Below are 57,671 nucleotides of genomic sequence, written 5' to 3'. Positions count from 1 at the left end.
GTGCGCGCTCACCTCCTCAGGCACGCCCTTGCCGCCCCGCAGGCCGGAGAGGATCAGGTGGTAGGTGTCGTCCCGGTACACGTCGGCACACGCGGGGCACCGAGACGCCCGGCGGTTGCCGCACGCCGTCAGCAGATAGCCGGTCGGTTCGTCAGCCGTCCGGTAGACGTCCAGGACCCCCAACCCGGCATCGAAGGTCACCCGATGCCCTTGAAGCCGGATCGGCTCGGCACAGCCGCCCGTAGCGCGGACCATCTCCTGCCACCGGGCGAAGTCAGGCATGGACGCGCGTTGCGCAGCAGCGAAGATCTCAGGAGAGAAGGAGGGGACCTCGTTCACGCGGCGTCCCTCCCGCTCTCGGCCGGAGGTACGGAGGCGGTGCCGGGGGCGTCACTGACGTACTCGACACCGTGAATGGTGGCGAACCGCCGCCACTTCTCAGGCGACCAATGAGGCGACTCGTCCAACTTGCGCTTGCACCACTCCTCAGCAAGCGCGGCATACGGTCCCATTTCTTCGGGTACCAGCGGTGACTCCTTTCGCCGTAGGGAGCCACCGAGGCGAAAGAAGGGGAAAGCACCATCGCCAGCCATGCCGAAGTCAAAGGCATCGTGCGGCGATAGTGCTTTCAGCGAGAGAAATATGGAGTGTTTGAATGATGTGCGCGACGTTCTTATAGGCGGTCGGCGTGCCGGATGTCCGGCCTACCGCTGGGCCGGGCACATCCAGCGGAACGGCGACCTGTTAGTTTTCGTCAGTATTCCCGGTAGTTTATTCGCGCCTGTACGTGTCGAGAGTCGAGTTCTCGCTGTTCCTGTCATTCGTGGTCGGTGGCGACTGACTTACCTACAACTACCATGTGCCAGCGATTCGGGACAGTTCGCGGTTCCTAGGACAGTGGCGTCCCTAGTCGTCTCTTTGCGTCCGGACACGTCCGTAGACGTCCGGTGGTGTACGGCACTGTTGGGGCCAAGGTAAAGGGGCCATCACCTCCGGGTAAGGGTGATGGCCCCCGATGACCGTAGGACGTCTCAAGACGTCTCGGCCTCACTCGCGCCAGATGGGCTCAAGCAGGTCGGGGTTGAACGGCTTGTTCCCCCGGCCGCTCGGATGCACGATCACCGCGTGCAGTGCCTCGCGGATGTGAGTCCGCTTCTGGGACAGCGGCATGCCGCCTTCGTCCTCAGGCAGGTACCAGCGCCGCTGGATCTCGGCTACGTCGATCCTGGCGCGGCTCTGGCGACGTTCCGCGGAGGCCCGGAACCTCGCCTCCTCGGCACGCAATCGGTTCACGTTCTTCTCCAGCCTCGGCAGCATGCGGAAGTAGTGGTCGTTCGACACCTTCCCCTCCTCCCAATGCCGGGTCATTTCCTCCAGCCGTTCTTGCGCCTTTGCGAACTCCTGCTCGTTGGGCCATTCTCCGTTCTCCTGCGCTTCGGCGAACTGCGCCTCCTCCATCTTCCGAATCACCAGTTCCGAGATGAAGAAGTCCACCAGGTCTCCCCGCCGGCCGACGCCCGAGCAGCCGCCCGCGCTCGGAGACTCGCAGACGTACCCCCATGGCTTTTTCCCGGCATAGGTCTTGACGCGGAGCAGCTTGTTGCAGATGCCGCCGCCCTCTTTGGGACGCCCGCACCGCAGAACCCCGGTCAGCAGGTAACGGTGATCCCGGAAATCCTGCGGCAAGATACCGACGACGGTTCCGTTATTGTCGAGCTGCTTACCCTTACGCGTATCGATCAGTGCCCGGACGGCCATCCATTCGTCAGTGGTCAGGATCGGTTCCCACGCACCGACGACGGGATCACCGTTGCCGTCGCGGACCAGCTCTCCGTGTAGCTCACGCCATCCGCAGTTGCGCGCGTTGAGGAACATCCTCTTGATGGTCTTGGTGATCCACTGGTTGCCGCGCGGCGTGAGCACGCCGTTGCGCTGCCACTCGTTCGCGATGGAGCCGAGGGACCGGCCGGCGATGAACTGTTGCGCCGCCGTACGGATCAGCTCCGCTTCGACTGGATCAAGTGTGATCCGGTCGTGCTGCCAGCCGAACGGCCTATGACCGCCCACCGGGATACCTTGCTCCGCGCGCCTACGGTGGCCCTGCCGGGTACGCCGGGCGATCTTGCGTACTTCCTTCTTGGAGAAGACGACGCCGATGAGCCCCATGGTCTCCGCGTCCTCGTTGTAGAGGTCGATGTCCTGTTTGGCGTCAGCGAAGACGAAGCCCTCGTTGTGCGTGAACGCATCAAGGAAGCGCTCGTAGTCGCCCGGGCGTCGTGCCAAGCGGTCGTCAGCGACGACAACCACCCCGCGGATCGCCGTCCCGTCCGGCAGCTTGCCTGCCACGAGCGCCGTCAGCATGTTCTCGAAGTCGTCCCGCACGACGTCGAGACGCGCGGCCGACTTGTCGTTGTCGGTGAACTCGTGGACGACCGTCCAGCCGTGCCGGGCAGCCGTCTCACGGTTGACCTTGTGTTGATCCTTGACGCCGTGCCCATCCCGCTTGGTGTCAGCCGAGATCCGCGCGTACGACACCACCGGCACCGAGGTCGATCGCTCCGCCATGGTTTGCCTCCCTGAATACCCTTGAGACTACCTTCAGGAACCAGACCATCCCCGACGAGTACCGCGGCCGGCTGGCCGGCATCGAACTGCTGTCCTACTCCACCGGCCCCATGCTCGGCGACGCCCGGGCCGGGTTCCTGGCCCAGGCGGGCGGCGCCCGCTTCTCCCTGGGCATCGGCGGCCTGCTGTGCATGGGCGCGGTCGCCGCCATGGCGGCCGTACTGCCCAAGTTCCGCGCCTACGACGCCCGCACCGACGAACACGCCCTGGCCGAACGAGCCCGCCGCGAGGCGGCCGTGACCACCTGACCGCGCGACATCGAAGCTAGCGGCCCTCAAGCCAGAACTGAACTTTGAACAGAACAGTGCCTCCGTGGAGCCCGCAGGAGCTTGCAGCGAAGTGATCCACCGTCCGCGGCCAACCCGCGGGGGTCCGCGGACGGTGGGTTCTGCTCACCTCGGTTTGGGAACGCCTCCGCACAGGTAGGTGGACCCCTCCAGCAGCTGCGGCGTTATCGTGATCCCGGTGAGGCGCTCGGCCAGGAGGAACGACGGCCCTTCGTGGGGGGTCGGCGGAGCCGATCCGCTCCATGGTCTCTGCGAGTTCGTCCGGATCTCCCTATGTTCTGGGATCGACCTTGCGCACTCTGTGGCGCGCCATAACCCCAAGGACGTCGATGCCCAGCCTGATTGAACGCCGCCTAGACACAGTCACGGTCTGGTATTTCAGCTTCATGGTCGTGGACCTCGATGGAGCCAACGGGCAGCCTCAGGGAGCTGAGGATCTTTGGGATCTCGCGAACCGAGCGAGCATGACCGATTGTTCCTCGCCACTGCGAACGCCGCCATCATCACCAGCCAGGCCGATTCCTGGCACAAGGTCCAGACCGTACGGAGGCACCTGCCCTTCCCCTCACGATGCGGGTAGCCGGCTCGATCCAGCGCGATCAACCAGTCGACCGCCTCACGGTCCAGACCGTGCTCGTCGGCGAACTCCGCGGTCCGCACCTGGAAGGCTTCGTCCAGATTCACAAGGGTGCGGTCCAACGCAAGCCGTTGCACGCGGCGTACCCGGCTTCCAAGGAGTGTCCTCAGGCGGGCGGGCCCACTACAGCAAGTGAACGAGCGACTGAGTGATCGCTTCGTGGCGCGATCTCGCGCGGCCATCGCAGCAGGCGGCCACTCAGGGAACCGGCGGAGGTCGGCAAGGCGGCCGTTCTCCTTGTCCGGACCGACCTGAACCGATGGTGTCCATCGGGTTTGCCGCGTCTGATCTCCCCCGGTCGACGGCCCCCGCCCATCGAGTTCCGACTCACTCCCGAGATGCCGTCGACGTCGCCCGCCCCGGTATAGACCGGCTGTGGCAACAGCCACCCTTGTTGCGAATCCGATACATGGCGGTATGGACCAAAACTTTAACTTCTGTTTACCCTGACAGCCTGAGACCCCTACATAAGGGATCTATCCGCCACCCAAGGCCGCCAACCGGTATAGACCAGTCACCCCCCAATAGCAAGGCCCTAATCGAGATGAGCAAGAAGATCACCGGGACGGTCGGTCTCCTGGCCGCGTGAACTCCCCCACCACCACATCAGGAAGCTGCACGGACGCTGCAGCGTCGAGCGGGTTCGCCGGACATGTCCAACCAATGCCCGAACGCGGCCCGTGCTGGAGGTATGCGGTACCCCGATCTAAGGAGTGACGTGAAGATCTCGTTCCTATCGGCGAAGCGCGAGCAGAGAAGGGACCGTGGCGCAAGTCGACGGCCTCGGGCCCGCGCGGTCTCTGCTTTGACAATCGGTGCGCTCCTCGCCACATCCCTCACCGGTGTCATGGCGAACGCCGCACAGGCCGGCACGGCGTCGACCTCGCCGGCATCACCCCAGATCGTCCCCCTCCCGGTTTCGATAAGCACCACGGCCGAGAGCGTCAATCTCGCCCTCCTGCCGGGTGTGGTCGCCTCCGCCAAGTCTCAACGCATGACCTCGCCCGCCGCGACGTACGCGCCCGCCAACGCCATCGACGTTTTCGTCCACAACGGTTGGACCTCGAACTATGCGTCGGTCGGGAATGGCTATGACCCGACTCAGGACTGGTTCCAGGTCAAGCTGGCCGAGCCCGCCCCGGTCTACGAGGTGTTCAGCCGCTGGACGGCGCCGGCCAAGCCGACGGGGTACGACCTACAGGTCGCCACGGACGCCGACTGTCAGACGTGGTCGACGGTCGCCCATGTAGTGAATCCGAGCGACAAGGATTCGCAGGTGATCGACCGCAAGGACCCGATCTCCTGCGTCCGGATGCAGGCCCTGGCCACGAATTCCACAACCGGATACACGATCAACGAGTTCGAGGTGTGGTCCGGCCCCAAGCCGGCGCCGGTCGTGGGTCAAATCATTCCCGTGCCGGTGCAGCAGACGCCCGGCACCGGTCAGCCGTGGGAGCTCACGGCCAAATCCCGGATCGTGGTCTCCGACAGCGGCCTCGCCGCCACGGCTGAGGTTCTTGCGGGCAACCTGCGGCCCGCTACCGGGTACGAACTCCCCGTGGTGACAGGTTCTGCCACCGCCGCCGACATCGCCCTCACCCTCGCGCCGGTGCCCGGCCTTCCCCAGGGCAACGAGGTCGCGGCGGCCGAAGGCTACTCCCTCACGGTGTCGAGTGCGGGCGTAAACGTCGTGGCCCCGAACGCGCGCGGCCTGTTCAACGGCTTTCAGACCCTTCGGCAGTTGTTGCCGGCGGCGAGCTACTCGCCTTCCATCGGCGTGGGGCCATGGACGGCACAGCCCACAACGGTCGTGGACTACCCACGTTATGAGCATCGAGGTCTCCAACTCGACCCTGCCCGTAACTTCCTGACGGTGGCCGAAGTAAGGTCCATGATCGACCAACTGGCGGCGTTGAAGGGCGACCAACTGCACCTGCACCTCAGCGACGGCCAGTCCTGGCGCCTTGAGATCAAGGGCTACCCGGCACTGGACGGCACCGGGTGCAACGGAGCGGCCTGCCTCGCGGGTTTCTACACGCAAGAGGACTTCAAGGGCTTGGTCAAGTACGCGGCCGATCGGTTCATCGAGATCGTCCCCGAACTGGAGGGCCCGGCCCATGCCACGGCGGCGGTCACAGCCCTGGGCGGCCGCGCGGTCATGGGTTGCCAAGGCCAGACCCAGACCGACAGGTTCTGCACCAATCCGAATGACCCGGCCAGTGCGCGCGCCCTCGCGTTCTGGAGAGACGCGATCGCGCAGCTTGCCGCGATTTCTCCCGCACCCATCATCCACATCGGCGGTGACGAGGCCATCGAGATGCCCCACGAGGACTACAAGTGGTGGATCCGGCAGATGGAGATCATCGTCAACGACAACGGCAAGCGGATGATGGGCTGGAACCCAGCGCTGGAAGGGTACGCACCGGGTTCCACCTCCATCAACCATTACTGGTCCGACTACACCGGCGGTGGGCCCGCTCTCATCAAGCCTGAGTGGTTCAACCAAGGCCGGGACGTCATCGTGACCCCGGAATACAACGCCTATCTCGACTTCGGATATGACGGTTCCCCCGGCAGGACGCCGCGGACGGAACTGCTCCAGTCCTACTCGTGGGACCCGGAATGGGTGTACGAGAAGTACCGATCGGTCTGGGCTCAACCCGCCTACGGCGGGCCGAAGGCGGAGGACATCCTCGGTATCGAGGCGCCCATCTGGGGCGAGCAGATGCGTGGGCTGGCCACGAACGAGTACATGGTCTTCCCGCGGCTGGCCGGAATCCTCGAAAAGGCCTGGTCTCCCAAAGTGCTCACCCAGGACTACGACGCGTATCGGCAGCGGCTCAGCGTGGCCGGACCCCGGTGGGCGTTCGCGAACGTGAACTTCGGCACCATATCCCAGGTCACCTGGGGCACGGCGGCGATGGGGACGGTCGCCCGTTTCGGCGTGGACAAGACCCTGAGCGATGCGCCCCTGGCGCGTATGACCGCTGGCTCGATTCCGCCCGGTGAATTCGCGGCCGTGATCGATTGGGGCGACGGATCCCCGACGGAGCCGGCCAGCATCGCGGGACGCGATTACGTGGCGAGCCAACGGCAGGGTCGAAGCCTGATGTCGGTCAGCGGGAGCCATACCTATCCGGCGGACCAGGTGTACCAAGGAACCGTCACCTACAGTTATCAGGACAAGACCTGGGTCGTGCCGTTCACAGCGACCGGCGTCCCGTCCTGCACGAAGACGATCACCGGGCCCCACTCTGGCCCATTGACCGTCTCCTCGGGTGTCACGTGCCTCGATGACGCGACGATCACCGGACCCGTGACCGTGCGTACAGGTGCCGGGCTTTACGCGTCCGGGTCCGAAGTACGCGGACCGCTGACGGCGTCCGGGGCCGTCGACATTCTGCTGTGCGGCACCACAGTGTCCGGGCCGGCCACCCTGACCGGTGGGGCGCGGGTCTGGCTCGGCAACCACAAGGGGAACTGCGCGCCGGCGACGATCAAGGGCCCGGTGACGGTCACCGGCACGACGGGTCAGGTGACGATCGACGGCTCGACGGTTAGTGGCCCGCTCGTCCTGCAGAACAACACGGCGACGACGATTGTCGCTGGTAACCACATTGGCGGGCCACTGTCGTGCGCGGGGAACTCCCCTGCGCCGAGCAACGCCGGCCAGCCCAATACCGCGTCCGGCCCGAAGTCGGGGCAGTGCGCCGGGCTGTAGTTGGACGAAATGATCAGCCGAGGCGTTAAGCCCGGTAGGTGAACGCTGGTCACGGCGGCCCTCCCGTATTCGTGAGAAGGGGAGGGCCGCCGTGACCGGTCAGGCACGGACAGTCGCAGGCAGCCGTTCAGATACGGGGTAGCCGCAGGCCCGACATGCCGCCGTCGACGGCGAGCGACATCCCGGTAGTCGCACCGGCCGCGGGACCAGAAGGTAGGCGAGACCCCGGCCGTTCGGGGGAGGTCGTCAGACGGCGCAGAGCCGGAGCAGATGGTCGTCCTCGGCCAAGATCGCCTGGTGCGGGTCGCGGAGCGTCCGTCGCTCGCTCCTGTGAACGCTTCCAGCCCCGACGCATGATGGTCCACAGATGATCATCCGTGTGAGGCCGCGTTGCTGTACAACACTGCTGTACGGAGACCGAAAAGGGCCTCCGGGATGATCCCAGAGGCCCTTTCAGCTGCTGCGCGGCCGGGAGGACTCGAACCCCCAACCTTCTGATCCGTAGCCAGTTCGAGACCGTCTATCGACGTCCACTGATGCCTTGAGGCTTTTCATCCTGGGTCTATTCGAGGCAGTTGCTGGTCCTCAGCTGAGGCGCATCTTCGACTCGAGTCGTGCGTCGGCTTCCGATGTCGCCGACCGGCGGCCCGGGATCTTCGAGGACCATGACCTCGTCGGTCCGGAAGACGACGCGCTTCAGGAGATGGCCCGCTCGATGCGCCAGAACGGCACTCGTAGCCGTCGGGCTCGTGCAGCCTCACAGCCGGGATCTCAGCACGGCGACCTCGGGCCACGGGTCGAAGCCGTGCTCGATCAGCCAGCGGACCGCCCCAGGCTTCGCAACACGACGAGCTACCCCAGCTGCACTTTTCTCGCACCCCTTCGTTCCGGGGGGCTGTGGTGGTGCACGTCAGGGTGGGTTTTTGTGACTCGCGTTGTGACCGGAAGTCATTTCTGGGGCGGGTGATTATCACATCGGCCATTGATCCGGTGTTGGTGCGAGCGTATGGTCCTCCCAACATCCGAGTACGCCTCATGTTTTGGGGGTTCTCTACATGCACGCACGTCTCCGGCGGACGATCACCGCGGCCTCCGCGCTGGTGATCCTCGCGCTGGCATCCCCCGTCGTGCCCGCATCGGCCGCCACTTACACCGCCGACGACTACTGCCTCGGCGAGTGCGCGGACGTGTTGCCGCCGGGCCAGAACGGCAACGCGACCCTGGTCGAGATCCTGGCCAACCAGTCGCTGGGCACGATGCCACGGCACAGCAACGACCAGCTGGGCAAGTACGCCGGCCTCATCTCGGGATACACCGGGCTGACCGACGACCAGATCACCACGTTCTTCAACGACAGCTCGTTCGGCGTGCCGGCCGGGCAGGTCGAGAGCACCACGAGCCCCAGGTCGGACGTGACGATCGTCCGCGACAAGGCCACCGGCGTGCCGCACGTCACCGGGACGACCCGGGAAGGCACGATGTTCGGCGCCGGGTACGCGGGCGCGCAGGACCGCCTGTGGCTGATGGACCTGATGCGGCACGTCGGCCGTGGCGAGCTGACGCCGTTCGCCGGCGGCGCGCCCGGCAACCGCGCGCTCGAGCAGAGCGTCTGGCGGAACTCCCCCTACACCGAGGCGGACCTGCAGGCGCAGATCAACCGGCTCAGGGACTCAAGCGCCCGCGGCGCACAGCTCTACACCGACGTGCAGAACTACGTGAGCGGCATCAACGCCTACATCGACTACTGCATGGCCAACCGCAACTGTCCCGGCGAGTACGTCCTCACCGGCCACCTCGACGCGATCACCAACGCGGGCGGGCCGCAGGGCTTCACCATGACCGACCTGATCGCGGTGTCCGGAGTGATCGGCGGGCTGTTCGGCGGAGGCGGCGGCGCGGAGATGCAGTCCGCGCTCGCGCGCGTCGCGGCCCGGGCCAAGTACGGCACGACGACCGGCGACCAGGTCTGGGCGGCCTTCCGGTCGCAGAACGACCCCGAGGCCACGCTGACCCTGCACAACGGCCAGAGCTTCCCCTCGGGGAACGCGCCCGGAGGCGCCACCGGGGTCGTCCTGCCCGACGCGGCGACGACGGCGCCGGTGGACATCACCGAGAACGAGTCGGGATCGGCCACCACCTCCACCTCGTCCGCCAAGGGCGTGCTGGACGGGCTGCTCGTGGACAACTCCAAGCCGAGCATGTCCAACGCCGTGGTGGTGTCGGCCGCCAAGTCGAAGTCCGGGCATCCGGTGGCCGTCTTCGGCCCCCAGACCGGCTACTTCGCCCCGCAGCTGCTCATGCTGGAGGAGCTGTCGGGACCCGGCATCCGGGCACGCGGGGCGGCCTTCGCCGGGCTCAACCTCTACGTGCTGCTCGGACGGGGCACGGACTACGCCTGGAGCGCCACCTCGTCGGGCCAGGACATCACCGACACCTACGCGCTGCAACTGTGCGACCCGGGCGGCGGCACGGTGACCTCGGCGTCGAACTACTACATGTACCACGGCACCTGCACCGCGATGGAGACGCTGAAGAAGACCAACTCGTGGAAGCCCACCGTCGCCGACGGCACCACCGCCGGTTCGTACGACCTGGTGATGAAGCGCACGAAGTACGGCCTGGTGACCTGGCGCGGCACCGTCAACGGGCAGCCCACCGCCTTCACGGCTCTGCGCTCGACCTACCAGCACGAGGCCGACTCGGCGGTCGGGTTCCAGATGTTCAACGACCCGGCCCAGATGGGTGACGCCGCGGCGTTCAGGAACTCCGCCTCCACCATCGGCTTCGCGTTCAACTGGTTCTACGTGAACTCCTCCGACGCGGCGTACTTCATGTCGGGCAACAGCCCGGTCAGGTCGGCGGTCTCCGACCCGAACCTCCCGATGACGGCCGACGCCGCCCACGAATGGGCGGGGTACGACCCGGCCACCAACTCCGCGACCTACACGGCTCCCGCGACCCACCCGCAGACGTCCAACCAGGACTACCTGGTCAGCTGGAACAACAAGCAGGCCAAGGACTACGGCGCCGCGGACAGCAACTTCAGCTTCGGGCCGGTCCACCGGGTCGACCTGCTGGACGCGCCGGTCAAGGCGGCCCTGGCGGGGTCGGGCAAGCTCGACCGGGCCGGCACCGTCAAGATCATGGCAGAGGCCGCGACGACCGACCTGCGCGGCAAGGAGGTGCTGCCGCACCTGCTCCGGGTGATCAACAGCGCGGCCGTGACCGACCCGGCGCTCGCCTCGGCGGTGTCCAAGCTGTCCGCGTGGGCCTCGGGCGGGGCCAGGCGCCTGGAGACCTCGCCGGGCAGCAAGACGTACGCGGACGCCGACGCCATCCGCGCGTTCGACGCGTGGTGGCCGAAGCTCGTCCAGGCGGAGTTCAAGCCCGGGCTGGGCGACGGCCTGTACCAGTCGCTGGTCAACACCCTGCAGATCAACGAATCCCCGTCCGGCCACCAGCAGGGAGACCTCTCCAGCCTGCCCGGCTCGGCGAACGAGGCCCAGGCGCACAAGGGCTCGGCGTTCCAGTACGGCTGGTGGGGTTATGTGAGCAAGGACATCCGCTCGGTGCTGGGCGACCCGGTCGCCGGTCCGCTGGCCCAGAAGTACTGCGGGAACGGGACCGTGGCCGACTGCCGCACGGTGCTGCTGAACAGCCTGTCGGCGGCGCTCGCAGAACCCGCGACGACCACCTACCCGGCGGACGACGTGTGCTCGGCGGGCGACCAGTGGTGCGCGGACGCCATCCAGCACTCACCGCTGGGCGGGGTCAAGCAGTCGCTGATCTCCTGGCAGAACCGGCCGACCTACCAGCAGGCCGTGTCCTTCCCCGCCCACCGGGGCGACCCGATCACCAACCTCGCGACCGGAGGGTCCGCGAGCGCGTCCAGCATGCAGATCCTCCCGCCCTACCCGGCGAGCAGGGCGATCGACGGCGACCCGACGACCCGCTGGGCGAGCGCGTCCAGCGACAACCAGTATCTCCAGGTGGATCTCGGCTCCGCCAAGACCGTGGCCCGGACGGTGCTGCGCTGGGAGGCCGCCTACGGCGCGGCGTACTCGATCCAGACCTCCGCCAACGGCTCGACCTGGACCACGGTCTACTCCACCACCACCGGGAACGGCGGCGTGGACAACGTGACCTTCAGCCCCACGACCGCCCGCTATGTCCGCATGCAGGGCGTGACACGTGGCACCTCGTACGGCTACTCCCTGTACGAGATGGAGGTGTACTCCAAGTAGTGGGGTGAAAGAAGAATGGCGGTGGAGTGATCCACCGCCATTCGGCCACTCCTGACTGGAGTGATCCACCGCCATTGGGCCCGTCCCCACCGGCGCCGGGCAAAGTCGGCGCCGGCGGGGCGTGCTAGGCGCTGCGCAGGTGGGCGCCCGTGCGCTCGGCGGCCAGGGCCACGGCCGCGTCGCGGGCCGCGGTGGTCTCCTCCACGATCAGCGTGCGGTCGGGGGCGCGGAAGCGCAGGCTGTACGCCAAGGACTTCTTGCCCTCGCCCACCTGGGATCCGGTGTAGACGTCGAACAGCCGGATCGACTCCAGCAGCGCGCCCGCCCCCTCGCGCAGGGCCGCCTCGACCTCGGCGACCGGGACCCCGGCCGGGACGACGAGCGCGACATCCTGCGTGGCGACGGGGTACGCCGAGACCGGCTGGGCCTGCGCCGCGCCGGGCAGAGCGGATTCGAGGACGCTGAGCTCCAGCTCCATCGCGCAGGTGCGGGCCGGCAGGCCGTACGCCTCGATGACGCGCGGGTGCAGCTCACCGGCGTGGCCGAGCAGCGTCTCCCCCACGTGCAGCGCCGCGCACCGGCCCGGGTGCCACGGCTCGTGCCGGTCGGCGCTGACGGTGATCTCGACGCCGGCCTCCCGTGCGACCACGCGCGCCGCCTCGACGGCGTCGGCCCAGCTCGCCGGGCGGCCCGCGCCCCACCAGCCGGACCGGTCGTGCTCGCCGGACAGCACGACGGCCAGCCGAAGCGGCTGCCGGGGAATGGCGGCCGCGATGGTGGCCAGCTCGTCGTCGGTGGGCCGGCGGTCGACGCCGAGCACCGGCGCCTTCGCCGGGGCGCCCGGCTCGGGACGGTAGACCAGACCGGACTCGAACAGGGCCAGGTCGCCGAACCCCCGGCCGACGTTGCGCACCAGGGTCTTGAGCAGCCCCGGCAGCAGCGTGGTGCGCATCAGCGGCTCGTCCTCGCTGATCGGGTTGGCCAGGCGTACGGCCCGGCGCCGCGCGTCATCGGCGGGCAGCTGGAGGCCGTCGAGGTCGCGCACCCCTATGAACGGGTAGGCGAGCGTCTCGACGTAGCCGGCGGCGGCCATCGCGCGGCCGACGCGGCGGCGCAGCCGCTGGGCCTCGGTGAGGCCCGCCCCCGCGGGAGCGGCGGGCAGCACCGACGGGAGCCACTCGTACCCTTCGAGCCGGATGACCTCCTCGGCGAGGTCGTTGGGATCGGTCAGGTCGGGACGCCACGAGGGCGGCGTCACCGTGAGCAGCTCGGCCGGATCGGGCCTGCCCGGACTTTCGAGGACATCGGCCGGGACGGCCGAGGGCGCCTCGGCGCCATCGTGCCCGGCGACCGCGCTTTCGGCGACCACCGTGCATCCGACCTGCTCCAGGCGGTGGACGACCGTGTCGCGCCCGTAGGCGATGCCCGCCACCCGGTCGGGGTGGTCGGCCGGAATGGTGATCGTGGCGGGTTCGACGTCGACGAAGGCGTGGGTGACCCCGGCGTCCGCGGTGCCGCCGCCGAACGCGACCAGCAGCTGCACCGCGCGCCAGGAGGCGTACAGGGGCAGCTCGCGGTCGACGCCGCGCTCGAAGCGGCGCGACGCCTCGCTCACCAGGTTGTGACGGCGTGACATGCGGGCCGTGCCGGTGGCCGAGAAGTGGGCCGCCTCGATGACCAGGTCGGTCGAGGCGTCGGAGATCTCGGTCTCCAGCCCGCCCATCGTGCCGGCCATCGAGATCGCGCCCGAGGAGTCGGTGATCAGGATGTCCTCGGGGTCGAGCTTGCGCACGACGTGGTCGAGGGTCTCCAGCGTCTCGCCCGGCTCGGCCCTGCGGACCACGACGGGACCGCTCAGCCTGGACCGGTCGAAGGCGTGCAGCGGCTGGCCCAGCTCGATCATCAGGTAGTTGGTGACGTCGACGGCCAGCGAGACCGGCCGCATGCCCGCGCGCGCCAGGCGGACCTGCATCCACATGGGCGTTTCGGCGGAGGGGTCGAACCCGGAGACCGAGCGCAGCACGAACCGGTCGCACGCCGAGGGGTCGGCGATCGACGCCGGGTGGGCCTCCTCGGTGAAAGTGGGCGGCTCGACGTCGGCCGGGTCGCGCCAGGGCACGCCGAAGGCGGTGGCGGTCTCGCGGGCGATGCCCCGGATCGACAGGGCGTACCCCCGGTCGGGGGTGATCTCCAGCTCGATGACGTCGTCGCGCAGGCCCAGCAGCTCGACCACGTCGGCGCCGAGATGGGTGTCGGCGGGCAGGATCAGGATGCCGCTGTGGTCCTCGCCGATGCCGAGCTCGCGCGCCGAGCAGATCATGCCGTCGGACACGTGGCCGTAGGTCTTGCGGGACCCGACCTCGAACCCGCCGGGCAGCACGGCCCCCGGGAGCGCCACCGCCACGCGGTCGCCGACCGCGAAGTTGGTGGCGCCGCAGATCACCCAGCGGGGCGCGGCCTCGCCGACCTCGACCGAGCAGTAGCGGATGGGCTTCTTGAAGCCGGTGAGCTCCTCGATGGAGAGCACCTCGCCGACGACGACGTTCTTGATGTCGTCGCCGACGGACTCGATGGACTCCAGCTTGAGGCCGGCCGCGGTGAGCTTGTCGGCGACCTCGTGGGCGGTGACGGCGGGCAGGTCGACGTACTCCCGCAGCCAGGAGAGCGGGAACTTCATCAGACCTCCATACCGAAGGGGAGCGTGAAGCGCACGTCTCCCTCGACCATGTCTCGCATGTCCTCGGCGTTGTGGCGGAACATCAAGGTCCGCTCGACGCCCATGCCGAAGGCGAACCCGCTGTAGCGCTCGGGGTCGACGCCGCAGGCCACCAGCACGCGGGGGTTGACCATGCCACAGCCGCCCCACTCGATCCAGCCCTCGGACTTGCAGGTGCGGCAGGGCGGGTTGCCCGGGACGGCCGAAGCGCCCCGGCAGACGAAGCACCGGAGATCCATCTCGGCCGACGGCTCGGTGAACGGGAAGTAGTTGGGCCGGAACCGGGTCTTGATGCCCTCGCCGAACATGACCTCGGCGAACCGGTCGAGTGTGCCCTTCAGATGGGCCATCGTCAGCCCCTCGTCGACCGCCAGTCCCTCGATCTGGTGGAACACCGGGGTGTGGGTGGCGTCGAGCTCGTCGGTGCGGAAGGTCTTGCCGGGCGAGATGACGTACACCGGGAGCTCGCGCGAGAGCAGCGCGCGGATCTGCACCGGGGAGGTCTGCGTGCGCAGGACCAGGCCGGAGTCGACCGACTCCACGAAGAACGTGTCGTGCTCGGAGCGGGCAGGGTGGTCGGGCGCGATGTTGAGGGCGTCGAAGTTGAACCACTCGCCCTCCAGCTCGGGCCCCTCGGCCACCTCGTAGCCCATGGCGACGAACGCGTCGGCGATGCGCTCCTGCAGCGTCGTCAGCGGGTGCCTCGCCCCCCTTGGCGCGCGGTCCCAGGGCAGGGTGACGTCGACGGCCTCCTCGACCAGGACGCGCTCGTCGCGCTCGGCCGTGAGCACGGCCTGCCGGGCAGCGAGGGCCTCGCCGATGGCCTTGCGAGCCCCGCCGATGCGCTTGCCCGCCTCGGAACGGGCCTGGGGCGGCAGCGCGCCGATCTCGCGGTTGGCCAGCGCGATCGGGGACCGGTCGCCGGAGTGCGCCAGCCGCACTTGCTTGAGTTCGTCGAGGTCGGCGGCCGCGTCGATGGCGGCCACGGCTTCCGCCTCCATGCGCGCCACCTCGTCGGCGTGCAACGGCGTCACCTCGACCGGGTCATAGGTGTTCGACAAGAGAGAGCTCCGTATCCAGGGCTTGAGCGGGCACGAGTCTAGTCCGTCCAGAGTGGCGAACCGGCCGGGGGCGAAGGGCTGTGGACAACCTCCCGCGCGCCGTCGCCGGATGTGATCGAAGCCGTTTCGATCACATGCGGGACGCGGGCGGGAAGCCGTCGCGGCTCCCGTGATCGCGTACCGGACGAAGGCGGGAAACCGTGATGACCTCCCGCGGTCGAGCGTCCGTACGCGACGCGGCCGGGCCGGCGGATGCCGGCGTGGTGAGGCCCACCGGCCGTCCCGGGCGACGCGTCAGGCGAAGTCGGGAGTGCCGGCGGGCATGGTAAATCGGAACTCGGCGCCGCCGCCGGGCGCCCGCTGCACGATGATCGTGCCGCCGTGGGCCTCGACGAGACCCTTGACGATGAACAGGCCGAGACCGGTGCCGCCGCGGCGCCGCCCATTGCCGCGCCAGAACTGCCGGAAGACGCGCGAGGCCAGCTCGGGTGCGACACCCTCGCCCTGGTCACGCACGGACACGGCAACTCCCCACTCAACAGGCTCTACCACTATGGTCACGGTACCTCGTCCGTGGCGCACCGCGTTTTCCAGCAAGTTTCCGAGGATCTGGTCGATCTTGTCCTGATCGAGCCACATCTCAGGTAGATCACCGGGCGTTTCCAGCACGAAGCGGTCCTCCGGCTCGCCCGCGGCCACCCGACCCGCGATGATCTTACGCGCCCGGCCGGGAATGTCGACAACCTGGCGGTGGATCTGCAGGCGGCCCGACTCGATGCGCGACACGTCGAGCAGCTCGGTGATGAGCCGGGTGACCCTGTCGGCGTCGGCGTTGACGGTCTCCAGCATCACGCGCTTCTGGTCGTCGGTGAAGCGGCCCCACTTGGCGAGCAGGGTGGCGGTGAACCCCTTTACGCTGGTGAGCGGGGAGCGGAGCTCGTGGGCCACGGTGGAGACCAGGTCGGCCCGGCTGCGCTCCAGCCTGGCGCGCGCCGCCGCGTCGCGCAGGGTGACCACCACGCGGACGACGTCGCCGCCGCGCTCGGGCCTGCGCACGAAGCGGGCGGCCACCAGTAGCTCCTGGCCGCCGGGCAGGTAGAGCGAGCACTCGGGCTGGCGGCTGCGGGTGCGCAGGCCGCCGTAGGCGTCGAGCCACTTCCACCAGTCACGGCCGTCGTTGTCCCGGAAGGGCAGGACGTCGGGGAACAGCTTCCCGACGACCGCGTGCGGGCCCGCTCCCGTGAGGCGGGACGCGGCGCGATTGAGGGCGACCACCCTGCCGCGCTCGTCGGCCACGATGACGCCGTCGGGCAGATCGTCGACCTCGATCGAACATGCGGCATCGGCGCCCCGTCGGTGGGTTTGTCCGCCGCGCACTATCGCCTCCTCGACCCTACAGGGCCGACAATAGCGGGTTTCCCGTACCGGAAGGCAGCCCTACTCTCCGCGTGGGACGGTCCCGCCGGGCAGGAATAGGTCCACGTAGGACAAAGGGGCCCTGTACGGCTGCCAGAGGGCCTACGCGGAGCGCTGGGCCCGCGCCGAGGCATAAAGGCAGACCGCGGCGGCCGTCGCCAGGTTGAGGCTCTCGGCGCGCCCGTAGATGGGCACCCGGACGACCTCGTCGGCCAGCGCGAGGATCTCCTCCGGCAGCCCCCAGGCCTCGTTTCCGAAGATCCACGCCGTAGGCCCGGTCAGGTCGACGTCGTCGAGCGTCCTGGTGCCCGCGCCGTCCGCCGCGAGGACGCGCAGCCCCCGCTCCTTGAGATGGCGTACGGTCTCGGCCACCGGGGCGGAGGTGACGACGGGGAGGTGGAACAGGCTCCCGGCGCTGGCCCTGACGCATTTGCCGTTGTAGGGGTCCACGGAGGCGTCGGTGAACACCACGGCGTCCGCCCCCGCCGCGTCCGCCGTGCGCAGGACCGTGCCCGCGTTGCCTGGGTCGCGCACGTGGGCCAGCACGGCGACAAGGCCGGCGCCCTCGGCGACGCCCTCGGACAGGGGGACGTGCACGAAGCGGCAGACCGCGAGCAGCCCCTGCGGGGTGACGGTCTGGGCGAGCTCCGCCATGACCTCACCGCTCGCGGAGTGCACGGGCACCCCTGCCTGCCGGGCGGCGCCCACGATGTCGGCGTGCCTGATCTCGGCGTCCGCGGTGGTGAACAGCTCGACGGCGACGCCGGGGAGGGCGAGCGCCTCCCTCACGGCCTGCGGGCCCTCGGCGAGGAACGAGCGGTCGCGGTCCCTGAAGGCCCGCTTGGTCAGGCGCTTCGCGGCCTTGACCCGCGGAGATCTGATATTGGTCAGCTCGGACCCGGCCACGTATCCCCCTGGTGAAACCCCTGAACCGCGACGGCGCGCGTGAGACCCGCCACGGTGGAAATGCCGGAAAACAGTGAACGACCCGCTCCGATACAGAACGAGTCGTTCACTGGGTCGTGCGTGGGCTCAGCTCGCGACCGGCGCGTTGACGTCGGACGGCAGGGCCTTCCTCGCGGTCTCGGCCAGAGACGCGAAGGTCTGGGTGTCGTTGACCGCGAGATCGGCGAGGATCTTGCGGTCCACCTCGACACCGGCGGCCTTGAGGCCCTGGATGAACCGGTTGTACGTGATGCCGTTCGCGCGTGCCGCGGCGTTGATGCGCTGGATCCAAAGGCGCCGGAAGGCGCCCTTCTTGTCCTTGCGATCACGGTAGGCGTAGGTCAGTGAGTGGAGCATCTGCTCCTTGGCCTTGCGGTACAACCGCGACCGCTGACCCCGGTAACCACTCGCCCGCTCGAGGACGACGCGGCGCTTCTTCTTGGCGTTGAGCGCCCGCTTTACGCGTGCCATTGTTCTATCTCCCCGGGGGTTCGGTTACTTGCCGAGCAGCTTCTTGATCTTCTTGGTGTCGGCATCGGACATGACGACCTCAGGCGCGAGACGGCGCGTCCGCGTGGACGCCTTGTGCTCGTTGTAGTGGGCACGGTTCGCACGACGGCGAATGATCTTGCCGCTCCCGCTGAGGCGGAACCGCTTCTTCGCACCGCTGTGCGTCTTCATCTTCGGCATGTCAGCCGTCTCTCCCTCATTCGTCCGTGCCGATATCCCGGGTCAAGGTACCCCAGTCAGGAGCGTGCCCGACCGCACTCCCTGACCCGGTCTCGGTGTCTTCTCGCATCCCGCCGAGCTGTCAGGCGGGGCGGGTCACTCCTGCGGCTCCGATGCCGACGCCATGTCGTGGTCGAGGCTCATGTCCTCGCCCTCCGCCGGATCGCCGGAGGTTCTGGCGCGAGCCGCGGCGCGCTCGGCCTTGGCCTCGGCCTTCTTCTTGTGCGGCCCGATCACCATGATCATGTTTCGGCCGTCCTGCTTGGGCTGGGACTCGACGAAGCCGAGCTCCGTGACGTCCTCCGCCAGCCTCTGCAGGAGCCGGAAGCCCAGTTCGGGACGGGACTGCTCACGTCCGCGGAACATGATCGTGACCTTGACCTTGTCCCCCGCCTTGAGGAACCGCACGACGTGACCCTTCTTGGTCTCGTAGTCATGCGGGTCGATCTTCGGCCGGAGCTTGATCTCCTTGATGATCGTGTGCGCCTGGTTACGGCGCGCCTCACGTGCCTTCATGGCGGACTCGTACTTGAACTTGCCGTAGTCCATGAGCTTGCACACGGGCGGACGAGCCGTCGCCGCGACCTCGACCAGGTCGAGATCGGACTCTTGGGCCAGCTTCAGCGCATCGCCGATGGAGACGATGCCGACCTGCTCGCCGTTCGGGCCCACGAGGCGGACCTCTGGCACGCGAATACGCTCGTTGATGCGGGGCTCAGTGCTGATGGGACCTCCTAGGTACCTGGCATTTATCCGCGTCGGTGCTTGACCGTGATGGGAGCTTCCGCGTGAATGCGAAAAGCCCCACACGTCGCGCATGCGGGGCCACCGAGCTCGGTGATCATATGACCACGAGCTCCCCGGAGGAGTCCGGTAGTGATCCTTGACCCGCCGACCCTTCGGCCGAACAGGTGGGAGGAAGACCTCCGCTTGCGCGTCCAGCAGCCATGCCGGACCGATCAAGCAGCAACATTACCACAACACCGAGTGCCCACCGAATAGTCCCCCAACCACCTTACGATCTGTGATTCACCGGCCACGGATAGCGATGGATTGGTAGGATCGTCGCGCGAATCTAGACAGACTAGACGGAGGTCTATATGGGTCAATGGCAGTTGCAGGAGGCGAAGCAGCGCCTCAGCGAGGTGATCCGCCAGGCTCACGACGAGGGCCCGCAGGTGGTGACCCGCCACGGTGAGGAGGTCGCCGTCATCATCGACATCGCCGAATACCGGCGCCTGCGGCACGGCGCCCCCGACTTCAAGGAGTTCCTCCGCTCATCCCCTCCGTGGGACAAGCTGGAACTCCCACCCAGGGAATTCCCTCGTGAAGTCGAGCTCGGCCGGTGACCACCGGCTACCTCCTCGACACGAACGTGGTCTCCGAGACACGGAAGCGTGAGCCTGATACGCAGGTCATGGAATGGGTGGAGTCCGTGCACGGCCCCTCGCTCTACCGGCACCGGGGTGCGGGTGGTCAATCCGTTCGAGCCGCTCGTCTGATGATCTCGGCCTCGCCGGCCGCTCGCACGATCTCCACCGGGACCTCCCCCCGGCCCGTGTACAGCTCCACCTGGCGTACGGCCTGGTGGAGCAGCATGGCGAACCCGCCGACCACCGTGCCGCCCGCGGCGCGCACGGCCCGTGCCAGCGGCGTCGGCCAGGGAGCGTAGACCACGTCGAACACGGCGGGAACCGCGGTGAGCGCCTCAGCGTAGGAGTCCGCCGCTCCGGCGGGCAGCGTCGAGACGACCAGGTCCACGTCGAGCGCGGTGTCGAGCTTGTCGAAGGTCTGCACGGTCAGGGCCATGCCGAGCCGCTCGGCCACCTCGGCCGTCTCCCTGGCCCGCGACGGGTCGCGGGCCACCAGCGTCGCCGACGAGAGGCCGAGCTCGCGGAGCGCGGCGAGCGAGGCGCCCGCCGTGGCGCCGCCGCCGAGGATCGTCGCCGCCCGGGGAGCCGCCGCCCCCGACTCGGTGAGCGCCTGGACGATGCCGTGGACGTCGGTGTTCTCACCGTGCCGCCCGCCGTCGCGGAACACCACGGTGTTCACCCCTCCGACCTCGACGGCGAGGTCGGAGACGGTGTCCAGCAGGGGCAGCACGGCCCGCTTGAGCGGCATGGTCAGCGACAGGCCCGCCCACTCGGGGCCCATGCCGGACAGCAGCCCGGCCAGGCCCCGCTCGTCGCACTCGATCGCGTCGTACCGCCAGCCGCGCAGCCCGAGGGCGTCGTACGCGGCCCGGTGCAGGCACGGCGAGAGGGAGTGCGCGATGGGCGATCCGAGCACGGCGGCACGCCGCTCCATCAGCCCGTCCCGTGGTTCTGGTTGAACTCCTCGGCCAGCTTGAAGAACTCCGCCTCGGAGTCGGTGAACTTGGTGATGCCCTTTTTCGGGTCGGTGGTCACGAAGAACAGCCAGGTGCCGTCGGCGGGCTTCAGCGCGGCCTCGATGGCGTGGTCGCCGGGGTTCCCGATCGGGCCGGGCGGCAGGCCGAGGCGCGCATAGGTGTTGTACGGCGACTTGCTCTTGATCTCCTCGTGGGTGGCCGCGATGCCGAACTTGTTCAGCCCGTACATGACCGTGCTGTCCATCTGGAGCATCATCTGCGGCGAGCGGTTCAGCCGGTTGTAGATGACCCGCGCGACCTTGGGCATGTCGCGCACGCTGCCCGACTCGGCCTGCACGATGCTGGCGATCGTCATGATCTCCAGCGGTGTGCGGCCCACCCGCCTGGCGCCCGCCACGAGGCCGGCGTCGTCGGCCGCGCGCTTGTAGCGCGCCACCATCGCGGCGAGGACCTCGTCGGGGCTCGACTTGGGCGAGACCTCGTAGGTGGCGGGGAAGGCGAAGCCCTCCAGCCTGCCCTTGGCGTAGGACGGGAGGTCGAGCGCCTTGGCGTCCTTGGCGGCCTTGCGGAACTCGGCCACCGGCTTGCCCGTGGCGGTCGACAGCTGCTCAAGGATCTGCGAGAGCCGCAGCCCCTCCCTCACGGTGAGGGTGGTCTGCAGCCGGCGTTTGGGGTCGAGCAGGGGGACGGCGTTGCTGGCGGCCATGCCCTTGCGCAGCTTGTACTCCCCCGGCTGGAGCGAGGCGCTCTTGCCTGCGGCGCCGATGGCGTTGACGAAGGCGCGCTCACTGGCCACGACGCCCTGCTCGACGAGGGTCTGGGCCACCTCGGTGGCGCTCTGCCCATCCTTGATCTCAACGAGCACCTCGCCGGAGCCCTGCCCGGTGAAGTCCTTGGGGATCGCGACGCCGCGGATCCAGTTGTAGCCGTAGTAACCGCCGACGCCGAGGACGCCGACGATGATGATCATCGCGACGAAGAAGGCCACGAAGCCCTTGCGGCGCTGGCGGCGCTGACGGCGCCGGCTGCGGCTGCGTGCCGTTCTGGAGGAAGCACGAGATCGGCGCCGGGGACCTTCGTCGTCCTCGGCACCCAGCAGACTATCGAGGTCCAGATCGTTCATAGGTGCGCTCGCCAATCTCCCGGTAGGACCGGCCCGTCGTCAAGCGAGTGCCCCGAATCGGTGAGACATACCAGACAAGCCGTCGTCCCCACGCCCGGGGCCGCGCCGGCCCGGGTGACCGGGCGCGTACGGGGGGCGATGGCAGTTCCGCCGGGCATCAGTGCTGCCCGAGACGTTTGTTCAGCTCTTCTCGCAGTTTCACGAACTCACTCTCTTTGTTAGTGAATTTCGTGATTCTACGCTGTGGGTCGATCGTGACAAACCAGTACCAATCACCCTTAGCCGGACGAAGCGCCGCACGGAGCGCGGACTCGCCGGGATTGCTGATCGGACCGGGCGGCAGCCCGGGGTGCATGTAAGTGTTGTAGGGGGTGTCGCGCTTGATCTCGGCGTGTGAGGCCACGATGCCGTGCTTGCCCAGGCCGTACATCACCGTGCTGTCCATCTCCAGCTTGGCTCCGGACGCGAGGCGATTGTAGATGACTCTGGCGATCATCGGATAATCGCTGTCCCTGCCGCCCTCGGCCTGCACGATGCTCGCGACGACCACCACGTCACGCGGGGACAGGCGGTGCTCCGCGGCCCCCGCCTCCAGGTCCACGTGGGCCGCCGCGTGCCTGAACCTGCGGACCATCGACCGCAGCAGATCGCGCGGTGTCGTGGCCGGCTCGATGTCGTAGGTGGCGGGGAACAGGAAGCCCTCGACGGTCTCCTTGGCGTACCCCGGCAGCGCCAGTTCGGCCGGCTTGGCGGCCACCTTGGCCAGCTCGGCCTCGGGCAGCCCCGATCCCTTCGCCAGGCGGGCCATCGCCTCGGCCGCGCGCAGCCCCTCGGGAATCGTCACCCGCTTGCGGATCTTGGACTGCGGCGCCATGAGAAGGTCGAGCGCCGAGGCCGCGGACATGTGCTTGCGCAGGGCATAGCGGCCGGGCCGGAGGCTGCCCGACTTGCCGCGTTCCTCCACCACGTTGACGAAGGAACGGGCGCTCGCCACCACCTCCGCCCGTACGAGGGCGTCGGCGACCTGCCCGGCGCTGGCGCCGGGGACGATCTCGACCACTACGGGATCAGAGCCCTTGCCGTCGAAGTCGTCGGGCCTCATCAGCGGCCCGAACAGCGCGAACGCACCGGCGAGGCCCGCGGCGACCAGCACGGCGCTGCCCCCGCCGACCAGCAGCATCAGGGCTCGTCTACCGCGCCCGGCTCGTGCCCGGCGCTCGTCGGCGCCTTCGGGCACGCGCTCGTCGCTGAAGGAGATCAGGTCTTCGGATTCGTCGCCGCCGCCCTCGCCGGGACCGGCGGGCCGGTTCACGCCGAGGGCCCGGCGCTCGATTCCCCACCGGGGCGCTGCCCCGGTGGCTCGACGGGTCTGCCCGGCGGGGCGCCGCCGGCCCGCTCGGCGTCCAGGGCGGCCTGCAGCAGCACCACGGCCGCCGCCTGGTCGACCACCGCCCGCTGGTTCTTCGCCTTGACGCCGCTGGCCCGCAGGCCCTGCTGCGCGGTCACGGTGGTCAGCCGCTCGTCGTACAGGCGGACGGGCGTGGGCGCGAGCCGTGCGGCGAGCCGCACGGCGAACTGCCGCGCGGCCGCCGCCGCGTGGCTCTCGCGGCCCGACAGCGAGGTGGGGAGGCCGACGACGATCTCGATCGCCTCGCACTCGCCGGCGATCTCGGCGATGCGGTCGAGGTCGCCCCGGCCGCGCCGCACGGTCTCCACCGGCGTGGCCAGCAACCCCGAAGGGTCGCTGCGGGCCACGCCGATGCGGACCGAGCCGACGTCGACGCCGAGCCGGACCCCGCGCCTCACCGCACCCTCCGGGCGTGGAAGCGCGCGCGCCAGAGTCGCACGATCAGGACAGCGTCTCCCGGATCGCGTGCTCGACGGCGCCGAGCGCGTCTCCGATCGCCTCAGGACGGGCTCCACCACCCTGCGCGACATCATCCTTACCGCCACCGCCACCCCCAAGTGCCTTGGCGGCGACGCCGACCAGTCGCCCGGCCTTGAGACCCCGGGTGCGCCCCGCATCGTTCACAGCGGCGACCACGACCGGACGGTCTGCGGGCACACCGGCGATCACGATCATCGCAGCGCGGTCACCGGGGAACCGGCCGCGCACGTCGAGAGCGAGTTTACGCAGGTCATCGGGCGAAGTGCCGTCAGGCGCGCGGTGCGTGACGACCGACACGCCGTCGATGTCACGGGCGGAGGCGGCGAGCTCGCCGGCGGCCGCGAGCACCTGGGCCGAGCGGAGCCTCTCAAGCTCGCGCTCCGCCGTGCGCAGGCGGGTGACGATGCCCTCGACGCGCTCGGGCAGCTCCTCGCGGCGCGCCTTGAGCTGCTCGCTGATCTGGGCGACCAGCACGCTCTCGCGGGCGAGGAAGCGGAAGGCGTCGATGCCGACCAGGGCCTCGACGCGGCGCACGCCCGCGCCGATCGACGCCTCGCCGAGCACCTTGACCAGGCCGAGCTGGCCCGAGCTGGCGACGTGGGTGCCGCCGCACAGCTCGCGGGAGTAGTCGCCGACCTCGACGATGCGGACCTCGTCGCCGTACTTCTCCCCGAAGAGCGCCAGGGCGCCCATCGAGCGGGCCTCGCTGAGGGAGGTGTGGTAGGCGTTGACCTTGAGGTCGTTGATCAGGATGGCGTTGACCTCGTCCTCGACGTCGCGCAGGACGGTCGGCGGAACGGCTCCGGCCGCGGTGAAGTCGAAGCGGAAGCGGCCAGGGGAGTTCTCGGAGCCGGCCTGGGCCGCGCTCTCGCCGAGCGCGTTGCGGAAGCCCCGGTGGACCAGGTGGGTCGCGGTGTGGCTGCGCGAGATGGCGCGGCGGCGCTCGATGTCGATCTCGGCCTGCGCCTGGTCGCCCACGCGCAGCTCGCCGTCGCGGACCTTGCCTCGGTGCACCACCAGGCCCGCGAACGGGGACTGGACGTCGACGATGTCGACCTGGGCGCCGCCCGTGCGGATGACGCCCTGGTCGGAGAGCTGGCCGCCGCCCTCGGCGTAGAACGGGGTGCGGTCGAGGACGACCTCGACCGTGGTGCCCGCGCCCGCCGCCTGGACCGAGGCCCCGTCGACGAGCACGCCGATGACGTTCGCCTCAGCGACGGTGTTGTCGTAGCCGAGGAAGTCGACCTTGCCTGCCCGGTCGAGCATCTCGCCGAGGACCGAGATGTCGGCGTTGCCGGTCTTCTTCGCCGCCGAGTCGGCCTTGGCGCGGTCGCGCTGCTCGTTCATCAGGCGGCGGAAGCCGTCCTCGTCGACCTGAAGGCCCTGCTCGGCCGCCATCTCGAGCGTAAGGTCGATCGGGAAGCCGTAGGTGTCGTGGAGCTGGAACGCCTGGTTGCCCGCGAGGGTCGGGACGCCCTTGCGCTTGGTCTCCTCCACGGCCGCGTCGAAGATCGCGGTGCCGGTGCGCAGGGTGCCGAGGAAGGAGAGCTCCTCGGCGTCGATCACCGTGTGGATGTGGGCGGCGTCGGCCCGGAGGTCGGGATACTGGTCGCCCATCGCCTCGATGGTGGTGGCGGCCAGCTCGTGCATGTAGCGCTCCTCGCCCGCGCCGAGGAGGCGCAGGTTGCGGATCGCGCGGCGCAGCATGCGGCGCAGCACGTAGCCCCGGCCCTCGTTGGAGGGCAGCACGCCGTCGCCCACCAGCATGACGCCGGCGCGCAGGTGGTCGGCGACGACCCGCAGCGAGACGTCGGCGCGGTTGTTCCTGCCGTAGCGGGACTTGGTGAGCTCGGCCGCCCTGTCGAGGATCTTGTAGGTGGTGTCGATCTCGTAGATGTTGTCGACGCCCTGCAGGATCGCCGCCATGCGCTCGAGGCCCATGCCGGTGTCGACGCTCTTGGCGGGCAGCTCGCCCGAGATGTCGAAGTCGATCTTGCTGCGCACCGCGCTGAGCTGGAACTGCATGAAGACGTTGTTCCAGACCTCCAGGTAGCGGTTCTCGTCGGCTACCGGGCCGCCTTCCCTGCCGTACTCGGGGCCGCGGTCGTAGTAGATCTCGGAGCAGGGGCCGCCCGGGCCCGGCACGCCCATGTGCCAGTAGTTGTCGGCGAGCCCGCGGCGCTGGATGCGCTCGACCGGGATGCCGACCTTGTTGTGCCAGATGTCGTGGGCCTCGTCGTCGTCGTGGTAGACGGTGACCCAGAGGCGCTCCTCGGGGAACCCGAAGCCGCCCTCGGACTCGGGCCTGGTGAGCAGCTCCCACGCGTAAGGAAGGGCCTGCTCCTTGAAGTAGTCGCCGAAGGAGAAGTTGCCGAGCATCTGGAAGAAGCTGGCGTGCCGCGTGGTCTTGCCGACCTCGTCGATGTCGAGGGTGCGCATGACCTTCTGGGCGCTGGCCGCGCGGGGGTAGGGCGGCTTCTTCTGGCCGAGGAAGTAGGGCTTGAAGGGCACCATGCCCGCGTTGACCAGCAGCAGCGTCGGATCCTCGGCGACAAGGCTGGCCGAGGGGACGACGGTGTGTCCGCGCTCCTCGAAGAAGCGCAGGAAGCGGCGGGCGATCTCTGCCGACTCCATCTCAGCGGCCGTCCTTTACGTCGTGGTGGATTTCTCTGACACTCTCGAACCCGAACCGCTCGCGCAACTCGGTTTCCCTGCCCGCGGACAGGCGCCTGACCTCGCCGGCGAACAGGCGCGCCTCGGCCGCCAGGCCCGCGGCCCGGTCGGCGGCGCGGCGAGCGACGTGGTCGGGCTTCAACGCTTGCAGCTTACGCATCACCCAGACCGCGATGTACGCGCCCAGGGCCATGTAGAAGAGCCGCCGGATCACGGCCGCCTCCGCCTGTCGCCCGAGGAGCCCGAGGGGAGCCCACGGCGCCTGGCGGCGGCGCCGCGCAGGCCGTGGAGGAACGACGAGGCCTTGATCAGCGGCTTGGCGAACAGCGTGGAGGCGACGCCGGTGACCTTCATCATGTGGCCGCTGACCTCCTTCATGTTGCCCGCGATGGCCTCGACGGTGACCAGTTGGCGGTTGGTCTCCGCGACCGTGACGCTGACCTCGTCGAGCAGCGGGACGATCCGCTCGCTCAGGTCGGCGACCATCTTGGTGGTCTCGGTGAGAAGCCGGGCCAGCCTCACCAGCACCACTGCAAGAAAGCAGACCAGTATCGCCCAGAACATTGCGACGACGAGGCCGGCGACCTCTCCGGCGGTAAGCATGTCGATGCGTCCCCTCGTAGGTGACCTACGGATGTGCGGCCCGGCTGGGGCGGTGGAATGCAGAGACCCTATCGCGCCCGGGCCGGGTGCCGTCGCTCAGCACGCCACGCCTGTGGACGGGCGGCGGTCACGGGCCGGCCTGTGGACGAGCGGCGGTCACGGGCGGACCCGGGGGACGGACGGGCCGCGGTCACGGGCGGCCGCGCAGGAACTCGCGGATCTTGGCCCACCGGTCGGCGAAGTGCGCCTCGCCGCCGTGGCGGGTGGGCTCGTAGTAGCGGCGCCCGCGGACCTCCTCGGGCGCGTAGTCCTGCCTGACCAGGCCGTGCTCGAAGTCGTGGGGGTACTGGTAGCCCTTGCCGTGGCCGAGCTTGGCCGCGCCCGGGTAGTGGGCGTCGCGCAGGTGGCCGGGCACCTGCCCGATCAGGCCGCGCCGCACGTCCTCCGACGCGGCGCCGATGGCCTTGATGACGGCGTTGGACTTCGGGGCCAGGGCGCAGTGGATGACCGCCTGGGCGAGGTTGAGACGGCCCTCGGGCAGGCCGATCATCTGCACGGCCTGGGCGGCGGCCACCGCGACCTGCAGGCAGGTCGGGTCGGCCATGCCGACGTCCTCGGAGGCGAAGATCATGATGCGGCGGGCGAGGAACCGGGGGTCCTCCCCCGCCTCGATCATGCGGGCGAGGTAGTGCAGCGCGGCGTCCACGTCCGAGCCGCGCATGCTCTTGATGAACGCGCTGATGACGTCGTAGTGCTGGTCGCCCTGCCTGTCGTAGCGCACCGCGGCCTTGTCGACGGCCTTCTCGACGGTCTCGACGCTGACCTCGCCGTCGGGGACCAGCAGCGCCGCGGCCTCCAGGTAGGTCAGCGAGCGGCGGGCGTCTCCCCCGGCCAGGCGGACCAGGTGGTCCATCGCCTCGGGCGCGAGCCGCACCCGGCCGTCCAGGCCGCGTGGGTCGCCGATCGCGCGGTCGAGGACGGAGCGGACGTCGGCCTCGGAGAGCGACTCCAGCGTGAGCAGCAGCGACCGCGACAGCAGCGGTGAGATCACCGAGAAGTAGGGGTTCTCCGTGGTGGCCCCGATGAAGGTCACCCAGCGGTTCTCAACGGCGGGCAGCAGTGCGTCCTGCTGGGCCTTGTTGAAGCGGTGGACCTCGTCGACGAACAGGACGGTCTGCCGCCCGGTCATGCCCAGCTCGCGCTTGGCCTGGTCGACGGCGGCGCGGACCTCCTTGACGCCCGCGGAGACCGCCGAGACCTCGACGAACCGCCGCTTGGTCACGCCCGCGACGACGTAGGCGAGCGTGGTCTTGCCCGTGCCCGGAGGGCCCCACAGGAACAGCGACATGGGGGCCTCGCTCTCGACCAGCCGGCGCAGGGGCGTGCCCTGGCCGAGCAGGTGACGCTGGCCGACGACCTCGTCGAGGGTGCGGGGCCGCATGCGCACGGCGAGCGGCTCCTGGCTCCTGTGGGCTTCCTCCGCCGCCGAGTCGAACAAACTCTCCACGCGTTGACACTACCGCCGATAGAGCAGGTCGACGGTGTCGTGGTGGGCGCCCCAGGTGAGCTCGAAGGTCCAGCAGCCGGGCTCGGGCACGTCGGTCGCGCTGGGATAGATCTCGCCGGGGCCCGACCCGTCGGGGAAGGTGGCGCGCACGACGGGCCGCTCGGCGCCCCTCGGATGGGCGGCGACGCGCAGTTCCTGGGAGTCGCGCGGGAGCCGCACGTACCAGAGGATCTTGTTGGAGGGGTTGGTGGCCTTGCCCGCGCGCAGCGGGTCGGCGAACAGGTAGCCGAGCGCGTTGCCCTCACGGCCGAGGACGAACCGGGTGCCCGGGGCGTTCTCGGCCGCCCAGGCGGGCGGGCCGCCCGCCTGGACCGGGGTGTCGCCGCACCCGCCCTGGGCCTCCACGGTGCCGCTCCCCGGCGTCGCGGGCAGGGCGGGAGCCGGGCTCTCCGTTCCACCGGTGGGTGTGGTGCACGCCGCCGTCACCAGGCACGCCATCACGATCGTTGTGCGTTTCATGCCGGTACTACCGCGCCAGGGCCGCCGAGGTTCCACGGCCCCGGGCGCGGGGCTAGCTCGCCCAGACCGCGGTCGCCCCCGTGTGGCCGGCCATGAGGACGTAGTACCCGGCGACCAGGGCGAGCACCACGGTGACCGCCGACAGCACCCCGGTCGTCACCTTGCCGAGCTTGCGGGAGGAGTAGACCAGCAGGAGCGTGGCGACGCCGAGGCCGATGACGCTCAGGAGCAGGGGGTCGGCGTAGCTCTCGTGATCGTTGATCCGCTGCCCGAGCGCCCCCTCGGCGCCGGCGAACCTGCCCTGCTTGAACGCCTCGCCGCTCTCCTTGGCGGCGAACGCGGACGCCGGGGCCGCGAGTGCCAGCAGGACCACCGGCCACGACAGGGACGGGCGCACGCGCGGGGCCAGCCCGTACACCACAGAGCCGAGAGCCAGCAGGGGGATGAAGATGACGGCGGTGTGGATGATCAGGGGATGGGCGGGCAGGCCGAGGATCTCGTCGAACATGTCTTGGCTCCTGTGAAGTGGCTCGTCGTCCCCTATACGGATCCGGCGGCCCCATGGTTCTCCGGGCCGCTCGGAAGATCACGCGGGCGACCCCCTTCGCCCGCATGACTCGATGATGTCCGTGACGGCGTCAAGCCACCGTAAGAATTCCCCAAGACAACATTCCTCGCCGCAAGCATGCCCTCGGGGAGGCAAAGGACGATCTTCGCCACCGTGCGAACTGGGCGTTTTATACAGGCTCAACGTAAAGGCCGGTACGATTCCCGAGCACATAAAGTCATCTATCGGCAAATGGAAGGCATACCGTGACCGACGTGGATCGCCAGACCCAGCTGGCACGGGAGCACCGCGAGCGGCAGGAACAGCGGGACAAGAACACCGGCGGCGGCGGCACGTCCAAGCGGAACACGATCATCGGCGCCGGGGTGGGAGTCGTGGTCGTGGTGGGCGGGATCATCGCCGCGACCACGCTCATGGGCGGCAAGGACGACGCCAAGACCGGCGCGGCCGCCGCCTCGACCCCCTCGGCCTCCGTCTCCGCCTCGGCCGGGGCCTCCGCTCCGGCGGCGCTGCCCAGCTCGACGGCCGCGCCTGCCGCCGCGACCTGCTCTTACCGGAAGGACGACAGCGGGAGCCCGGCCAAGAAGGTGGGCATCCCGCCGTCAAAGCCGGACATGAAGGCGAAGACCATGACGATCGCCACCAACCAGGGCACGATCGTCATCGAGCTCGCCACCGCGGCGGCGCCGTGCACGGTGAACTCCTTCGAGTTCCTCGCGAAGAAGAACTTCTTCGACAACACCCACTGCCACCGCCTGGCGACGCCGGAGACCACGGGCCTCGGGATGCTGCAGTGCGGCGACCCGCTGGCCAAGGGCGACGGCAAGAGCAAGGACGACGGCACGGGCGGCCCGGGGTACCTCTTCGACGACGAGAACCTCGGGGGGATCGGCCTCGGAAGGGGCACGGTCGCCATGTCGCAGTCCTCGGAGGACGCCAACTCCAACGGCAGCCAGTTCTGGATCTCGTTCTCCGACGAGAACACCCAGCTGTCGGCCCAGGGCGCCGCCTTCACCCCGTTCGGCGTGGTGGTCAAGGGCATGGACATCATCGACAAGATCGCCAAGGGCGGCATCATCCCGTTCAACGGCGACCCGATGGCCGATGTCCGCGGTGAGGGCTCCAACGCCCCGAAGCTGCCGGTGATCATCAAGGACATGAAGATCTCCCGCTAGCGGTCAGCCCCTTTCATGAGCGGAGCCCCGGCGCACATCGCGCCGGGGCTCCGCTCATGAACCGGGAACCGTGTGGGCCCGAGGCCGTCAGGCGTCTGCCGTCCTCGACACCGCGGCGGCCTTGGGAGCGCGGCTCGCGTCGACGCCGGCCTCCTTGCGCTGCTCGGGCGTGATCGGCGTGGGGGCGGCCGTCAGCGGGTCGAAGCCGGAGGCGGTCTTCGGGAAGGCGATCACGTCACGGATCGACTCGCCGCCCGCCAGCAGCATGCAGATGCGGTCCCAGCCATAGGCGATGCCTCCGTGCGGCGGCGGGCCGTACTTGAACGCCTCCAGCAGGAACCCGAACTTGCTCTCGGCCTCCTCCTTGGAGATGCCGAGCACCTCGAAGACCCGCTGCTGCATCTCGGCGCGGTGGATACGGATCGAGCCGCCGCCGATCTCCATGCCGTTGCAGACCATGTCGTAGGCGTACGCCAGTGCCTCTCCAGGGTGATCCTGGAAGTTGTCGGCCCATTCGGGCTTCGGGCCGGTGAACGGGTGGTGCACGGCCGTCCAGCCGGTCTGGCGGCCCACCTCGTCGAGCACCGGCTCGAACATCGGCGCGTCGACCACCCAGAGGAAGCTCCACTGGGACTCGTCGATCAGCCCGCAGCGGCGGCCGATCTCCAGGCGGGCGGCGCCGAGCAGGTCGCGCGAGGCCGACGGCGCCCCGGCGGCGAAGAAGATCGCGTCACCCTCGGAGGCGCCGGCCTCGGCGGCGAGCCCGGCGCGCTCCTTCTCCGAGAGGTTCTTGGCGACCGGGCCGCCCAGCTCGCCCCCCGGAAGGACCAGGACGTACGCGAGGCCGCGGGCGCCGCGGGACTTGGCCCAGTCCTGCCAGGCGTCCAGCTCCTTGCGGGTCTGGGAGGCCCCGCCCGGCATGACGACCGCCCCGACGTACGGCGCCTGGAAGACGCGGAACGTGGTGTCGGCGAAGTAGCCGGTCATCTCGGTCAGCTCGCAGCCGAAGCGCAGGTCGGGCTTGTCGGAGCCGAAGCGGTCCATCGCCTCGCGGTAGCTCAGCCGGGGAAGCGGCGTGGGCACCTCGTACCCCACCGTCTCCTTCCAGATGCGGCCGATCAGCGCCTCGCCGAGCGCGATCACGTCGTCCTCGTCGACGAACGACATCTCGACGTCGATCTGGGTGAACTCCGGCTGCCGGTCGGCGCGGAGGTCCTCGTCGCGGAAGCAGCGCGCCAGCTGATAGTAGCGCTCCAGCCCGCCCACCATGAGGAGCTGCTTGAACAGCTGCGGCGACTGCGGCAGCGCGTACCAGCTGCCGGGCTGCAGCCGCACGGGCACCAGGAAGTCGCGGGCGCCCTCGGGGGTCGACCGGGTGAGGTCGGGCGTCTCGACGTACACGAAGCCCTGCTCGTGCATGACCTCGTGGGCGAGGTAGGTGGCGGTCGAGCGGACCCGCAGGGCCTGGGCGACCTGCTGCCGGCGCATGTCGAGGTAGCGGTACTTCAGCCGCGCCTCCTCGGAGACCCCCCCGCCGCCCTCGATCGGGAACGGCAGCGGCGCGGACTCGCTCAGCACCTCGACCTCCGAGGCGACGACCTCGATCTCGCCCGTCGGCAGGTCGGTGTTCTCGTTGCCCTCGGGGCGGGTGCGGACCTCTCCTGCGATCCTGACGCAGTACTCCGAGCGGAGGTCGTGCGCGTGGTCCTCCTCCCGGAAGACCACCTGCGCGGAACCGGACGCGTCGCGCAGGTCGATGAAGACCACGCCGCCGTGGTCACGGCGTCGTGCCACCCACCCGGCCAGCGTCACCTGCTGGCCGGCGTGCTCCTTGCGCAGCGATCCGGCGGTGTGCGTGCGGATCATTTGTTCAGTTTCTCCTTCAGCGTCGTGACGATCTCGGCGAGTGGCACGGCGGTCTGCTCGCCGCTTGCCAAGTCCTTCACCTGGGCGGCGCCCGCGGCGATGTCCCGCTCGCCGAGGATCACCGCGTACGTGGCCCCGGAACGGTCGGCGCCCTTCATGGCGCCCTTGAGCCCCTTGCCGTCGAAGGCCATGTCGGCCGCCACACCGGCCGCGCGCAGCTCGTGGACGAGCCTGAACACGCGCCTGGCGGCCTCCTCGCCGAGCGGCACGCCGTACACGGCGACGCGGGGGGGCGCCTCGCGCGCGAGGTCCTCGGCCTCGACGGCGAGGATGATGCGGTCGACGCCCACGGCGAACCCGATGCCGGGCAGCGGCGGGCCGCCGATGTCCTCCGACAGCCCGTCGTAGCGACCGCCTCCGCCGATGCCCGACTGGGCGCCGAGCAGCGGGTGGTCGAACTCGTAGGTGGTGCGAGTGTAGTAGTCGAGGCCGCGCACGAGCCGGGGGGTGTCCTCCCAGGGCACGCCGAGGTCCTCGAGCAGCGAGCGGACCCGGTCGTGGTGGGCCTTGCAGGACGCGCACAGGTGGTCGGTGATCAGCGGGGCGTTCTCGACCTGGGCCTGCACCTCGGGGCGCTTGTCGTCGAGCACCCGCAGGGGGTTGATCTCGATGCGCGCCCTGGTGGCCTCGTCGAGGTCGAGCCCGCGCAGGAAGTCCTGGAGGGCGGCGCGGTAGGCGGGGCGGCACTGCTTGCATCCGAGGGTGTTCAGCAGCAGCCGCACCCGCGTCAGCCCCAGTGCCTGGTAGCCCGACCAGGCGACCGCGATGGTCTCGGCGTCGACCGCGGGGTCCTCGGTGCCGATGGCCTCCACGTTGAACTGCTGGAGCTGGCGGTAGCGGCCCGCCTGCGGGCGCTCGTAGCGGAACGCCGGGCCGGTGGTCCAGAGCTTCACCGGGAGCTGGCCGTTGTGCAGGCCGTGCTCCAGCGTCGAGCGCATCACCCCGGCGGTGAACTCGGGCCGCAGCGTGATCGAGCGGCCGCCCCTGTCGGCGAAGGTGTACATCTCCTTGGTCACGACGTCGGTCGACTCGCCGACGCCCCGGGCGAACAGCTCGGTGTCCTCGAAGACGGGAACCTCGATATAGGAGTAGCCGGCGTTCGCCGCCGCGGTGGAGAACGCCTCGCGGACCGCGAGGAAGATCGCGGAGCGCGGTGGGAAATATTCGGGTACGCCCTTGGGCGCCTGAAAGCTCATTACAGTCCCCTGGTTGGACCTGCGAACGGCACTGCCTCAGCAAGATACGGGTTCGTGGCTCGTTCGCGGCCGATCGTCGTGTGTGGTCCGTGACCGGGCAGCACCGTCGTGTCGTCCGGCAGCGTCAGGCAGACGCCGCCCAGGCTGCGCAGGATGGTCTGGTAGTCACCGCCCGGAAGATCGCTGCGGCCGATGGAGCCGGCGAACAGCAGGTCTCCCGAGAACATCACACGCTCCTCGGGAAGCCTGAACGTCACCGACCCCCTGGTATGGCCGGGAGCGTGGTCGACGGTGATGGCCATGCCCGCGATCTGGAGCACCGCCCCGTCGGACAGCTCGCGCACGTCGTCGGGCTCGGTGAAGGTGAGCCCGCCGAAGAGCTGCTGGCGCGCCAGGAGCGACAGGCCCTTGCCGGGGTCGGTCAGCAACTCGCGGTCCTCGGGGTGGATCCACGCCGGCACGTCGCGCGCTCCGCAGACCGGCGCGACCGACCACACGTGATCGAGATGACCGTGCGTGAGCAGCACGGCGACCGGCTTCAGCCGGTGCTCGCGCAGCATGTCGTCCAGGCCCGCGACAGCGTCCTGACCTGGGTCGACGATCACGCACTCCTCGCCCGCGGCGGGAGCGACGACGTAGCAGTTGGCCTGGAAGGAGCCTGCGGGAAAGCCGTCGATGAGCACGGAAACGGTCCTCGGTGTGATCGATCTCGTCAAGGAAAGCGGATGGGAATGTAACCGAAGGGTACCGGTGCGGGTCGCCGGGCTGCGAACCATTGCCGGTTGGCCGATACGATTCGCCCACTCCATAAAGGTGGCGGTCGTCCAGCGAGGCGACCAAACAGGATCAACTCGGACAGTCGGGAGGGCACAGCGGTGGCGACCGGCAAGGACCGTCAAAAGCAGCTGGCACGAGAGCATTACGAACGGCAGATGCAGCGGCGCGCCGAGCGGCAGGTCCGCACGAAGCGCATGGCGATCTTGGGCACCAGCCTGGGTGTGCTAGTCGTGGTGGGCGGCATCTTCACGGCCGTCGCGGTCATGAGCGGCGGAGACTCCAAGACAGCGGCGGCTACGGCATCGACCCCGCCCGCGGCGTCGTCGGCGCCCCCGTCCGCAGGGCCCCAGCCCAAGCCGTACGACGCGGCGGCCGGCACGTGCGACTTCGTCGCCGACAGCAGCGGCGCGCCGGCGAAGGACGTGGGCCTGCCCCCGGCGAAGGCCGACAAGTCCGCGAAGACGATGACGATCGGGACCAACCACGGCGACATCGTCGTGAGCCTGGCCGCCGACAAGGCTCCCTGCACGGTGAGCTCGTTCGCCTACCTCGCCTCGAAGAAGTACTTCGACGGGTCGAAGTGCCACCGCATGGGGCCCGCGAGCTTCCCCATGCTGCAGTGCGGCGACCCGCTGGCCAAGGCGGACGGCAAGAACCCCACCGACGGCCAGGGCGGCCCCGGCTACCGCTTCGCCGACGAGAACCTCGACGGCGCGAAGTACACCCGCGGGGTGGTCGCCATGGCCAACAGCGGGGCCAACACCAACGGAAGCCAATTCTTCATCATCTTCGGTGACCTCCAACTCCCCCCGAACTACACCCCGTTCGGTACCGTCACAAAGGGGCTCAAAATCCTCGACGATGTGAGCAAGAAGGGCGTCCTGCCCGGGGGGATGGGCGACGGCTCGGGTGCTCCCAAGGACCCGGTCGAAATCAAACACGTGACAATCTCTGGCAAGAGCTGACGTAATACAACCAAGGACGCATAGCGTCCTGGAGGCTGATTCGAGTGCGGGAGGACACGGTGAGCACCGACCCGTGGGGCCGGGTAGACGACGACGGCACCGTCTACGTTCGTACGGCTGAGGGAGAACGGGCCGTCGGGTCCTGGCAGGCCGGTGAACCGGAAGAGGCCCTCGCCTACTTCCACAGGAAGTACGACGAGCTGGCCACGCAGGTGGAACTGCTGGAACAGCGGGTCCGTGGCACCGACCTGCCACCCGCCCAGGCCGAGGCGACGATCGTCAAGCTGCGCGAGTCCATCACCGAGGCGCACGCCGTCGGGGACCTCGCGGCGCTGGAGGGCCGCCTCGCGGCCCTCACCGACCTGGTCGGCAAGCGCCGTGAGGAGGTGAAGGCCGCCCGCGACCAGGCACGCGCCCAGTCGCGGGAGATCAAGGAACGCATCGTCGCCGAGGCCGAGCGCATCGCCGAGGACACCACCCACTGGAAGTCCGGAGGCGAACGGCTGCGCCAGCTCGTCGAGGAGTGGAAGGCCGCCGAGCGCATCGACCGCGTGACCGAGGCGGCCCTGTGGAAGCGGCTCTCCGCCGCCCGCACGGCCTTCGCCAAGCGGCGAAAGTCCTACTTCGCCGGGCTGGACGAGCAGCGCGAGTCGGTGCGCAGCATCAAGGAGCGCATCGTCAGCGAGGCCGAGGCGCTGTCGAGATCGACCGACTGGGGCGAGACGGCGTCGGCCTACCGCGAGCTCATGCAGCGCTGGAAGACCGCGGGCCGGGCCTCCCGCGAGGCCGAGGACGACCTGTGGACCCGCTTCAAGGGGGCCCAGGACCAGTTCTTCCAGGCCCGCTCCGCGGTGTTCGCCGAACGCGACGCCTCGCTGCGCGAGAACGCCGAGGCCAAGGAGCAGATCCTCGCCGACGCCGAGCGCATCCTGCCGGTGACCGACGCCCGCGCCGCGCGGGCGGCCCTGCGCGGCATCCTTGAGCGCTGGGAGTCGGTCGGGGCGGTGCCGCGCGAGGCGAGGGACAAGCTGGAGGGCGGCCTGCGGCGCATCGACGAGGCCGTGCGCAAGGCCGAGGAGGCCGAGTGGAAGCGGTCGAACCCCGAGGCCCGCGCGCGGGCGCAGAACACCGTCGACCAGCTGCGCAGGTCGATCGAGCAGCTGGAGAGCCGCCTGGCCAAGGCCACGGCCGCCGGCAAGGACAAGGACGTCAAGGAGGCCGAGGAGGCCATCGCCGCCCGCCGCTCGTGGCTGGAGGAGGCTGAGCGCACCCTCGCGGAGTTCTCCTGACGTCGCGGGCGCTCCCGGTTCCGCCGTGCGGGGACGGCGGACGGGCTCGGCCATTCCCGGCAGTGCGCGCGGGAAAGGCGGACGGGCGGGCGGAGGAGCCCGGCCATTCCCGGTAGTGCGTGCTGGGAAGGCGGGCGGTCGAGCCCGATCTTCCCGGCCGCGCGCGTGCGCGCCCACGGCCGGGAACGATCAGTTGGTGACGCGGTAGACGTCGTAGACGCCCTGGATGTTGCGCACCGCCTTCAGCACGTGGCCCAGATGCTTGGGATCGCCCATCTCGAAGGTGAACTTGCTGACCGCCGTGCGGTCGCGGGACGTGGTGACCGAGGCGGACAGGATGTTCACGTGCTGGTCGGACAGCATGCGGGTGACGTCCGACAGCAGGCGCGGCCGGTCGAGCGCCTCCACCTGGATGGCCACCAGGAACACCGAGTCGTCGCTGGGCGACCAGCTGACCTCGACCAGGCGGTCGGGCTCGGCCCTCAGCTGCTCGATGTTCGGGCAGTTGAGGCGGTGCACCGACACCCCGTGACCCCGGGTCACGAAGCCCACGATGTCGTCTCCCGGCACCGGGGTGCAGCAGCGTGAGAGCCGAACCCAGACGTCGGAGTCGCCCGCCACGATGACGCCGGCGTTGGTGCCGGTGCGCGGCCGCCCCCGCAGCTTGGTGGGCACGGCGGCCTCGGCGATGTCCTCCTCGGCGCCCTCGACCCCGCCGAGCGACTGCACGAGCTTCTGCACGACCGCCTGGGCGGCCGTGTGACCCTCTCCGACGGCCGCGTACAGCGCGGAGACGTCCGGGTAGCGCAGGTCCCTGGCGAGGGCCAGGAGGCTCTCTCCGGACATCAGGCGCTGCAGCGGGAGCCCCTGCTTGCGCATGGCCCTGCCGATGGCCTCCTTGCCGGCCTCGATCGCCGTCTCGCGGCGCTCCTTGGAGAACCACTGGCGGATCTTGTTGCGCGCCCGGCCGCTCTTGACGAACTTCAGCCAGTCGCGGGAGGGGCCGGCGTCGGGCGACTTGGAGGTGAAGATCTCGACCGCGTCGCCGTTGCTCAGCCGCGACTCCAGCGGCACCAGGCGCCCGTTCACCCGGGCGCCGATGCACCGGTGCCCGACCTCGGTGTGCACGGCGTACGCGAAGTCGACCGGCGTGGCGCCCTCGGGCAGCGCGATCACCTGGCCGCGCGGTGTGAAGACGAACACCTCCGACACCGACAGGTCGAACCGCAGCGACTCGAGGAACTCGCCGGGGTCGGCGGTCTCCTTCTGCCAGTCGAGGAGCTGGCGGAGCCAGGCCATGTCGCCGGCGGACTTCATGCGGGCCCCCGCCGGCCCGGAGATGCCCATCTCCTCCTTGTACTTCCAGTGGGCCGCCACGCCGTACTCGGCGCGATGGTGCATCGCGCGCGTGCGGATCTGCAGCTCCACCGGCTTGCCCTCTGGCCCGATGACCGTCGTGTGCAGCGACTGGTACATGTTGAACTTGGGCATCGCGATGTAGTCTTTGAACCGGCCGGGCACGGGGTTCCATCGCGCGTGGATCGTTCCGAGCGCGGCGTAGCAGTCGCGCACCGTGTCGACCAGCACGCGGATGCCCACCAGGTCGTAGATGTCGTCGAACGCCACCTCGCGCGCGATCATCTTCTGGTAGATCGAGTAGTAGTGCTTGGGCCTGCCCTTGACCGTCGCGCGGATCTTGGCCTCGCGCAGGTCGGCGGAGACCTTCTCGATGACCTCCTGCAGGAACAGGTCGCGGCGCGGGGCCCGCTCGGACACCATGCGGGCGATCTCGTCGTAGCGCTTGGGATAGAGCATCCCGAACGCGAGGTCCTCCAGCTCCCACTTGATGGTGTTCATCCCGAGCCTGTGGGCCAGCGGCGCGAAGATCTCGAGCGTCTCGCGGGCCTTCTGCTCCTGCTTGTGCCTCGGGAGGTAGCGCAGGGTGCGCATGTTGTGGAGGCGGTCGGCGAGCTTGATGACCAGCACCCGGATGTCGCGGGACATCGCCACGACCATCTTGCGCACGGTCTCGGCCTGGGCCGCGTCGCCGAACTTGACCTTGTCGAGCTTGGTCACGCCGTCGACGAGCAGCGCGATGTTCTCGCCGAAGTCGGCGCTCAGCTCGTCGAGGCCGTACGCGGTGTCCTCCACGGTGTCGTGGAGGAGCGCGGCGCACAAGGTCTCGTCGTCGGTGCCGAGCTCGGCGAGGATCGTCGCGACCGCGAGCGGATGGGTGATGTACGGATCACCGGACTTCCGCTTCTGGTCGCGGTGGTGGTAGGCGGCGACGTCGTAGGCACGCTCGATCAGGCGCAGGTCGGCCTTGGGGTGCGTGGCCCGGACCGTCTTGAACAGAGGTTCCAGAACCGGATTCATCGCGCCACCCCATTGCCCCCCGAACCGGGAAAGCCTGCGGCGTACGGCAGGCGCCGGTTTCTCGTCCGTGCCTGCGGACATGGCTAAACCCGTATCGTCCGCGGGCGCGGAAACCGGCTCAGGGGTGTCGGTCACTTCGGGCAAGGCCACATCACGGGGCACTCAGACTCCTCACGTCGAGTCCAGATTCTCCAGTGTATCCACGCTGGGGGCACCGACCTCGCGGGAGAGGATCAGACGACCACCAGCGCGCGTACGTCGACGTCGCCCAGACGGTCACGGCCCTTGAGGAAGGCGAGCTCCATCAGCACTGAAACGCCCACGACCTCGGCGCCTGCACGGCTGACCAGCTCCACCGTCGCCCGGGCGGTGCCGCCCGTCGCGAGCACGTCGTCGACGATGAGCACGCGGTCGCCAGGGGCGAACGCGTCGCGGTGCACCTCGATGACAGCGGAGCCGTACTCCAGATCGTAGGACGCTTCGAGCGTCTCGGCAGGGAGTTTGCCCTTTTTACGGACAGGCACAAATCCAGCGCCCGCCTTGCAGGCGACCGGAGCGGCCAGGATGAAGCCCCGGGCCTCGATGCCGACGACCTTGTCGACGTCCAGTTCGTCGGCGAGCGCGTCCACCACGGCGGAGAACGCGGCGTGGTCGCCGAGCAGCGGCGTGATGTCCTTGAAGACGACACCGGGCTGGGGATAGCCGGGCACGTCCCTGATCCTGCTGAGGATCGTCGTGGTCAGGTCGGTCATGCGGGGGTCCCTTCCAGGCGGCACGCGAAGCGCCCCCGTGATACCAGTGAGATCACGGGGGCGTCGCGGGAGGTGCTGTCTATCGCTTCTTACGCTTGCTTCCGGCCACCGCGCCGTTCGCCGAGCCCGCCGAGCCCGGGGAGCTGGCGGCGGCCGCCGGCTCCTTGCCCTTGCCGGAGGGGACGGCGTCCTTGACGGCCGAGCCGCCCTTGGTGGTGGAGAGGCGCTTGGCGATCGCCAGGTACTTCGGCTCGCGCTCCTTGAGGAGCACGAGCAGCGGGGTCGCCACGCACAGCGAGGAGTACGTGCCGACGATCATGCCGACGAACAGGGCCAGCGACAGGTCCTTCAGTGTGCCCGCGCCGAACAGCGTGGTGCCGATGAACAGGATCGCCGCCACCGGCAGGATCGCGACCAGCGAGGTGTTCAGCGACCGGATCAGCGTGTGGTTCAGCGCGTTGTTGGCCGCCTGCGTGTACGTCATCTTGGAGGTCGTGCCGAGCTTGGCGGTGACCTCCTTGATCATGTCGAACACGACCACCGCGTCGTACAGCGAGTAACCGAGGATCGTGAGGAAGCCCAGCATGGTCGCCGGGGTCACCTCGAACCCCGACCAGGCGTAGACGCCCGCGGTGATGACCAGGTCGTGGATGAGCGCGACCACCGCGGCCAGCGCCATCTTCCACTCGAAGGCCAGCGTGAGGTAGAGGATGATCGCGATCATGAACACGATAAGGCCGATGATGGCCTTGTTGAGGACCTCACCGCCCCACGTGGCGCCGATGATCTGCTTGCTGACCTGGTTGCCCGGAATGTCGTACTTGTCGGAGATGACGTTCTGGACCCGGCTGACCTCGCTGACCGGAAGGCTCTCGGTGGTCACCCGCCAGCGGGGACCGGCCTCCTGGACGATGACCTGGTGGACGCCCGCGTCCTCGACCGTGGACCGCACGTCCTGGATGGAGGACGACGGCGGCTTGGCGAAGCTGAAGACCGAGCCACCCTTGAACTCCACGCCGAGGTTCAGGCCCTGGAAGACCAGACCGACAATGGAGATCAGCAGAAGCACCCCGGACAGGCTGGACCAGAGCCTGTAGCGCCCGACGAAGTCGATGTCGACCTCGCCGCGGTACAGACGGCGCCCGATCACGCCGATGCGCGACATCAGCCCTCCTGCGTAACGGTCGTGCGGGCGTCGGACGGCTCGCGGCTCATGCGCTCGGCGTCCAGGCCCGACAGCTTGTGGCCCTTGGCGAAGAACGGCAGCTTGGCCAGCATCGCGACGAACGGCTTGGTGAACAGGAAGACCACCATGATGTCGATCAGGGTGGTGAGCCCCATGGCGAAGGCGAATCCGGCCACGCCGCCGACGGCCAGGAAGTAGAGCACCAGAGCGGCGATGAACATGACCGCGTCGGCGATCAGGATCGTGCGCCGGGCGCGGACCCAGGCCACCTCGACGGCCACCCGGAGCGAGCGCCTGCCTTCCTTCATCTCGTCACGTATGCGTTCGAAGTAGACGATGAAGGAGTCGGCGGTGATGCCGATCGAGACGATCAGGCCGATGATGTGCGGCAGCGACAGGCGGAAGTTGGCGTTGTGGCCCAGCAGGACCACCGCCTGGTAGGTCAGGATCGTCGCCACCGTGAGGCTCGCCACCGCGACCAGCCCGAGACCCCGGTAGTACAGCAGGGAGTAGACCACGACCAGGATGAGGCCGATGCCGCCCGCCAGCAGGCCGCCCTGGAGCTGGTCGGCGCCGAGCGTGGAGGAGACCTCCTCGATCGAGCTCTGCTGGAACTTCAGCGGCAGCGCGCCGTACTTGAGCTGGTTGGCCAGGTCGGTGGAGGTCTTCTGCGTGAAGCTGCCGGAAATGCGGGCCTGGCCGCCGGGGATGGGCTCCTCGATGACCGGAGCGGAGATGACCACGCCGTCGAGCACCATGGCGAGCTGGTTGCGCGGCTGCGGGGCGCTGGTGATCTGCCCGGTGACCTGCGCGAACTGGCTGGCGCCCTTGCTCTTGAAGTTGACCGAGACGATCCACTCGCCGGTGGTGGAGTCGACGCCGGAGGTGGCGCCGGAGACCTCGGTGCCCTTCACCGCGGCCTTCTCCAGCACGTACTTGGCGGCGCCGTCGTCGCTGCAGGCGACGATCTGCTTCTCGGGGTCGTCCTGGACGCCCTGGCCGCGGTCCTTCTTGGTGCAGTCGAGGGTCTTGAACTGCTCGGCCACGGCGGGGTCGACGCCGGTGAGGTCGGCACCGGCCAGCGGGTCCTCGGCGGCGGGGGCGCTCGGCTGGGCGCTCGGCTCGCCGGAGGCCGCCGAGGAGCTCGGCTCGGGGGTCGCCTTGGCGCTCGGCTTCGCCTTGTCGCCCGAAGGCGCGGGCGTCGGGGCGGTCAGCGCCGAGGACAGCGCCCGGCCGGCGGGCGTGCCGCTCGGCGCGGGGTTCGCGGTCGACGACGGCTGGGTCGAGGAGGTCGGCTTCGAGGAAGCCTTGCCCGTGGGCTCCGGGCTTCCGCTGCCGGACGGCGCCGGCGTCGCGGGCGCGGTCGGCAGCTTGCCGGGCACGGCGTTGGCCGCGGCCACCGCGAGCACTTGACGGAAGCGCAGCTCGGCTGTGGTGCCGACGGTCTTGACGACCTCGTCGGTGCCCGCGCCGCCCACGGAGATGACGATGTTGTCACCCGACTTGGCGACGTCGGCGTCGGCGAGGCCGGTGCCGTTCACCCGCTCGCGGATGATGTTGACGGCCAGGTCGAGGCTCTCCTGGGAGGGAGCCGCGCCGCTCTGCGTGACCGGTGACAGTGTCACCGTGGTCCCGCCGGCGAGATCGAGTGCGAACTTCGGGACGAATGCCTTCTGAAGAAGCATCGTCGCGCCCATGGCGAGGATGAGTGCCAGGAGCGCCAGGAGCACGCGTCCTGGCCTACTCTGGCTGCTGGTCGATGGGGCCACTGGTGGTCAGTTCTTTCGTCAAGGGGTTTGCGGTGAGCCTACTCAGGACTTCTGGTTAGTCGAGCCCTCGTCGCCCCTGTGCTCAGGGGTGTCGATCACCGTCTCGTCGGTGACGGTGTCCCGGACGCCTTCTCCATTGTCCACCGTCTCCTCCTCCACCGGCGTCAGCACGCGGCCGATGGCGGCCTTGGTCCACCGGGTCTCGACGCCGGGTGCGATCTCCAGGATCACGTCGTCGTCCTGGATTGCGGAGACGGTGGCGAACAGACCGGTGGTGGTCATGACACTGGTGCCCGGCGTGAGGCTGCTCTGCATCTGCGCCTGCTCCTGCTGCCGCTTGCGCTGCGGGCGGATGAGCAGGAAGTAAAAGACCACGACCAGCAAGATCAGTGGCACGAACGATCCAAGGCCCTGCACGGGGCTTCCTTCCGGTTAAGAACTGACCGGCCTGGCGCCGGATGTCTGGCGACGATCGGCACGGCCACACTCTGATCATGTCAGCGTACACAGCCAGCCAAGCCACGGAGTTTAGGCGAGCTTGTCAAACCCCGGCAACGAACCCACGCTCCGGCACGCTGGAAAGTTCCCGTTGTCACCGATCTGTGACCAGCCGATACAGCAGGCTTGAAACTTTCACCCGGCGTCGGCGGACAGTTCACGCGAGCGCCGCCGGAGCAGGGAGCACACCGGGGCGCACGGCCCGGACCAGCGGGGACGGCGAGCGCGGGGCGAAGGGGCCACCGGAGATCGCTGTAAAGTCCGCCAGTCAGGAAGGACCACGGAGATCGCGGCGACGCCCGGCCGGGGCCACGTATCGGTCGCCGAGCACCGAGACCGAATTGTCGCGAAGTTCCGGCTTCACGAGGCCCCTCAAGTGATCGTCAGGTCGCCGCGCCCGGATCGTCGAAGAGCATCGGGTGTGCCATCGCGCCGAAGGCGTCCGGCGGAGGCGTGAGGCCGAGGTGGGCCCAGGCGGACGCCGTGGCGACCCGCCCCCGAGGGGTGCGGGCGAGCAGGCCCTGCCGTACTAGGAAGGGCTCGGCGACGACCTCGACGGTCTCGGGCTCCTCCCCCACGGCCACGGCCAGCGTGGACAGCCCGACGGGACCGCCCCCGAACTTGCGCAGCAGGGCGCCGAGGACGGCCCGGTCGAGCCGGTCGAGCCCTTCGGCGTCGACCTCGTAGAGGTTGAGCGCGGCCGAGGCGATGTCCCTGGTGATCAGGCCGTCTGTGCGGACCTCGGAGAAGTCGCGGACCCGCCTGAGCAGGCGGTTCGCGATGCGGGGCGTGCCGCGGGACCGCCGCGCGATCTCGTGGGCGCCCTCCTCGGGAAGGTCGAGGGACAGCAGCCGCGCCGAACGGCGCAGCACCTGCTCCAGCTCGTCGACGTCGTAGAAGTCCAGATGGGCGACGAAGCCGAACCTGTCGCGCAGCGGCGCGGGCAGCAGGCCCGCGCGGGTGGTGGCCCCCACCAGCGTGAACGGGGCGATCTCCAGCGGGATGGCGGTGGCACCCGGCCCCTTGCCGACCACGATGTCGACCCGGAAGTCCTCCATGGCGAGGTAGAGCATCTCCTCGGCCGGGCGTGCCATGCGGTGGATCTCATCGATGAACAGCACCTCGCCCTCCGACAGCGTCGAGAGGATCGCCGCGAGGTCGCCCGCCCGTTCGAGCGCGGGCCCGGAGGTCAGCCTGAGCGGCATGCCGAGCTCCGCCGCGATGATCATGGCGAGCGTGGTCTTACCGAGCCCCGGGGAGCCGTTCATCAGCACGTGGTCGGGCGGCCGGTTGCGGCGCAGTGCGCTTTCGAGCACCAGGGACAGCTGCTCGCGCACCCGCCCCTGGCCGATGAACTCGCCCAGCCGCTTGGGACGCAGCGCCGACTCGATGGCCTGCTCGTCGCCCTCGGCGTCCGGCGACACAAGATCTCTCTCCAGGCTCATACGTGGCCCCTATCGCACGCTCAGGGCCCGCAGGGCCGCCTTCAGCAGCGCCGCGACCGCGGGGGTGCGCCCGGCGGCCAGGTCGGCGTCGGCCTCGGGGGAGACGATCGCGATCGCCTCGTCGGCGTCCCTGGCGGAGTAGCCGAGGCCGACGAGGCCCGAATGCACCTGCTCGCGCCAGGCGGGCTTCTTGGCCTGCCCGTTGAGCGCGGCGGCCACGGCCGCGTCCGGTGTGCCGAGCTTGTCCTTCAGCTCGAGGATGATGCGCTGCGCCCCCTTCTGCCCGATGCCGGGGACCAAGGTGAGCGCCTTGACGTCGGCGCTCGCGACCGCGACCCGCAGGGCGTTGGGCGCGTGGACGGCGAGCATGGCCAGCGCGAGCCTCGGGCCGACGCCCGAGGCGGTCTGGAGCAACTCGAAGACCGTGCGCTCGTCGTCGGTGCCGAAGCCGAAGAGCGTCAGGGAGTCCTCGCGGACCACGAGCGAGGTGGCGAGCCTGGCCTCCTCACCGGTGCGCAGCGTCGCGAGCGTGCCGGGAGTGCAGTGGACCAGGACGCCGACGCCGCCGACCTCGACCACGGCCGAGTCGGGGGCGATCGCGGCGACGCGCCCGGAGACGGATGCGATCACAGGGCCGCTCCCTTCGCGGATCGGGCCCGGCCCACGCCGGGCGGGCGGGCGGCCTTGGCCTTGGCGACGGCCTCGGCGAGGCGGTTCTGCGTGCCGCCCCGCCAGATGTGGCAGATGGCGAGCGCCAGCGCGTCGGCGGCGTCCGCGGGCTTGGGCATGGCGTCGAGCCGGAGAAGGCGGGTCACCATCGTGCCCACCTGGGCCTTGTCGGCGTTGCCGTACCCGGTGATCGCCGCCTTGACCTCCGAGGGGGTGTGCAGCGCGACGGGAAGGCCGCGGCGGGCGGCGCAGACGATGGCCACTGCGGAGGCCTGGGCGGTGCCCATCACGGTGCGGAGGTTGCTCTGGCTGAAGACCCGCTCGACCGCGACGGCGTCGGGCCGCACCTCGTCGAGCCAGCGCTCGATCTCGGCCTCGATGGCGACCAGGCGGGCGCCGATGTCCTCCCCCGCGGGGGTGCGCGCGACCCCGACCTTGACCAGCTCGAGCGGGGCGCCCGCGCGACCTTCGACGGCACCGAGACCGCAGCGGGTCAGCCCTGGGTCGACCCCCATCACCCGCAGCTCAGGTAGCCGCACCGGCAAGCCTCCCCAGAACGCCGAACACCTGTTCGGCCCCGAACTCTACCCCGGCCGCCCCGGCGGCGCACCACCAACACGCCGCCCCGGCAGGGGGCCGGCGGCCCCGGTCAGAAGTAGTCGAGCATGTACGGCCTGGCGGCGAAGGCGGTGCCGAGGAGCTCGTCGGCGCCCGGGGTGCCGCCCGCGAGAAGCCCGGCGCGGCGAAGGGTGCTCGTCGGGACGCCCGCGAACAGGGCGGACATGCCTCCGATGGTGAGGCGGGGCACCTCACCGCCGGGGGCCGCCGTGACGGCGGTGGCCGTGCCGGCGCCCGCGGAGATCGACAGGCGCCATGTGCCGGAGTTGGCGGGACACTGCGGATCGTCCACCTCGACGACGGTCTCGGCCGAGATCGCGGCAGGGTAGCCGCGCAGGCCGACGGCTGCGGCCAGGTCGATGAGGCGGAACATCCAGCGGGTCTGCTTGACCGAGTCGTAGGAGCGCTCGCGCAGCAGCCACAGCACCGGGTCGTCGGGCTCGACGGCGGCCGTCACCGTCGTGGCCATGGACGAGGCCGTGCCGACGAGTGACCAGAGCGCCCTCGCCGTCGCCTCCGAACCGGCCACGAGGTTCTCGACGTCGATGTCGCCGTCGTGCCAGCGGTAGACGACGAAGCCGTCGTCGGCGAGGTAGGCGAAGTCGTCCTCGTCCGAGAGCCACTGGCGGGTGATGCGCTCCTCCCAGCCGAGGGGCCCGGAGGCGCGCGTGGCGGCGTAGACGCGCTCGAGCACGCTCCTGACCTCGGGGGCGTCGTCCGGCCCCATGCGCCTCAGCTTCACCCCGCCGTCGCGGGCGCCGAGGGTGCGAAGGGCCTCGGCGGGCAGGGTGACGCGGCTGCGCGCCCCCGCGTGCTCCCAGCCGAGGCTGCGGTAGAGCGGGGTGGTCGCGGGGTAGAGCGCGGAGGCGACGTGGCCGAGCTCTGCGCAGCGCTCGATCGTGCCCCGCATCAGGAAGCGCCCCACGCCGCGCCCGCGCTCCTCGGGGGCGACGGTGACGCTCGCGACGCCCCCCATCGACAGCGGGCGGCCGTGCCACCACTGGTCGTAGGAGTTGATCCTGCTGGTGCCGATCAGGCGCCCGCCGTCGAAGACCCCGAGGTAACGCCCCTCGGCCAGGGACGGCGTGACCATGGCGCGCCACGGCTCCACGCTGCTCGCGGGGAGGGGGCCGAAGGCCCGCTTACGGCTGTCGAGCACGGCGTCGAGGTCGTCGGCCGTCACATCACGGATCTCCACAACGGTCAAACCTATGGCGACCGCCCGGACCTGGTCGAATCATTTCCCGCGCCGACCTGGCCCGTTGCGTACCGGCGAAACGGCGTCACCCCCGGCAGGGCCGGGGGTGACGGCAGGCCGCGCTAGTCGAGCTTCGCCAGGACGTCGTCGGAGACGTCGAAGTTGGCGTAGACGTTCTGGACGTCGTCGCTGTCCTCGAGGGCGTCGATGAGGCGGAAGACCTTGCGGGCGGAGTCCTCGTCGAGCGGGACGCTGAGCGTGGGCATGAAGCCGCTCTCGGCCGAGTCGTAGTCGATGCCGGCGTCCTGCAGGGCCTTGCGCACCGGGACGAGGTCACCGGCCTCGGAGACGACCTCGAAGGAGTCGCCCAGGTCGTTGACCTCCTCGGCGCCCGCGTCCAGGACGGCGGTGAGCACGTCGTCCTCACCGAGGTCGCCCTTGGGGACGATCACGACGCCCTTGCGGTTGAACATGTAGGACACCGAGCCGGGGTCGGCCATCGAGCCGCCGTTGCGCGTCATCGCGACGCGCACCTCGGAGGCCGCGCGGTTGCGGTTGTCGGTGAGGCACTCGACCAGCACCGCGACGCCGCCGGGCGCGTAACCCTCGTACATGATCGTCTGCCAGTCGGCGCCACCGGCCTCGAGACCGCCGCCGCGCTTGCGCGCGCGCTCGATGTTGTCGACCGGCACCGAGCTCTTGCGCGCCTTCTGGATGGCGTCGTAGAGGGTCGGGTTGCCCTCAGGGTCGGGACCACCCGTCCGGGCCGCCACCTCGATGTTCTTGATGAGCTTGGCGAAAAGCTTGCCGCGCTTGGCGTCGATCACGGCTTTCTTGTGCTTCGTCGTCGCCCATTTGGAGTGGCCGGACATCGGCTAGAGCTCCCTCACCATCTCGACAAAATACGAATGAACCCGCGTGTCCCCGGTCAGCTCGGGATGGAAGGACGTCGCGAGCAGAGGTCCCTGCCGGACCGCGACGATCCTATCTCCCGGCTCGGCCAGTCCCAGCACCTCGACATCCGCGCCCACCGACTCGACCCAGGGGGCCCGGATGAAGATGGCGCGCATGGGACCGCGCCCCGCGAAATCCAAGGATGCCTCAAAAGAGTCGACCTGGCGGCCGAAGGCGTTGCGGCGCACCACCATGTCGATGCCGCCGAGCGTCTGCTGCCCCTCGATGCCGCCCTCGATGCGGTCGGCCAGCATGATCATGCCGGCGCAGGACCCGTAGGCCGGCATGCCGGCCTTGACGCGCATGCGCAGCGGTTCGAGCAGCTCGAAGGCCTCGGCCAGCTTCCAGATGGTCGTGGACTCGCCACCGGGGATGACCAGCGCGTCCACCGCTTCCAGCTCCGCAGGGCGGCGGACGGCCGCGGCCCTCGCGCCCACGGCCTCAAGGGACCTGACGTGTTCACGCACGTCGCCCTGGAGGGCGAGCACGCCGATCGTCGGCGCAGAGGTCACCGGTGTTCCTCCCAATCACTGCTCGAACGCTCAGGGCGGTACGGCTCCCGAGTCGCCGGCCTGGCGGCCTTGGCCGCGGTCGATCCCGCGCGGATGCGGGCTCGACGCGGGCATGAAGCGGGCACGGCACATCGGTCCCCGTGGGGACGTGTGCGTCTCGAAAGCGTACGGCCATGCGGAACAACGCCCCAAACCGCCTGCGGCTTCCCGGGGCGAGGGCGGGCCGGGTCAGGTCTGGCGGAGCAGCCCGGGGAGCCGGTCCGCGACGACGAACGTGGCCGCCGTCAGCACCGGGGCGCCGGGGGTGCTGACATAGCGCACGATCTTGAAGTCGGCGGTGAGCGCGGTGGGCTCTATCTTGACCATGAGGTAGCCGCGGCGCCTGAGGTGGAACTTCAGGTGCGGGTTCTTGGCCAGCAGGGAGTCCCTGGAGCGGTCGGAGTCCTGCCCGTCGCCGCCGCTGGTGACCGAGGTGACGGCGAGTTCGGTGCCCGCCAGGGGCGAGAAGGGGTCGTCGTAGTCCAGGGCGAGGTCCCCGGCCCAGTGCGAGTGCACGTCCCCGGTGAGCACGATGGCGTTGCGCACCCCCGCCTCGACCCAGCCTCGGGTGACCCTGGTGCGCGACCCGGAGTACCCGTCCCAGGCGTCCTGCCTGACCACCAGGCCCGAGTCGGGACGCTTGTTGCGCCGCCCGAAGAAGATCTGCTGGCCGATGACGTCCCACAGCGCCTTGGACTGCCGGAAACCGTCCAGGAGCCACCGCTCCTGCTCGGCCCCGGTGATCGTACGGGCGGGGTCCGTCGACTCCGGGCACTCCTTGAAGCCGGCCGAGCCGCAGATGTACCCGTCGCGGTACTGGCGGGTGTCCAGCAGGTGGAGGGTCGCGAGGCTCCCCCACCGCAACCGCCGGTAGAGCTGGATGGCAGGCCCCTTGGGCTGGGCGGCGCGGCGCAGCGGCAGGTGCTCGTAGTAGGCCCGGAACGCGGCCTCGCGCCGGTCGGCCGACAGCAGGTTCGTCCAGTTGTTGCGCACCTCGTGGTCGTCCATGATCGCCACCCACGGCGCCGCCGCGTGGGCCGCCCGCAGGTCGGGGTCGGTCTTGTAGAGCGCGTGCCTGCGCCGGTAGTCCCTCAGCGTCCGGGCCTCCGGCCCCTCGTGGTCGCGCACGTTGCCGCCGGGGCACTGCTGCTCGCCCTTGCCGTACTCGTAGATGTAGTCGCCCAGGTGCACGATCAGGTCCGGACGTTCCTGCGCCATGCGGGTGTAGACGGTGAAGTGCCCGTGCTGGTAGTTGGCGCACGAGGTGACGGCCAGGTTGAGCGACCTCGGCAGCGTGCCGGGCGCGGGAGCGGTCAGCGCCCTCCCGATGGGCGAGACGTACGGCCCGGCCTTGAACCGGTACCAGTACTCGCGGCCGGGATCGAGCCCGGTGACCTCGGCGTGCACGCTGTGCGCCCAGTCGCGCACGGCCTCCTCGGTGCCGCGCCGTACAACGCTTGCGCAGGCCGGATCGGTCGCGACCTCCCAGTAGACCGGCACCGGCGCCGTGGGCATGCCCCCGAAGCCGTCGTCGGCGAGGGGCACGGGCGCGAGGCGCGTCCACATGACGAAGCCGTCGGGGGTGGGGTCGCCGCAGGCCACGCCAAGGGTGAAGGGGTCACCGAAGGTGACACGCAGAGGTGGCACCCCCGATGCCAGCCCCAACACCAGAAACGATCGCCTGTCGAGCACAAGACGATCATTAACTATTCACAGCAAACGCCGGGTATAAGGACACCCAGGTCAGAGGGGATATTTCCGGACGATCAGCATCACGCCTTCCCAGCACCGCGGAGCGCGGCGCGGGAAGGCGCGACGAGAGTTCGGAAGGCCCGTCCGGAAGGCCCGTAGAGCTACCAGCCCCGGGTGGCGAGGCGCTCGGACTCCGGAAGGTTCGCGAGGTTGATGCCGACCATGGCCTCGCCCAGGCCGCGGGAGACCTTGGCGATGACGTCGGGGTCGTCGTAGAACGTGGTGGCCTTGACGATCGCGGCGGCGCGCTTGGCCGGGTCGCCGGACTTGAAGATGCCAGAGCCGACGAAGACGCCCTCGGCGCCGAGCTGCATCATCATGGCGGCGTCGGCCGGGGTGGCGATGCCTCCGGCGGTGAACAGCACGACGGGCAGCTTGCCGGTCTTGGCGATCTCGGCGACCAGCTCGTAGGGCGCGCGCAGCTCCTTGGCGGCGGCGTAGAGCTCGGCCTCGTCGAGGGCGGCCAGGCGCTTGATGTCGCCGCGGATCTGGCGCATGTGGCGGGTGGCCTCGACGACGTTGCCGGTGCCGGCCTCGCCCTTGGAGCGGATCATCGCGGCGCCCTCGGCGATGCGGCGCAGTGCCTCGCCGAGGTTGGTCGCCCCACAGACGAAGGGCACGGTGAAGGCCCACTTGTCGATGTGGTTCGCCTCGTCGGCGGGGGTGAGCACCTCGGACTCGTCGACGTAGTCGACGCCGATGGCCTGGAGGACCTGGGCCTCGACGAGGTGGCCGATGCGGGCCTTGGCCATGACGGGGATCGAGACGGCGGCGATGATGCCGTCGATCATGTCAGGGTCGCTCATGCGCGACACGCCACCCTCGGCGCGGATGTCGGCGGGCACGCGCTCGAGGGCCATGACGGCGACCGCGCCGGCGTCCTCGGCGATCTTGGCCTGCTCCGGGGTGACGACGTCCATGATGACGCCGCCCTTGAGCATCTCGGCCATGCCGCGCTTCACGCGGGCGGTGCCGGTGACGGCGGTGTCGGTGACTTCGGGGGTGCTGCTGGACACGGTCTTTCCTCACGAGCGCGACAATGGGTTCCGTCCCATGTTAGGCGCTGATCAGCGTGGCCCTTGACGGTCCGGATCGTCACATGTTCCGGCGATCGTTGACAGGGTGTACGCCTTGGGCCCGTCCGCCGGTGAAGGCCGAGGTCATCGCCTGGTCTCCCGGGCGCACCAGACGGGCCGGCTCAGGGCCGGACGGGCTTGCCTCAGCGACGGACGGGCTTGCCTCAGGGCTGGACGGGCTTGGGGGCCGCGAGCACGATCCACACCTGGCCCCGGCTGAACTTCATCGGCTCGCCGCCCTCGGTGGTGAACATCGTGCCCGCCTTCTCCGACGAGCGCGACCATTCGGCCTTGTAGGCCTTGCCGTCGCGCAGGACGACCGCCTTGCCCGTGCCGGTCGTCTGGATCAGCGGGGTGTAGCTGCCGGTGAAGTCGTGGAACTCCGACCTGGTGGTCTTGGCGTACTGGACGACGATGGTGGGGGCGCCGAGCTGGCCGCCCTCGGCCGCCATGTCCTTCTTGCCGTCCTGCGTCACCAGCCAGCGCTTCTGGGCGGCGGACCAGGTGAACGTGAAATTGGCCGCCGGATATTTGACAGAAAATGACTTTTTGGGGGTTCCGCCCTCGGGCGCGTCGCCGAACTCCCAGCCGAGGTCCTTGGCCCGGGTGGCCTTCGGGGCACCCGCCAGCAGCTTCTTCGTGTCGGCGAACAGGTTGTACGGGGCTACCCGTCCCGGCTGGCGGAAGTACGCGCCGGGCGCCGCGCTGTCGGAGACGTCGAACAGCGACGCCTCCCTGACCAGGGGCACCATCTTGCTCTGCACGCCCGAATAGGCGAGCGCCGGCTTGCCGAACATCGGCAGCAGGTGCAGGTCGGAGATGCGCGCGCTGCGCACGGGGCCGACCTTCTCCGGGATCTTGGAGGAGAAGACCGCCATCAGACGGGTCAGCCCGCCCTCGACCTGCTCGACGAACACCAGGTCGGCGCTGCGCAGGCCGAGCTGTGGCTTGCCCGAGGAGGTGTTCTCGATCTTCACGGCGAGCACCGGCTTCCGGCTCGCCACCGGCTGCCCGGTGAACGGGTGCTCGGGCGGCGGCGACGGGGTCGCCGCGACCGTCTCCGCAGGCTGCGCTCCCCCGGAGGCCGGCGTGGCCCCACCGGAGGACGAGCACGCCACCGCGGGCGCTAGAACGGCGGTTCCCGCCAGCGCGATGCCAATCACCCGTTTTACGCGCACAGCCCGGCTCCTCCCGATTTCTCCTAAAGCGCCACGAGCTTACCGATGGTTGGCAATAGGTTTCTGCTGGTACGCCCGAAGTTTCGTCGATTCACAGCCATGCTGGAGCAAAGACCAGGTCATGATCCCTGCGAAACGCGAAGGAACCTTCAAGACATCCCGCCGAGGGCGCGCGGGCGGCCGTCAGGACTGCTGGGCGAAGGACGCGGGCTCGTCGTCGTCGATCTCGAAGTACGAGGGGTACTCGGTGTGGCCGGCCAGGCGCAGCGTGCGGGCCAGCCAGCGGCGCTGGGCCTGCCGGGTCACCCCCACCGCGTTGTTGTAGAAGCGGCGGGAGTAGATGACCTTCGTTACCGCGGTGTCCAGCTCGGCCATCAGGTCGGGCCCCGCCGGGGTCTCGGCCAGCCGCTCGCGGAAGCGCTCCTGGTCCATCACGGCGCGAAGCGCGCGCGACAGGTCACTCTCGGCGTGCTCGCGCTCCTCCGGCCCCGCCGTGCGCGCCTCGTGCGTCGCCGCGGCGAGCACCAGGCTGGTGGCGGGGTCGAGCACCCGGGAGGCGGCGAGCTCCATGCAGACGGCGGCCCGGCGTATCAGCGCGGCGTCCAGGGCGGCACGGGCGGTCTCCAGGCGGATGTGCAGGCGGTCGAGCCGCCCGGCCCGCCAGGAGATGTAGACGGCCGCGAGCACGACCACCACTCCCACCACCAGGATGACCATCGTGGTGGTCACGAGGCCTCGCCTCCGTGGGCCCGGACGCCCTCGGGCACCCGGTCGCCGTGATCGCCGTGATCTGTGTGGTCGCGCCCCCGGCCCTGCTGCTCCTCCTCGACTCCCCCGGCCGCGGTCGCGGTCACCGTCTCGTACACCCGCACGACGTCGCGGGCGACCGTCGACCAGTCGTACTTGCGCACGGCCAAGCGGGCCTCTCCGGCCAGCTTGGCCCGGCGGGCGGCGTCGTCCAGGAGGGCGGCGGCCTCGCGCGCGAGCGAGGCCGCGTCGCCGGTCACGAACAGCGCGCCCGCCTGCCCGTCGCCCAGCACCTTGCGGAACGCGGGGATGTCGCTGGCGAGCACGGTGGCGCCCGCGGCCATCGCCTCGGCGAGCACGATGCCGAAGCTCTCGCCGTGGGTGTTCGGCGCGCAGAAGACGTCTACGGAGTGGTAGGCGCGGGCCTTGTCCTCCTCGCTCACCATGCCGAGCACCCCGATGCGGTCACGCAGACCGGCCGGCACCCTCGCGAGCACGTCGTCGGCGTCGCCCGGGCCCGCCACCAGCAGCCGCAGGCCGGGACGCTCGGGGGCGAGCAGCGTGAACGCCTCCAGCAGGATCGGCAGGCCCTTGCGCGGCTCGTCCATGCGGCCGAGGAACCCGATCACGCCGCCGTCCGGGCCCCAGTCGGGCAGGGGCTCCGCCTCGGCGTACCGGCTCACCGTGACGCCGTTGGGGATCAGGACCGCGTCGCCCCCGAGGTGCTCCACCAGGGTCTTGCGCGCGGCGTCCGACACGGCGATGCGGCCGGTGATCTTCTCGAGCGCGGTGTGCAGCACGGGCGCGGAGACCGACATGGCGCGCGAGCGCTGGAAGGAGGCGTGGAAGGTCGCGACGATCGGGCCGCGCGCGGCCCAGCAGGCCAGCAGGCCCACCGAGGGGACGGCGGGCTCGTGCACGTGGAGCACGTCGAAGCGGCCCTCTCGCAACCACTTGCGCACGCGGTTGGCCGACAGGAAACCGAAGGCCAGGCGCGCCACCGAGCCGTTGTACGGCACGGGGATGGCGCGGCCCGCCGAGGTGACGTAGAACGGCAGCGGCGCGTCGTCGGACGCGGGAGCGAGCACCGACACGTGGTGGCCGTCGGCGATGAGCGCCTCCGCGAGGTCGCGGACGTGCGCCATGACCCCGCCGGGGACGTCCCAGGTGTAGGGGCAGACCATGCCGACCCTCATGGTGCGCTCACCGTGGCTCCAGGTCGTCGAGCCAGAGCCGCTGCAGCATGTGCCAGTCCTCGGGGTGCTGGGAGATGCCCTCTTGGAAGACGCGGGCCATGCTCTGCGTCATGACCGCGACCTTCTCCTGGCGGGTGCCCTCGGCGGGGACGGGGATCTCCTCGTGGATGTGCACCCCCCAGCCGTCGCCCTCGAACCACAGCGTGGCCGGGTGCAGCGCCGCGCCGGTCTGCAGGGCCAGGAGCGCGGGACCCGCGACCATGCGGGTGGTGCCGTCGAAGAAGTCGACCTCGATGCCCTTCTCGGTCAGGTCGCGCTCGGCGGGCAGGCAGATGGGGCGGCCGGCCCGCAGCCGCTGGGCCAGGGTGCCGAAGGCGTGCGCGGTGCCGCCTCCCTTGGCGGTGAGCGGCAGCACCTCCATGCCGAGGCTCTCGCGGAACGCGACGAAGCGCTCGTACAGCGACTCGGGCTTGAGCCGCTCCATGACCGTGGTGAAGGGGTAGCCCTTGTGGATCAGCCAGGCCCCGGCGAGGTCCCAGTTGCCCATGTGGGGAAGGGCGAGCACGATGCCCCTGCCGGAGTCGACCGTCGAGAAGATCCGCTCGCCCTCGATGTCGCGCATGCCGGTGAGGATGCGCTCCTTGCCGATCACCGGAAGGCGCAGCGCCTCCATCCAGTAGCGGAAGTAGGACCGCATGCCGGCCCGGCTCAGGTCGCGGACCGACGGGTCGGCGGCGTCCTTGCCCGTCACCCGGGCGAGGTTCGATTCGAGGCGGCGCACGAGCTTGCCGTGACGCCACCACATGAAGTCGGCGATGAGGCGGAAGGCCCACGCCGCCACCGGCTCGGGCAGCTTCGGCACGAGCACCCAGCCCAGGTGGTATGCCCAGGCAACGAGCCGATCAGTCAACGCGAGGTTCACCCCCAGAAGTCGGTAAGAAGACCTGTCCTCGATGAAGACGGTCGTAAGTTCATGTTGTCACCGTCTGCCGGTAAACGTGGAGAATCCGCTGGCCGGCGGTGAAGGCGCTGGCCGCCGCCAGCAGCCAGAGGCCCGCCGCGAGGATGTACGGCACCCCGAGGCCCCCGAGACCGGCGGCGACGAGCACGACCAGGAGCCGCTCGGAACGCTCGGCGAGGCCGACGTCGCAGCTCAGGCCGAGCCCCTCGGCACGCGCCTTGGCGTACGACACGACGGCCCCCGCGACCAGGCAGAACAGCGCGACGCCCGCGAGGACGGTCTCGCCGGTGGACATGAACCACAGGATCAGCCCGGAGAAGATCGCGGCGTCGCCGACGCGGTCGAGGGTGGAGTCGAGGAAGGCGCCCCACGTGCTGCCGCTGCCGAGCATCCGGGCGAGGACGCCGTCGAGCAGGTCGGCGAGGACGAAGACGGTGATGACCACCGAGCCCCAGAACAGCTGGCCGCGCGGATAGAAGATGAGCGCTCCCGCGGCGACGCCGAGCGTGCCGAGGAGGGTGATGACGTTCGGACTGATCCCCCGGCGGGCGAGCGCCCGGCCCAACGGGGTGAGCACACGGGTGACGGCGGGGCGCAGGAGCTTCAACATCGCGGTCCGATCGTAGGCCACGTGGGACCCCTGGTTCGAACGTAGCCCCATGGTGACCTATCAGCCGCGAATCGGGTGCGAGAGGACGGGGAAGGGGGAAGGAAACAGACGAGAGGGAAACGGCCGGGGAACGCGCGCGCAAGTCCAGACGTCATTTCACACGCACTTTTGCCTGTTCCCTCTTGTGATCCGCGCCACAGAGGTAAAGGGTGAATGCACCGCGCTCTCTCGGGCGGCGGGCGCGGCGGCGGACGATGTGGCCGCGCGCGGCCGCATCTCACGGCGAAACGCGGGAGGCGACGTGCCGGAGAGAACCACGGGCGGAACATCAGGAGCCGCGGGCAGGGCACCCTCGGCCGACCGGCCGGATGCGGTGCGCAATGTCGCGCTGGTCGGCCATTCCGGGTCAGGCAAGACGTCGCTCGTCGAGGCCCTGCTGGCCGCGACGGGCACCATCCAGCGCACGGGCAGGGTCGAGGACGGCACCACGGTCAGCGACTTCGACGAGGTCGAGATGCGCCAGCAGCGCTCGGTCAACCTGTCGGTCGCACCGGTGTCGTACAACGGCATCAAGATCAATCTGCTGGACACCCCCGGGTACGCCGACTTCGTCGGCGACCTGCGGGCCGGCCTGCGGGCGGCCGACGCCGCCCTGTTCGTGATCTCCGCGGCGGAGGGCGTCGACGGGCTGACGCGCATGCTGTGGGAGGAGTGCGCCTCGGTCGGCATGCCCCGGGCGGTCGTGATCACCAAGATCGACCACCAGCGCGCCGACTTCGACGACGTGGTGGCCACCTGCCAGGACATCTTCGGCGACGGCGTGGCCCCGCTCTATCTGCCCGTCGTGACCAACGGCCACGTGAACGGCCTGATCGGGCTGCTGTCCCAGAAGTTCTTCAACTACGCCACCGGCACCCGCACCGAGAACGCGCCGGGAGCCGCCTACCAGGAGCAGATCGAGACCTACAGGGGCTCGCTCATCGAGGGCATCATCCAGGAGAGCGAGGACGAGTCCCTCATGGACCGCTACCTCTCGGGCGAGGAGATCGACACCAAGGTGCTGATCGACGACCTCGAGAAGGCCGTGGCCCGCGGCGGCTTCTACCCCGTGCTCGCCACGTGCGCGACCCCCGGGTCCGGCGCGGTCGTCGGCATGCTGGAGCTGCTCGAAGTGATCACCGCGGGCTTCCCCTCG

Annotated in this window: 49 protein-coding genes (2 of these 49 running past the window's edge); 8 read left to right on the top strand and 41 right to left on the bottom strand. The window is 69.7% G+C overall.

From position 1 onward, the window contains the following. Nucleotides 1-339, bottom strand: the beginning of a protein-coding gene (locus OG589_RS08440) for a replication initiator (protein WP_405147662.1). 1,068 nt of this gene lie to the left of the window's left edge; only the first 339 of its 1,407 coding nucleotides appear in the window; the start codon lies at nucleotides 337-339; its stop codon lies off the left edge, out of view. A gap of 708 nt (nucleotides 340-1,047) precedes the next feature. Further along, nucleotides 1,048-2,565 (bottom strand): recombinase family protein, encoded by a 1,518-nt coding sequence (locus OG589_RS08435; protein ID WP_405147660.1) that lies wholly within the window; start codon nucleotides 2,563-2,565, stop codon nucleotides 1,048-1,050. A gap of 110 nt (nucleotides 2,566-2,675) precedes the next feature. Here OG589_RS08435 and OG589_RS08430 point away from each other — a divergent pair, with 110 nt between their 5' ends. Beyond that, nucleotides 2,676-2,873: a hypothetical protein gene (locus OG589_RS08430; RefSeq protein ID WP_405147659.1), complete on the top strand. Its 198-nt coding sequence runs from the start codon at nucleotides 2,676-2,678 to the stop codon at nucleotides 2,871-2,873. A 144-nt stretch (nucleotides 2,874-3,017) separates the two neighbouring features. Here OG589_RS08430 and OG589_RS08425 read toward each other — a convergent pair whose 3' ends face one another. Next, nucleotides 3,018-3,233, bottom strand: coding sequence for a DUF6461 domain-containing protein (locus OG589_RS08425; RefSeq protein WP_405147658.1), 216 nt, complete (start codon nucleotides 3,231-3,233; stop codon nucleotides 3,018-3,020). Nucleotides 3,234-4,267: 1,034 nt separating this feature from the next. Here OG589_RS08425 and OG589_RS08420 point away from each other — a divergent pair. After that, a complete protein-coding gene (locus tag OG589_RS08420; protein ID WP_405147656.1) occupies nucleotides 4,268-7,270 on the top strand; it encodes a family 20 glycosylhydrolase in 3,003 nt (1,000 codons plus the stop codon). 1,055 nt (nucleotides 7,271-8,325) lie between these two features. Then, nucleotides 8,326-11,514 carry a penicillin acylase family protein gene (locus tag OG589_RS08415; protein WP_405147655.1) on the top strand — a complete coding sequence of 1,063 codons (3,189 nt, stop codon included), beginning with the start codon at nucleotides 8,326-8,328 and terminating at the stop codon, nucleotides 11,512-11,514. A 124-nt stretch (nucleotides 11,515-11,638) separates the two neighbouring features. On the opposite strand, the gene OG589_RS08410 is transcribed toward OG589_RS08415, so the two are convergent. The 7 genes from OG589_RS08410 to infC all read right to left on the bottom strand — a co-directional run bounded on the left by OG589_RS08410 (nucleotide 11,639) and on the right by infC (nucleotide 19,107). Next, nucleotides 11,639-14,191, bottom strand: a complete 2,553-nt coding sequence (locus OG589_RS08410; protein WP_405147653.1) for a phenylalanine--tRNA ligase subunit beta — start codon at nucleotides 14,189-14,191, stop codon at nucleotides 11,639-11,641. Next, complete coding sequence (pheS, locus tag OG589_RS08405; protein WP_405151984.1) at nucleotides 14,191-15,231, bottom strand: phenylalanine--tRNA ligase subunit alpha; 1,041 nt, start codon at nucleotides 15,229-15,231, stop codon at nucleotides 14,191-14,193. The genes OG589_RS08410 and pheS overlap by 1 nt, the downstream gene beginning before the upstream one ends. Nucleotides 15,232-15,585: 354 nt before the next feature. Beyond that, complete coding sequence (locus OG589_RS08400; RefSeq protein ID WP_405147652.1) at nucleotides 15,586-16,668, bottom strand: ATP-binding protein; 1,083 nt, start codon at nucleotides 16,666-16,668, stop codon at nucleotides 15,586-15,588. A gap of 141 nt (nucleotides 16,669-16,809) precedes the next feature. Beyond that, entirely contained in the window at nucleotides 16,810-17,613 is an 804-nt protein-coding gene (locus OG589_RS08395) for a TrmH family RNA methyltransferase (RefSeq protein ID WP_405147651.1), read from the bottom strand. 126 nt (nucleotides 17,614-17,739) lie between these two features. Further along, complete coding sequence (rplT, locus tag OG589_RS08390) at nucleotides 17,740-18,123, bottom strand: 50S ribosomal protein L20 (RefSeq protein WP_405147649.1); 384 nt, start codon at nucleotides 18,121-18,123, stop codon at nucleotides 17,740-17,742. A gap of 24 nt (nucleotides 18,124-18,147) precedes the next feature. Further along, nucleotides 18,148-18,342, bottom strand: a complete 195-nt coding sequence (rpmI, locus tag OG589_RS08385; protein ID WP_358560134.1) for a 50S ribosomal protein L35 — start codon at nucleotides 18,340-18,342, stop codon at nucleotides 18,148-18,150. A 135-nt stretch (nucleotides 18,343-18,477) separates the two neighbouring features. Then, nucleotides 18,478-19,107, bottom strand: coding sequence for a translation initiation factor IF-3 (gene infC, locus OG589_RS08380; RefSeq protein WP_405151983.1), 630 nt, complete (start codon nucleotides 19,105-19,107; stop codon nucleotides 18,478-18,480). Between the two features lie 374 nt (nucleotides 19,108-19,481). Between infC and OG589_RS08375 the strand changes: the two genes are divergently transcribed. Next, entirely contained in the window at nucleotides 19,482-19,730 is a 249-nt protein-coding gene (locus OG589_RS08375) for a type II toxin-antitoxin system Phd/YefM family antitoxin (RefSeq protein WP_405147647.1), read from the top strand. Nucleotides 19,731-19,857: 127 nt separating this feature from the next. Here the strand turns inward: OG589_RS08375 and OG589_RS08370 are convergent, their stop codons facing one another. The 10 genes from OG589_RS08370 to OG589_RS08325 form a co-directional block, all read right to left on the bottom strand. Beyond that, nucleotides 19,858-20,688: a shikimate dehydrogenase gene (locus OG589_RS08370; RefSeq protein ID WP_405147645.1), complete on the bottom strand. Its 831-nt coding sequence runs from the start codon at nucleotides 20,686-20,688 to the stop codon at nucleotides 19,858-19,860. After that, nucleotides 20,688-21,854, bottom strand: coding sequence for an endolytic transglycosylase MltG (gene mltG / locus OG589_RS08365; protein ID WP_405147643.1), 1,167 nt, complete (start codon nucleotides 21,852-21,854; stop codon nucleotides 20,688-20,690). Before mltG (OG589_RS08365) ends, OG589_RS08370 begins: the two co-directional genes overlap by 1 nt. A gap of 157 nt (nucleotides 21,855-22,011) precedes the next feature. After that, nucleotides 22,012-23,166, bottom strand: a complete 1,155-nt coding sequence (gene mltG, locus OG589_RS08360; RefSeq protein WP_405147642.1) for an endolytic transglycosylase MltG — start codon at nucleotides 23,164-23,166, stop codon at nucleotides 22,012-22,014. Next, nucleotides 23,163-23,660, bottom strand: a complete 498-nt coding sequence (gene ruvX / locus OG589_RS08355; protein ID WP_405147640.1) for a Holliday junction resolvase RuvX — start codon at nucleotides 23,658-23,660, stop codon at nucleotides 23,163-23,165. The genes mltG (OG589_RS08360) and ruvX overlap by 4 nt, the downstream gene beginning before the upstream one ends. 43 nt (nucleotides 23,661-23,703) lie before the next feature. Continuing rightward, nucleotides 23,704-26,376 (bottom strand): alanine--tRNA ligase, encoded by a 2,673-nt coding sequence (gene alaS / locus OG589_RS08350; RefSeq protein WP_405147639.1) that lies wholly within the window; start codon nucleotides 26,374-26,376, stop codon nucleotides 23,704-23,706. A 1-nt stretch (nucleotide 26,377) separates the two neighbouring features. Continuing rightward, a complete protein-coding gene (locus OG589_RS08345; protein ID WP_405147637.1) occupies nucleotides 26,378-26,629 on the bottom strand; it encodes a hypothetical protein in 252 nt (83 codons plus the stop codon). Then, nucleotides 26,626-27,018, bottom strand: a complete 393-nt coding sequence (locus OG589_RS08340) for a DUF948 domain-containing protein (RefSeq protein WP_405147635.1) — start codon at nucleotides 27,016-27,018, stop codon at nucleotides 26,626-26,628. Before OG589_RS08340 ends, OG589_RS08345 begins: the two co-directional genes overlap by 4 nt. A gap of 190 nt (nucleotides 27,019-27,208) precedes the next feature. Further along, nucleotides 27,209-28,525, bottom strand: a complete 1,317-nt coding sequence (locus OG589_RS08335) for a replication-associated recombination protein A (protein ID WP_405147633.1) — start codon at nucleotides 28,523-28,525, stop codon at nucleotides 27,209-27,211. Nucleotides 28,526-28,534: 9 nt separating this feature from the next. After that, nucleotides 28,535-29,044, bottom strand: a complete 510-nt coding sequence (locus OG589_RS08330; protein WP_405147631.1) for a hypothetical protein — start codon at nucleotides 29,042-29,044, stop codon at nucleotides 28,535-28,537. A gap of 52 nt (nucleotides 29,045-29,096) precedes the next feature. Then, a complete protein-coding gene (locus OG589_RS08325) occupies nucleotides 29,097-29,552 on the bottom strand; it encodes a DUF2231 domain-containing protein (protein WP_405147630.1) in 456 nt (151 codons plus the stop codon). A 305-nt stretch (nucleotides 29,553-29,857) separates the two neighbouring features. Here OG589_RS08325 and OG589_RS08320 point away from each other — a divergent pair, with 305 nt between their 5' ends. Beyond that, complete coding sequence (locus OG589_RS08320) at nucleotides 29,858-30,787, top strand: peptidylprolyl isomerase (protein WP_405147628.1); 930 nt, start codon at nucleotides 29,858-29,860, stop codon at nucleotides 30,785-30,787. Between the two features lie 87 nt (nucleotides 30,788-30,874). Here the strand turns inward: OG589_RS08320 and aspS are convergent, their stop codons facing one another. From aspS to OG589_RS08305, 3 genes are read right to left on the bottom strand one after another with little or no spacing between them, the layout of a single operon-like run. Continuing rightward, complete coding sequence (gene aspS, locus OG589_RS08315; RefSeq protein WP_405147627.1) at nucleotides 30,875-32,653, bottom strand: aspartate--tRNA ligase; 1,779 nt, start codon at nucleotides 32,651-32,653, stop codon at nucleotides 30,875-30,877. Then, on the bottom strand, nucleotides 32,650-33,909 hold the full coding sequence (hisS, locus tag OG589_RS08310; RefSeq protein ID WP_405147626.1) for a histidine--tRNA ligase: 1,260 nt from the start codon (nucleotides 33,907-33,909) through the stop codon (nucleotides 32,650-32,652). The genes aspS and hisS overlap by 4 nt, the downstream gene beginning before the upstream one ends. After that, nucleotides 33,909-34,592: an MBL fold metallo-hydrolase gene (locus tag OG589_RS08305; protein ID WP_405147625.1), complete on the bottom strand. Its 684-nt coding sequence runs from the start codon at nucleotides 34,590-34,592 to the stop codon at nucleotides 33,909-33,911. The genes hisS and OG589_RS08305 overlap by 1 nt, the downstream gene beginning before the upstream one ends. A 249-nt stretch (nucleotides 34,593-34,841) precedes the next feature. Here OG589_RS08305 and OG589_RS08300 point away from each other — a divergent pair, with 249 nt between their 5' ends. Together OG589_RS08300 and OG589_RS08295 are read left to right on the top strand one after the other, a co-directional pair. Then, nucleotides 34,842-35,651: a peptidylprolyl isomerase gene (locus OG589_RS08300; RefSeq protein WP_405147624.1), complete on the top strand. Its 810-nt coding sequence runs from the start codon at nucleotides 34,842-34,844 to the stop codon at nucleotides 35,649-35,651. Nucleotides 35,652-35,710: 59 nt separating this feature from the next. Further along, on the top strand, nucleotides 35,711-36,940 hold the full coding sequence (locus OG589_RS08295) for a DUF349 domain-containing protein (RefSeq protein WP_405147622.1): 1,230 nt from the start codon (nucleotides 35,711-35,713) through the stop codon (nucleotides 36,938-36,940). Nucleotides 36,941-37,129: 189 nt separating this feature from the next. Here the strand turns inward: OG589_RS08295 and OG589_RS08290 are convergent, their stop codons facing one another. The 18 genes from OG589_RS08290 to pgsA form a co-directional block, all read right to left on the bottom strand. Next, nucleotides 37,130-39,316 carry a RelA/SpoT family protein gene (locus OG589_RS08290; protein WP_405147620.1) on the bottom strand — a complete coding sequence of 729 codons (2,187 nt, stop codon included), beginning with the start codon at nucleotides 39,314-39,316 and terminating at the stop codon, nucleotides 37,130-37,132. Between the two features lie 233 nt (nucleotides 39,317-39,549). Further along, a complete protein-coding gene (locus tag OG589_RS08285; protein ID WP_405147618.1) occupies nucleotides 39,550-40,068 on the bottom strand; it encodes an adenine phosphoribosyltransferase in 519 nt (172 codons plus the stop codon). 79 nt (nucleotides 40,069-40,147) lie between these two features. Next, nucleotides 40,148-41,233: a protein translocase subunit SecF gene (gene secF / locus OG589_RS08280; RefSeq protein WP_405147616.1), complete on the bottom strand. Its 1,086-nt coding sequence runs from the start codon at nucleotides 41,231-41,233 to the stop codon at nucleotides 40,148-40,150. After that, on the bottom strand, nucleotides 41,233-42,984 hold the full coding sequence (gene secD / locus OG589_RS08275; protein WP_405147614.1) for a protein translocase subunit SecD: 1,752 nt from the start codon (nucleotides 42,982-42,984) through the stop codon (nucleotides 41,233-41,235). Before secD ends, secF begins: the two co-directional genes overlap by 1 nt. Nucleotides 42,985-43,065: 81 nt before the next feature. Then, nucleotides 43,066-43,419 carry a preprotein translocase subunit YajC gene (yajC, locus tag OG589_RS08270; RefSeq protein ID WP_405147612.1) on the bottom strand — a complete coding sequence of 118 codons (354 nt, stop codon included), beginning with the start codon at nucleotides 43,417-43,419 and terminating at the stop codon, nucleotides 43,066-43,068. A 485-nt stretch (nucleotides 43,420-43,904) separates the two neighbouring features. Further along, nucleotides 43,905-44,966 (bottom strand): Holliday junction branch migration DNA helicase RuvB, encoded by a 1,062-nt coding sequence (gene ruvB / locus OG589_RS08265; RefSeq protein WP_405147610.1) that lies wholly within the window; start codon nucleotides 44,964-44,966, stop codon nucleotides 43,905-43,907. Nucleotides 44,967-44,975: 9 nt separating this feature from the next. Then, entirely contained in the window at nucleotides 44,976-45,596 is a 621-nt protein-coding gene (gene ruvA, locus OG589_RS08260) for a Holliday junction branch migration protein RuvA (RefSeq protein WP_405147609.1), read from the bottom strand. Continuing rightward, nucleotides 45,593-46,159: a crossover junction endodeoxyribonuclease RuvC gene (gene ruvC / locus OG589_RS08255; protein WP_405151982.1), complete on the bottom strand. Its 567-nt coding sequence runs from the start codon at nucleotides 46,157-46,159 to the stop codon at nucleotides 45,593-45,595. Before ruvC ends, ruvA begins: the two co-directional genes overlap by 4 nt. A 125-nt stretch (nucleotides 46,160-46,284) precedes the next feature. Beyond that, nucleotides 46,285-47,451, bottom strand: a complete 1,167-nt coding sequence (eis, locus tag OG589_RS08250) for an enhanced intracellular survival protein Eis (RefSeq protein ID WP_405147607.1) — start codon at nucleotides 47,449-47,451, stop codon at nucleotides 46,285-46,287. 122 nt (nucleotides 47,452-47,573) lie between these two features. Continuing rightward, nucleotides 47,574-48,323, bottom strand: coding sequence for a YebC/PmpR family DNA-binding transcriptional regulator (locus OG589_RS08245; protein WP_358558564.1), 750 nt, complete (start codon nucleotides 48,321-48,323; stop codon nucleotides 47,574-47,576). A gap of 3 nt (nucleotides 48,324-48,326) precedes the next feature. Then, nucleotides 48,327-48,917 carry a pyridoxal 5'-phosphate synthase glutaminase subunit PdxT gene (pdxT, locus tag OG589_RS08240; RefSeq protein WP_405147605.1) on the bottom strand — a complete coding sequence of 197 codons (591 nt, stop codon included), beginning with the start codon at nucleotides 48,915-48,917 and terminating at the stop codon, nucleotides 48,327-48,329. A gap of 228 nt (nucleotides 48,918-49,145) precedes the next feature. Beyond that, the gene (locus OG589_RS08235) at nucleotides 49,146-50,603 is read right to left on the bottom strand and encodes an alkaline phosphatase D family protein (RefSeq protein WP_405147603.1); all 1,458 of its coding nucleotides are present in this window, start codon (nucleotides 50,601-50,603) and stop codon (nucleotides 49,146-49,148) included. A gap of 206 nt (nucleotides 50,604-50,809) precedes the next feature. Continuing rightward, complete coding sequence (gene pdxS, locus OG589_RS08230) at nucleotides 50,810-51,724, bottom strand: pyridoxal 5'-phosphate synthase lyase subunit PdxS (RefSeq protein ID WP_358558558.1); 915 nt, start codon at nucleotides 51,722-51,724, stop codon at nucleotides 50,810-50,812. 224 nt (nucleotides 51,725-51,948) lie between these two features. Then, nucleotides 51,949-52,962: a DUF3048 domain-containing protein gene (locus OG589_RS08225; RefSeq protein ID WP_405147601.1), complete on the bottom strand. Its 1,014-nt coding sequence runs from the start codon at nucleotides 52,960-52,962 to the stop codon at nucleotides 51,949-51,951. A gap of 183 nt (nucleotides 52,963-53,145) precedes the next feature. Next, a complete protein-coding gene (locus OG589_RS08220; protein WP_405147600.1) occupies nucleotides 53,146-53,691 on the bottom strand; it encodes a hypothetical protein in 546 nt (181 codons plus the stop codon). After that, the gene (locus OG589_RS08215; RefSeq protein WP_405147599.1) at nucleotides 53,688-54,905 is read right to left on the bottom strand and encodes a glycosyltransferase family 4 protein; all 1,218 of its coding nucleotides are present in this window, start codon (nucleotides 54,903-54,905) and stop codon (nucleotides 53,688-53,690) included. The genes OG589_RS08220 and OG589_RS08215 overlap by 4 nt, the downstream gene beginning before the upstream one ends. Before the next feature lie 7 nt (nucleotides 54,906-54,912). Continuing rightward, a complete protein-coding gene (locus OG589_RS08210; RefSeq protein ID WP_405147597.1) occupies nucleotides 54,913-55,815 on the bottom strand; it encodes a phosphatidylinositol mannoside acyltransferase in 903 nt (300 codons plus the stop codon). A 61-nt stretch (nucleotides 55,816-55,876) separates the two neighbouring features. Continuing rightward, nucleotides 55,877-56,476, bottom strand: a complete 600-nt coding sequence (pgsA, locus tag OG589_RS08205) for a phosphatidylinositol phosphate synthase (protein ID WP_405151981.1) — start codon at nucleotides 56,474-56,476, stop codon at nucleotides 55,877-55,879. A gap of 301 nt (nucleotides 56,477-56,777) precedes the next feature. On the opposite strand from pgsA, the gene OG589_RS08200 reads away from it, so the two are divergent. Further along, nucleotides 56,778-57,671, top strand: the 5' portion of a protein-coding gene (locus OG589_RS08200; RefSeq protein ID WP_405147595.1) for an elongation factor G-like protein EF-G2. Its footprint extends 1,266 nt past the window's final position; the window shows 894 of its 2,160 coding nt (coding positions 1-894); its start codon is at nucleotides 56,778-56,780; its stop codon lies off the right edge, out of view.

The organism is Sphaerisporangium sp. NBC_01403, from assembly GCF_045040145.1.
Taxonomy (GTDB): domain Bacteria; phylum Actinomycetota; class Actinomycetes; order Streptosporangiales; family Streptosporangiaceae; genus Sphaerisporangium; species Sphaerisporangium viridialbum.
The sequence above is the reverse complement of the archived record's forward strand: the minus strand, read 5'-3'. Positions and strand labels throughout refer to the sequence as shown.

Excerpts from the sequence above, each read along its gene's own strand:
- OG589_RS08435 (WP_405147660.1), bottom strand. The coding sequence starts at position 2,565 with ATGGCGGAGCGATCGACCTCGGTGCCGGTGGTGTCGTACGCGCGGATC.
- OG589_RS08430 (WP_405147659.1), top strand. The coding sequence starts at position 2,676 with ATGCTCGGCGACGCCCGGGCCGGGTTCCTGGCCCAGGCGGGCGGCGCC.
- OG589_RS08415 (WP_405147655.1), top strand. The coding sequence starts at position 8,326 with ATGCACGCACGTCTCCGGCGGACGATCACCGCGGCCTCCGCGCTGGTG.
- OG589_RS08410 (WP_405147653.1), bottom strand. The coding sequence starts at position 14,191 with ATGAAGTTCCCGCTCTCCTGGCTGCGGGAGTACGTCGACCTGCCCGCC.
- pheS (WP_405151984.1), bottom strand. The coding sequence starts at position 15,231 with ATGGAGGCGGAAGCCGTGGCCGCCATCGACGCGGCCGCCGACCTCGAC.
- rplT (WP_405147649.1), bottom strand. The coding sequence starts at position 18,123 with ATGGCACGCGTAAAGCGGGCGCTCAACGCCAAGAAGAAGCGCCGCGTC.
- rpmI (WP_358560134.1), bottom strand. The coding sequence starts at position 18,342 with ATGCCGAAGATGAAGACGCACAGCGGTGCGAAGAAGCGGTTCCGCCTC.
- OG589_RS08375 (WP_405147647.1), top strand. The coding sequence starts at position 19,482 with ATGGGTCAATGGCAGTTGCAGGAGGCGAAGCAGCGCCTCAGCGAGGTG.
- OG589_RS08370 (WP_405147645.1), bottom strand. The coding sequence starts at position 20,688 with ATGGAGCGGCGTGCCGCCGTGCTCGGATCGCCCATCGCGCACTCCCTC.
- mltG (WP_405147643.1), bottom strand. The coding sequence starts at position 21,854 with ATGAACGATCTGGACCTCGATAGTCTGCTGGGTGCCGAGGACGACGAA.
- alaS (WP_405147639.1), bottom strand. The coding sequence starts at position 26,376 with ATGGAGTCGGCAGAGATCGCCCGCCGCTTCCTGCGCTTCTTCGAGGAG.
- OG589_RS08340 (WP_405147635.1), bottom strand. The coding sequence starts at position 27,018 with ATGCTTACCGCCGGAGAGGTCGCCGGCCTCGTCGTCGCAATGTTCTGG.
- OG589_RS08330 (WP_405147631.1), bottom strand. The coding sequence starts at position 29,044 with ATGAAACGCACAACGATCGTGATGGCGTGCCTGGTGACGGCGGCGTGC.
- OG589_RS08325 (WP_405147630.1), bottom strand. The coding sequence starts at position 29,552 with ATGTTCGACGAGATCCTCGGCCTGCCCGCCCATCCCCTGATCATCCAC.
- aspS (WP_405147627.1), bottom strand. The coding sequence starts at position 32,653 with ATGATCCGCACGCACACCGCCGGATCGCTGCGCAAGGAGCACGCCGGC.
- hisS (WP_405147626.1), bottom strand. The coding sequence starts at position 33,909 with ATGAGCTTTCAGGCGCCCAAGGGCGTACCCGAATATTTCCCACCGCGC.
- OG589_RS08300 (WP_405147624.1), top strand. The coding sequence starts at position 34,842 with ATGCAGCGGCGCGCCGAGCGGCAGGTCCGCACGAAGCGCATGGCGATC.
- OG589_RS08290 (WP_405147620.1), bottom strand. The coding sequence starts at position 39,316 with ATGAATCCGGTTCTGGAACCTCTGTTCAAGACGGTCCGGGCCACGCAC.
- OG589_RS08285 (WP_405147618.1), bottom strand. The coding sequence starts at position 40,068 with ATGACCGACCTGACCACGACGATCCTCAGCAGGATCAGGGACGTGCCC.
- secF (WP_405147616.1), bottom strand. The coding sequence starts at position 41,233 with ATGTCGCGCATCGGCGTGATCGGGCGCCGTCTGTACCGCGGCGAGGTC.
- ruvB (WP_405147610.1), bottom strand. The coding sequence starts at position 44,966 with ATGAGCCTGGAGAGAGATCTTGTGTCGCCGGACGCCGAGGGCGACGAG.
- OG589_RS08245 (WP_358558564.1), bottom strand. The coding sequence starts at position 48,323 with ATGTCCGGCCACTCCAAATGGGCGACGACGAAGCACAAGAAAGCCGTG.
- OG589_RS08215 (WP_405147599.1), bottom strand. The coding sequence starts at position 54,905 with ATGAGGGTCGGCATGGTCTGCCCCTACACCTGGGACGTCCCCGGCGGG.
- pgsA (WP_405151981.1), bottom strand. The coding sequence starts at position 56,476 with ATGTTGAAGCTCCTGCGCCCCGCCGTCACCCGTGTGCTCACCCCGTTG.